A 57,671-nucleotide genomic window follows, 5' to 3' on the forward strand; every position below is an offset into this window, starting at 1 on the left:
GAGTGGACGGGGCTCGAACCCGCGACCCCCGGCGTGACAGGCCGGTATTCTAACCAACTGAACTACCACTCCAATTCTTGGTGGGTGCTGTAGGGATCGAACCTACGACCCTCGCCTTGTAAGGGCGATGCTCTCCCAGCTGAGCTAAGCACCCGGTAAATCACGCTTCCTGTACAGCTTCTTTAAGAGATTTACCAGCTTTGAACCTGGCAACTCGAGATGCTTTAATCTTAATTTTCTCACCCGTTTGTGGGTTTCTTCCTTCTCTTTCAGAACGATTACCAGTTGAGAAAGATCCAAAGCCTGGTAACACAACTTGATCGCCGCCCTTAAGAGCGTCTGTCACAGTTAACATAAACATTTCAAGAACACGGCTTGTATCAGCTTTTGTTAAGCCTGTTCCGCTTGCAATTGCATCTACCAATTCACTCTTATTCATCGTTTCCCCTATCCAGTTATTCATCCTTTTCTTGAAGAGATGATTTAATCAAAATCATTAACCTCAGTCAAGCAGTCACAGTCACATCCTTGAAACCCCGCTAGTATGCAGTCATATCAGCGGCAACGGTGTGAAATATACCCGGTATTAATGATCCTGTAAATCATTATTTTCATTTTTTTCGCTTGATTTTGCTGTTACTGTTTCATTTTCAGTCAAATTACTCTCTTTATGAAATGGATTTTCGCGCAACGCAATTCCTAAAACCTCATCAATGGTTTTTACTGGGTGTATTTTCAATTTACGCAACACATTATCTGGAATTTCATCTAAGTCTTTTTTATTTTCATCAGGGATAATTACATGCTTAACACCGCCGCGGTGAGCCGCCAATAATTTTTCTTTTAGACCACCAATAGGCAATACTTGGCCCCGTAAGGTAATTTCGCCTGTCATGGCTACATCTGCCCGTACAGGAATTTGGGTAAGTACTGATACAAGGGCTGTGCACATACCTATCCCGGCGCTTGGACCATCTTTTGGGGTCGCTCCTTCTGGAACATGAATATGAAAATCTTTCTTATCATAGAAATCATCTGGTATATGCAATGATTTTGAGCGTCCGCGCACAACAGTCATAGCCGCTTGTATTGACTCTTGCATCACTTCCCCTAATTGGCCAGTATGGGTAGTTTTACCTTTACCTGTCATCATTGATGCTTCGATAATCAACAGCTCACCACCTACGCTCGTCCAGGCTAAGCCCGTGACTTGACCAACTTGATCATATTGTTCTGCAAGCCCATAGCGGAATCTTTTTACACCTAAGTACTTTTCTACATTATTGCGGGTAATTGTAATTTTTTTAGTGCGTTTGCTAGTTAAAATTTCCTTTACGACCTTCCGGCAAATACTTGCAATTTCGCGCTCTAAATTTCGTACCCCTGCTTCACGTGTATAGTGGCGTATAATTTCATGAATAGCACCTTCACTGAAAGTGATTTCATCATTCTTCAAGCCATTTAATACAATCTGTTTAGGTACAAGATACGTTTCAGCAATATTAACTTTTTCATCTTCGGTATAACCAGGAAGACGGATTACCTCCATTCTATCTAATAATGGTGCTGGAATTTCTAATGAGTTAGCAGTAGCAATAAACATGACATCGCTTAAATCATAATCAACTTCTAGGTAATGATCGCTAAAGGTATGGTTTTGTTCAGGATCAAGTACTTCTAATAAAGCAGATGCCGGATCGCCTCGAAAGTCCATGGCCATTTTATCCACTTCATCAAGCATAATCAGAGGATTTTTCACCCCTGCTTTACAAAGTTTCTGAATAATCTTTCCAGGCATTGAACCAATATACGTACGGCGATGACCCCGTATCTCTGCTTCATCGCGTACACCACCTAGGGCAATTCGAATAAACGTTCTGCCTGTGGCATTAGCAATGGATTGACCTAATGACGTTTTACCTACGCCTGGAGGACCAACTAGGCATAAAATAGGGCCTTTAACACGTTTCACACGCTGCTGAACCGCTAAATATTCGGTAATTCGTGCTTTTACTTTTTCAAGCCCGTAATGCTCTTTATCCAGTAATTTGTCCGCTTTCTCTAAGTCAAATTGAATTTTATTTTTCTTCTTCCATGGCACAGTAAGCATCCAGTCTAAATAATTCCGGATAACAGTTGCCTCTGCGGACATAGGTGACATCATTTTTAATTTTTGCAATTCAGATAATGCTTTCTCTTTGGCCTCTTTTGGCATACCCGCTTTATTAATAGAGCTTTCCATTTGCTCAATTTCATTGCCTTCTTCACCACCAAGTTCACCTAATTCTTTCTGAATGGCCTTCATTTGCTCATTGAGATAATATTCGCGTTGGCTCTTTTCCATTTGGCGCTTAACTCGCCCACGAACGCGTTTTTCTACATGCAGTAGATCAATTTCACCTTCTAAGGCAGCCATTAAACGCTCAAGTCTTGCGCCTACATCTTTAATTTCTAACACTTCTTGCTTGTCTTCGACTTTAAGACTTAAATGAGCCGCAATGGTATCCGCTAATCTGCCTGGCTCTTCAATGCTTGCTAATGATCCTAAAACTTCAGGGGGTATTTTTTTATTTAACTTGATATATTGTTCAAATTGCGACATTAATGAGCGCATTAAAATTTCAATCTCTTGCGAAGTTAATGCTTCATTCACTTCGTCATCGGCTTCTAAAAAGGCCTCAAGATAGCCCTTTTCTACAGAATAATGCTTAGCATGTGCGCGGCGTTCACCTTCAACGAGGACTTTAACCGTTCCATCGGGTAATTTTAGTAATTGCAGTACACTTGATATAGTACCAACAGTATAGACATCCTCTGCAGAAGGATCATCATGTGCTGATTTTCGCTGAGCAACTAAAAAAATTTGCTTGTTTTCCACCATGGCGGCTTCTAACGCTTTAATTGACTTTTCACGGCCAACAAAAAGAGGGATAACCATATGCGGATAAACAACAACATCTCTTAAAGGTAAAACCGGTAAAGGTGATTGAATATCACCTTCATTTGTCATTAATTCACTTTTGTTAGACATAATAAGTCCTTAATCACATACGATAATCCCATTGGATATTCTCTATCTTTTAGATAGTTTACATTCACATAAACTTATCTTTAAGCATTTTATGTAAAATATCAAACGCTTATCTATAATAATAACGACATCTTTCTTACAGCTTATATTGGAGTAATTGGAAAAGCCTGCATAGCGCAAACAAATTGCGGCAGCTTTTTAGCCACCACAAATTAATGAAGTAGCTCTATTCGCCGCCAGCAGCAGATTGCTTTATTTCATCACCATCAAAAATTAATAAAGGCTTCCCAGAACTGGTGATTACATTTTCATCGATTACCACTTTCTTAATGCCTTCTAAAGAGGGCAGATCATACATGGTGTCTAAAAGAATATTTTCAAGTATTGCACGCAATCCACGTGCTCCTATTTTTCTTGCTAATGCTTTTTGCGCAATTTGTCGCAATGCTTCTTCTCTAAACTCAAGCTCTACACCTTCCATTTTAAATAAAGCATAGAATTGCTTAGTTAAAGCATTTTTAGGTCTAGTTAAAATATCGATTAATGCTTCTTCATCGAGTTCTTTTAAGGTTGTAATCACCGGTAGACGGCCTACAAACTCAGGAATTAATCCATATTTTACTAAATCGTCTGATTCTAATAATTCTAAAACTTTTTCATTTTCTTTGGTATCTTTTTGATTTTTAAGCTGCGCTGCAAAACCAATGCCTGATTTATCACTACGCTCACGAATTACTTTTTCAAGACCTGCAAAAGCACCGCCACAGATAAATAATATATTAGAGGTATCAACTTGTAAAAATTCTTGTTGCGGGTGCTTCCTACCACCTTGTGGCGGTACTGATGCAATCGTTCCTTCTATTAATTTTAATAGGGCTTGTTGCACACCTTCACCTGATACATCGCGAGTAATCGATGGGTTATCTGATTTACGCGAAATTTTATCTATTTCATCAATATAGACAATACCTTGCTGCGCCCTATCAACATCATAATCACATTTCTGTAATAACTTCTGAATAATATTTTCTACGTCCTCGCCTACATAGCCTGCTTCAGTTAGTGTTGTTGCATCTGCCATGGTAAAGGGTACATTTAACAAGCGTGCTAAAGTTTGTGCTAATAACGTTTTACCACTACCTGTTGGTCCAATAAGTAAAATATTACTTTTTCCTAATTCAATACCGTCTTCGGTTTTATGTTGCAGGCGCTTATAGTGATTATAAACTGCCACTGAGAGTACTTTTTTTGCATGTGGCTGGCCAATCACGTATTCATCAAGAAAACTTGCTATTTCTCGCGGTGTGGGCAAACGAGTTTGAGTATTTTCGGTAGTTTCTTGATTTTCTTCGCGAATAATGTCATTACAAAGTTCAACGCATTCGTCACAAACAAATACTGAAGGCCCAGCAATTAACTTTTTTACTTCATGCTGACTCTTGCCACAAAACGAACAATACAAGACTTTGTCACCATCGCCTCTACTTGTTTTACTCATTTATCAACCCCTTTCTTACTGCCAAACATATACAAGCAATGTAAAAAATAAATTTAATCTTTCTTGCTAAGTATAACTCTCAACTAAGCAGGTTGCTCATACCTTCTCTGAACTTCTATAAATTCAATTAACTATAATAAATTTGATTTTTATTAAATTGAGCAACTATGTTTAAATCGCTTAGTTTCCTTTATTTAACGTTTGATTTTCTTAGTATTATTTTGAAACATCGTTTTTGGACTTAGAGTTACACCACGTTTAAGTTGCCTCTAAAACTAAACTATCAAAATGGCTTACCGCAATTAAATCCTAAAATGCGCATTTTCGAATTGTTTTGTCACATGTTCAGTAAATAGTTCATTTTTCTGACCTAACTATTTTTAGGATCCGATGACTAGGATAACAAATGTTAGGCAAATAAACTATGCCAGAAATCATTATAGACATTGTTTAAACTGAAGTCTTTTACTTTGCTACAAGTAAACGTTAAAGTTTAGTAAATGTCTTATTTTATTTCCAGCAATTAGCATTATAGCAAGGTTTAGCCCAATTAGGCTAAACTTGCACGATCATAAAGAACTTGATCAATTAGGCCATACTCTTGCGCTTGTGTGGCATTCATAAAGTTATCACGCTCAGTATCGCGCATAATTTGATCAGGCGTCTTGCGACAATGTTTAGCCATAATACTATTTAAGCGCTCTCTTATAGCTAAGGTTTCTCGAGCATGGATTTCAATATCCGTTGCTTGCCCACGATAACCACCTAATGGCTGATGAATCATAACCCGCGAATTAGGCAAACAAAAACGCTTGCCATCAGCACCAGCACAAAGTAATAACGCTGCCGCGCTTGCCGCTTGCCCAATACATAAAGTACTTACATCAGGCTTAATAAATTGCATTGTATCGTAAATGGCTAACCCTGCTGTTACCACACCGCCAGGCGAATTGATATATAAAAATATATCTTTTTCAGGGTTTTCAGACTCTAAAAACAATAGTTGAGCAACAACTAAATTAGCCATATGATCTTCTACTTCACCTAAAAGAAAAATAATTCGCTCTTTTAGCAGGCGAGAGTAGATATCATAAGAACGCTCACCACGAGAAGTTTGCTCGATAACCATTGGCACAAGGCCACTGGCATTTTTAATTGGTGTATTGAAATGATTCATGTTATTCACCCTTTTCCTCTTGGGAGACACCTTCTTCCTCTTCCTTTTGATTAGCTTGAGAATTCATGACTTCATCATAGCTTTGATCTTTTTCTATAATTTTAGCATGTTCACTAATCTTCTCAGCTACCAACTCTTCCGTTACTAACGCTTCAATCTCAGCTAAGTTTTCTTTCTTACTGTAATACCAGTTACGAAGCTCTTCAGGTTTTTCATAAGCCTTAGCTAGCTTATCAATCATTGCATCAACCCGCTCTTTGTTAGCGGCTAATTTATGTTGCTTGATGTATTCAGACAACAATAAACCAAGATGGACACGACGGTTAGCTTGTTTTTCAAAAAGATTTCTAGGGAAATCTGGTATTTGTTCATTATCTGAATGTTCATGACCAAATAAGCGATGATACATATCATGTTTTAAATGCTCAATTTCCTGATCAACTAATGCTTTTGGTAAATCAAATTGATTGATTTCCAATAATTTATCAAAAATACGTTCCCGATTCATAGAATTCACACGCCGCTCAAGTTCACGCGCCATGTTTTCTTTGATATCTTTTCTTAATGCCTCTAATCCACCTTCTTTAATATTAAATTTTTCAGCAAACTCATCATTTAGTTCAGGTAGCTCGCCTGTTAATACTTTTTTAATAGTAATTTTAAATAGAGCTTCTTTACCAGCTAAATCTTGGTGGTTATAACTTTCAGGAAATTTAACTTTTATGTCGAAAGGTTCACCAACGTTTCCACCAATGATTTGGTCTTCAAATCCAGGAATCATTGAGTTAGAGCCAAGGATTAATTCGTAATCTTTAGCACTGCCACCGTCGAAAGGTTTATCATCTAAAAATCCTTCGAAATCGATGACGACTTTATCATCCTTGGCTGCAGGCTTTGAGGTTTCTTGCCACTCTTTATTTTGCTCGCGCAGCTTATCCAGCATGGCTTGCACATCGCTGTCCTTAACTTCAGCACGAACCAGTTCAATTTTAGGATTTTCTAATTCTTTAATTTTAATTTCAGGAAATATTTCAAAGATAGCGCTATAACGAAAATCTTTACCCGATTCTAATTGTTCAGGTTCAATATACGGTGCGCCAGCAGGGATTAATTCATTGCTTTGTAACGCCTCATATAGAGTTGACTGGACCATTTCCCGTGCGACCTCTTCTCGAACGCTATCAGAATAGCGGCTTTGGACAATGTTCATAGGGACTTTGCCAGGCCGAAAGCCAGCCACTTTTACTTTACGGGCTAATGAGCGAAGGCGAAGATTAACTTCCTCTTCAACTTTCTCGGTAGGTACCGAAACTGTTACCTTACGTTCCAAACCGTTCAAGGTCTCAACAGAAACTTGCATCTAGTCACCTCTTGGAAATTGTCATGAATGGTGCGAAAGGAGAGACTCGAACTCTCACGGGTTACCCCACTGGAACCTAAATCCAGCGCGTCTACCAGTTCCGCCACTTTCGCAAGCAGGGTGGAATTATCAAACAGTATAGTGGCTTTGTAAAGAGTTAAGCAAAATGCAAAGCACAGAAGATTGATAATCTGAAACATGGGGTGAACGATGGGACTCGAACCCACGACAACCGGGATCACAACCCGGGGCTCTACCAACTGAGCTACGCTCACCATAACTATAACTTAAAATTCACTTATTATATACAATTGAATACTGCACAAAGGCTGGCACGCCCGGCAGGACTCGAACCTGCTACCCTCGGCTTAGAAGGCCGATGCTCTATCCAAATGAGCTACGGGCGCAATTATATTGGTCGGGGTGGAGGGATTCGAACCCCCGACATCCTGCTCCCAAAGCAGGCGCGCTACCAAACTGCGCTACACCCCGAAGACCCGTCCTAGGACAGAGCGCAAATAATACTCGGTGCGCTCTTGCAGGTCAATAACTTATGCAAATTAATTTTTATAATCTAGTTAATATAGAGTGATTTACCTTTAAATAATGGTTCTATTTTTTTACCATGCAATGAGCACACTCGCTGAGATGATACGAATTAGAAAAAAATGAAAGTAAGCTACGTCTATATTCTCGCTAATCAACGGTACGGCACTCTCTACATTGGGCTCACCACAAATATTATTAAGCGTATTTGGGAACATAAAAACAAATTGGCCCCCGGCTTTACAGCGAAATACAATGTTTCTCAATTAGTTTATTATGAAATATTTCATGATATCCAAACTGCTGCTGCACGCGAGAAACGCTTAAAAGAATGGAAAAGACAATGGAAGATAGAATTAATCGAAACGATGAATCCTAATTGGCATGATCTTTACTATGAAATAATTCAATAAATACTTTAAATACCTCATGAAGACGCAAGATGGGTATGGATACCGTGGTCAAGCCACGGTATTTCGGGTTTTTTTTAGGTTTTTAGGTATTGCCAAAAAAGAAAAACGAATTACTGTGGCTCGACCACGATATCCACTGAGGGCGCACTAATGTGGCTTAGGTGAAACGACGCAAAACTTAGGCTACGGCCTTTGCACTCAAGCTACACCTTTTTAAATACCTGATGGAGACGCAAGATAGGTATGGATACTATGGTCAAGCCACGGTATTTCGGGTTTTTTTTAGGTTTTTAGGTATTGCTAAAAAAGAAAAACGAATTACCGTGGCTTGACCACGGTATCCACTGAGGGCGCGCTAATGTGGCTTAGGTGAAACGACGCAAAACCCAGGCTACGGGCCTTTGCACTCAAGCTACACCTTTTTAAATACCTGATGGAGACGCAAGATAGGTATGGATACCATGGTCAAGCCACGGTATTTCGGGTTTTTTAGGTTTTTAGGTATTGCTAAAAAAGAAAAACGAATTACCGCGGCTTGACCGCGGTATCCATAAATGCTCAAATTCAGGTATTAAATTGTAATAATAACAAGCAGTAAAAATGAAAATCCAACTTCTACCGATTTTTGATAACCTAAATCATCTGCATAAAAATCAGCAGCATGCAATCTTGCCAGGTGAAGAATTTAGGGAAGACTTTCTGCGTACTTTGGAATTTCTTAAAAGTTATTCAGGCAGCCTTGGCACTTTTAATAGTTATCGGCGTGAAGTGGAAAGGCTTTTGCAGTGGTGTTGGTTGATTAAAAAAACGACGTTAAGCGAGTTAAGACGCGATGATATCGAACAATTTATTCGCTTTTGCCAAAACCCGCCGCAGACTTGGATCAGTTTAAAAAAAGTACCACGCTTTATTGAAAAAGAAGGCTTGCGCATTCCCAATGAAGCTTGGCGGCCCTTTGTCGTCACGATTAGTAAATCATCAAGAAAACAAGGTAACCTGCCTACACTTGAGCAATTTAGTTTATCACAAGGCGCTATCCAAGAAATTTTTGCTATTTTAAGTACCTATTTTAATTTTTTAATTGCTGAAGAATATTTACTGACTAACCCAGTTGCTTTGATACGCCAGAAAAGCAAATTTATTCGTAAACGCCAACAAAGCCCTCCGGTGCGTCGTTTAAGCTTATTGCAATGGGACGCTGTTTTAAAAGCAGCAGAGACATTAGCAGAGGACCATCCAATGATGCATGAGCGTACGCGCTTTATTTTAAGCATGCTATTTGGTATGTATTTGCGTATTTCAGAATTAGTGGCTCATGAGCGCTGGATACCCACTATGAATAATTTTTCTAAAGACAGTAGTGGCGCCTGGTGGTTTACTACGGTTGGCAAAGGCAATAAAGAGCGCCAAGTTGCAGTCAGCGATGACATGCTTGCGAGCTTAACACGTTGGCGTCTCTTTTTAAGCCTAACGCCCTTGCCCTCACCTGGCGATACAACGCTGTTATTGCCTAAATTACGCGGTACAGGGCCCATGAGTGATACAGCGCCTATAAGACGGCTGGTACAGCGATGTTTTGACTTAGCGGCTGATTCATTGCGCCATAATGGGCATAATGAGGAAGCCGATAATCTTAATGCAGCGACCGTGCACTGGCTTAGGCATACGGGGATTTCTGAAGATGTAAAAATGCGCCCTCGTGAGCATGTACGCGACGATGCGGGTCACAGCACCAGCGCTACAACCGATCGCTACATTGACGTGGAAATGCGCGCGCGGCATCAATCAGCCCGTCATAAGAAGATTATTGCTCAAACAGAAGAGTCTTGATTTAAAAATTACCCTAAACGCTGGCATAGGTGTAAACATCAACCAGTTCAATTTGTTCGCTGGCTAGCGTCTCACCTAAAAAAATCTCACCTACCCGCTGGAAGCGTCCTACCGAATCAGTCACTAAATAATGAATACTCGATGCTTTATCAGAGGATAAATTAAACAACTGCTCTTTGCCTAAGGCATCATATAAAGCACTTGCCGTTGCATCGGCTGAATCAACAATAGCGACAGTCTCAGGCAGCATCGTCGTTAAAAGTGGCTTAAACACGGGAAAATGCGTACAGCCTAATAATAACGTGTCTTCCTGTTGAAATTCTGACAAATAAAAATGCAGTGCTTCACGAGCAACCGCATTCGCAATCATGCCTTCTTCTGCTAACGCAACTAGTACACTGCATGCACGAACACTGATGGTTGCCTGGGGCAATTGCTCACTAATTAAGCGCTGGTAAGCATTGGAAGCAATAGTGGTTTCAGTAGCGAGTACTGCAACGGCTTGATTTTTAGTTGCGGCAACTACAGCTGTAGCGCCTGGCTTGACTACACCAACAACTGGTATTTCAGGCAGTAACTGCTGTAAATGCGGCAAAGCCGCAGTCGTTGCTGTATTACAAGCGATGACTAAGGCCTTAATTTCTCTTTCAATTAGGATGCGCGCCATTTGTAGCGCGTATTGCTGCACAGTATCCGGGCTTTTTGTGCCATATGGAAGACGGGCTGTATCACCAAGATAGATGAAAGACTCATTGGGTAGCCTTTTTTTAAGGGCTCTAAGAACGGTTAAACCACCCATCCCTGAATCAAAAACGCCTATTGGTTTATTGTTATTGTTCATACTGGCCTTTCATTAAGGTAAGTTTGGCAGGACTAACCTGCCTTATCATTTTTAATTAATTGACTTCATTTACTTTTAGTCTAGATGCTTTTTACATTTTCTAAAGTAACATTGGGATAATGATAGCGGCGATCGATACCCTCTATTTTCAAGTCAAAGCCTTAAGCAACGGTTGCTATTAACTTAATTTCATACGTTTTGTTGCTTGTGGATCCTGCTCCTTGGCCTCATTTTTTTCTGCACTTTCTTTAATAGTAGACTGAAATTTAGTTTTAAATAATCTAGTCAGTGCATTACCCGTACTTTCATCTTTAAATTCATCCTTAACCGTGCTAACCGCTCTTGCCACTTGTTTTTTCTTCGCCTCATACGTGTGCGATTTATCTGCTTGATAATCAGTCATTTGATTTAACAAATCTTTATAAACTGTTTTATTTGGCTCAAATACTTTTTTAAAGTGAGATTCACCAGAAAACCTACCTACAAAGTTCAGTTCGTTATGAGGATCAAAATAAGGGCATCTTACTACAATGGCTTCTTTACCAAATCTCAGGTGCGGATTTTCCTTACCTATCAGCATCAATGCTGTCCAGACATAAGGTAATTCCTCTTTTGAGCATGAATCTAGACCTTTTAAAACAATAGGATTATCAGCTGTCGGCGCGCGGCCATTTAAAGTTGACAGAATTTGGTTGGCCACAGCAAAACCATAAGTTATTCGTGCCTGTTGCGATTCCGCTGTTTCTTTGTCTGTTGTACCTGGCACGATTTCCTTAGCAGGAAACTGGGTCATTAAGATAGATACGCTGGGATTAACAGAGTAAGAACCATCCTTTTCTCGTTTAGTAGCCATGTCTTGAGCACTGCGTTGCTCAATAAATAAGCCCTTGGCTTTTCCTGTGCCAATGGTGTGCTCACGAAACTCACCATCAGCCACTTTTTTTACTAATTCATAGGTTGGTTGCTTGCCGTTTGCCGGCACTGATGCTGATGATATGCGGGAAATATGATCATCTACATCCTTACCTTTCCATGTGGAACCTAAATGATTTTTTAATTCAGACATAGGATAGTCTGTGTAGGCACTCTTATAAGATAAGAATTGTACCGAATGCTTCACGTCTTTAGCTTCTTCTAAGACTTTTAAGGCGCCTTTTTGTATGAACTCATTGCCATCTGGATCACCATTGAGCATTCTTTGAACTTTTTTGTACCTGTCGAGGTTTTTTTCAATGTCAGCTCGTAATTGAGTTAACTCTGCAATTTTTTTCTCAAGTTCATCTACTCTTTTTTTATGGACTGGATTTGTTAAATATTCTAATCCATGACTTAGTTCATTATCGATCTCTTTTTTTGTAGGTAAGTCATTAAGTTCTTTATTAATAGTGTCATATTGGTGCTGTAATTGTGTCACTAAGACATCACAGCCTTGAGCTAGCTCTTGCATTTTAGGTAGCATTTCATGAGCATATTGGGCCACCGAGGCTTGAAAGGCCGGATTTAACCATTCCATGACATCCAGCCGGCCTAGTGCATCTAAGTCTTCACGAATTCGACTTGAACTTCTAGAAATTTTGCTAAACAGGTCTTTTACTTCTTTTACTGAGGCATCTAAAGTATCAAACTTGGGATCTGCCTTAGTCGTGTCTTTAATATCCTCAAGTAGGTTCGCTTTTTTGAAGTTGCGCTTAAATTCTTCAAATCGTCTGGTGTTTATTTCTTTTTCAAGGGAATCGAAAGTAACGCGAGGCAGACCCATAGTCTTAATATCTTCAATTAATTTTTCTCGTGAAGTTGCCTGCCGAAAATGACCTAAAATAATTGGTATGTCATTCTTTTTAAACTGATCGCCTTTTTCTAAGGTTTGTAGAAAGTTTATGACAGCGCGGTTACTTTTCGCTAACATACTTTGACCAGCATTCGTATGATTATAAGCTGCTAGGTGAAAATTAAACTTACGATTATTAGAAACCTCTAACGGAACACCTGGTTTTTTTAGGGCGTTCTTAATAGAGCGCTCGACCGTATCACTTAAACCCAGGCCCCCAAATAGCGCGTTTAAATCGGAATTATAACTGCCGTCAAATTGAAGCTTTCTACTAAAAGAAGCTCCCGCTGCGGCTGGATCTTTTTCTGCTAATCGTTCATTAATAGCGTTAACTTGAGTCTTAGTTAAAAAAGGGATATTAGGCATCTTGAGAAGCTGTGCTGCGATCGCTGGATTCTGTATGCTATTTATCCGATCAATATTTTTGAAATCACCTAAAATTTTCTTAGCATCAGCACGCTTGCAGTGCAACCGCGCTTTAATATCGTCAACGTCTCTACTAGCTAGTAATTGGTTTAAGAAATCAGGCTGCAATAATTCCTTGTGATGCTTCAACGATAGCGTTTTAATAAAATCGTTTAATGCAGGGTAAGCGCTATCATTAAGCTTAGTTATACTTTGAATTTTCTGAGAAATTACACCTTGGACTGCTGCTTTTTGCACAGATTCCATGGTTTTTTCATTGACCCATGTGTGATTAGTGATTTTAAGCTCAGTTAAAGCATCCTTAAATTCCTGTATTGAATTTGCCGTGCTAAGCGTTTGTAATTCATCTTTTTTACTATCAAGATTTTGTTTGATTATGATTGCAGTTAAGCGGACAGCGAGATCATCTTTTTCTAGATCAGAAAGAGGTACTAAATAAAAACCTGGGGTCGAGTGTAATTTATTAATGTCTGCAATAATTTCATTATAATCCGAATTGTTATTTAAATTGCGCTCTTCATAATACTTGATATTTTGAGCTGCAGCTGCATAGGCAACTAATTTACGACTAAGTAATTCCGGCTTGCCCCTAAATTGCTCCTTCTCCTTTGAATCCAACAAGTCCTGAATTTGGTCTAAACTAAGCCCTAAACTCTTTGCAGTAAAAGCTAAAAACTTGTCTATTTCATCTATCTTCTTTGGAATTGCAGCGTCAAGCCCATCTGCTGTAACCTCTCGTGACTCAAATTTCGCTTTAGCCGCACTAAGCAGCGCTTGTCTGCGTGCTTGTAGTACGTTGTTTGAGTTTTTAAAATAGTTTGTTAGGATGCTTACATCTACACCTGAGGGGAGTGCTCGCCCTTGCATAGGAAATCTTGTAATGAAGTTTTGTGCAAATGCCATCGGATCTGCAGAAGGCTCAGTGATTACTGTCTTTAATTTGGCAATATCATTACTTTTTAGCAGGGACAAGCGAACATGTGCAGCAGCGATAACATTGCCTAACGAGTGTCCTTTAAACGCTTCTCGTATAGCAGCATTATCAGTTCCATCTAGATTTAATATGCCGTGTTTCTCTAAAACATCCTCTAAATTACTTGTGTTCCTCACATCCCTTAATGCTTTTAAGGCGTCTTCATCGTCAATTTCTTGAATGCGTTCAATAAGTAAGCGACTTGCTGCTTCTTCTCGCAATTTAGCTGCATTGCCTTGATGAACTGCGGTCGTTAGATAGGAATCGGTACTGACATTTCCAAGTGCATTTCTTAGCCCAATAAGGTCTGTTGTTTTAATAAGCCGCTCTAACCCATCTTTATCTTTTGAGGCTATTACGTGCTCTATTAAATAACGTTCACCTAAGATTTCTTTGAAAGGTTTAGCTTCTTCGGCAGTTAGTGTTAATCCTCGATAAGAAGGAGGTAGACCTTGGGTAAATTCAGTTAATGTAGCTGGCTTAGTTAGATCTTTATTTAAAGTTGTAGGGATATCATCAAGATTATTTTTTATGAAATCATCAATAAGCCCTATATTTCTGCGAAAATTTTCTAAGGCAATTTCATTTTTAATTCGTGCGCCGACATTAGCTTTAGTCATTTTACCAACAACAGAAGGAGAAAATTGAGGGTAGGCACGTAGACGCGGGTCAGCAGGGTCATTTAAACTATTAAGCTTGGCTTGAAAATTAGCATCATCTCCGCTGTTTAATGCCTGAAATATGTCTGCAAAATACTTTCCAGCAGGTTCTGGATTAAGTTGTTGATCTTTTTGAATTGCTTTAATTCTTTTACTAAGGAGTTGGTATTGGGCTTCTATTTGAATATCTTGTGCAGCCGTGTTCTCAATAATTTCTTGGCTAGCTGTTTTACCTGTTAATCTTGTCACTAGCTGAGCACCACCGATCGCCTTTGTAGCCGGATCGTTAAAAAATTTGCCTCTAACACCATTTTCATCAGCGGTAATGATGCCTTCTAAGACGGCTGTCGTGGCTGTGCGTAGTCCTAGTTTGGCTCGATTATGGGCAATGCTTTGGACTAGAGCTGTTGTCGTAGTAGCTCCATTCAAAAATGAGTCATTATCTTTTATGTCATCTAGCGGTAAAGCTGGCTCAAATACAGTAGCCCAAAAAGCCTTATGGTCTGCAAAACCTTTTCTTAACTCCGATAGATTTGCTGGATCTTTAGCAAGGACTGCGTCTAACGCAGCTTGAGCTCCTTGTTTATCTAAAAATTTTGGTTCTGCAAGCTTCCTTAAGAGATCTACATTATGAGACATGGACAATACTCCAATAACTATACTACCTATATTTTAAACTTAAAAACTTAAGCTGTCCTTAAGACTTACCCATGCCTCCTTGCTTTTTTAACATTTACCACTTTGGATACCGCGGTCGAGCCATGGTAAGCCGTTGTTTTTTTATCTCTCTTATCCCACCTTGCAATATCATGGCTTCGACCATATTATTCAAATCTTCGCATAAATATTGCCTGGGTTTAAACCGCAGGGCCGAAACCTGGGTTTCACTTCGTTGCACCCAGGCTACATTTCTTATCTTTTTCATCAACTTACTGCGGCTTGACCGCGGTATCCAGTTATCTATCTTACCCTAATTTAAAATATCATGGTTTTAATTATGGTATTTACATATCCGCACAAATATAGCCTGAGTGCAGGGCCTGCGGCCCAAAACCCAGGTTTTCACTTGGTTTAGCCAACCTACCTTCCTTACCCCACCCGACGAAATACCGCGGCTTGACCGCGGTATCCATTCAGATTTTAATAGGCACCTTGCGCCTACAAATTATTATAATTACTGACTTAAAACAAATGAGCTAGCAATCTTTCATTTTATCTATTTAAACTATAGCTTAAAGTGGGCAAATTGTAGCCATTTTTAATAAAATCCAACGGTTAACGTGATAATTAATAAGATCCAAATTAAAGCGGTTATTATCCAAAGCCTAGGGTTATAAAAAAAAGGCTTTTTCTTTTTTTGGAAAAAAAGAATGGTAATTGGAATTAGGGTAATCAAATAAATTAAAATAAAGGTGGCAATGCCTTGTTGGCCGGACTGAAAAGGTAAAATAGAAGCTAGCCAAGAAGCCGCGCTGTGTAGGCCAATTTTTACAAATAATAATCCCCATAAAATCCAAGCTTCATAATAAATTATTACTAACGATGCCAATGCTAGGGGTAAAAAGATTGCAACCCCCCTAATGTCCATTAGTTTTTCAATAAATTCGCCAAATTCTTTGGAGAAGAAGACAATGATAGAAGCTAAGATAATGATTCCTATAAGCGTAAGCATACACCTATCCCTTCTCTTCTAGGGCTTCCCAGCGCTCGTACAGTTGTTTTAATACATCTTCGTCTTCTTGTAACTGCTGGCCATGCTTGGCTATTGTTTGAGCATTTTGCTGATAAAAATCGGGTAATGACATTTGCTCTTGTAATTGTGCAATCTTTTCTTCTAATTGTTCAATTTTTTGTGGTAATTGCGCCAATTCTCGCTGCTCATTGAAAGATAATTTTTTTGGTTTCGCTTGGGTATCTTTGGATACTTTAGCTGTAATTGGCTGTTCGCGCTGCTGTTTCTTTTGTTGAATACGATAATCATCATAGCCACCAACATACTCGTTAAATTGCCCGGGCCCTTCATATACCAGCACACTGGTCACCACTTGATTAATAAATTCCCGATCATGGCTAATCAGTAATAAGGTGCCTTTATAGTCAATCAAGATACTTTCTAATAATTCCAACGTTTCAATGTCTAAGTCGTTTGTTGGTTCATCCATGACTAATAAGTTGACAGGTTTTGCGAAAAGCTTAGCGAGCAATAAGCGATTTCTTTCACCGCCAGAAAGGGTATGAACTGCTTGGTTAAAACGCTCTGTTGGAAATAAGAATTCACGCAAATAACTAGCAACATGCTTTTGCTTGCCATTGATAGTGACATAATCTGAACCGTCACTGACGTTAGCCATCACGGTTTGGTTTTCATCCAGTTGCCGACGCAGCTGATCAAAATAGGCGATATCTACTTGGCTGCCACGGCGAATCGTACCTGATTGTGGCTCTAACTCCCCTAATAGCAGGCGAACTAACGTGGTTTTACCACAGCCATTAGGGCCTAAAATACCTAATTTAGCACCCCGTGTTAATAACAAGGAAAAATCCCGCAACAACACGTTATTATCGATAGCATAATTAACATGTTCTGCTTCAATGACTAGCGCCCCTGAACGAGAGACATCTAGCGCCCTCGACTTCACTTGACCAAGCTGCTCGCGGCGCGCTTTATACTCTTCACGCATGGCTTTTAAAGCGCGAACTCTGCCCTCATTGCGTGTGCGGCGTGCTTTAATGCCTGTTCTAATCCAGGCTTCTTCCTCTTGTAAACGTTTATCAAATAAGTCATGATGCCTTTGCTCAGTTAAGCGCATGGCTTCACGCCTATTTAAATAGGTATCATAGTCACAATGATGCGTGTAGAGTTTACCTCTATCGATTTCAACAATTTGATTAGCCACTTGGCTTAAAAATTCTCTATCATGGGTGACAACCAGCACACTACCTGTGTAGCTTTTTAAGTAAGATTCCAGCCATTCAATAGAATTAATATCTAAATGGTTAGTTGGCTCATCTAATAACAGCAAATCTGGAGCAGCGATTAAAGCGGCAGCAAGTAGTGCCCGTCGCTTCATACCGCCTGATAAATCACTCATGCGCTCATCTGAGACTAGCCCAAGTCGCGTTGCCATCATTTCAACCCGAGGTAAGCTATCCCAGGCATGGAGGCGATCCATTTCCAATTGGCACGCCGCTAATTTTTTAGAGTCATTGCTTTGCGATAAATGCTTAAACTCGTTTAAAACCTTACCTACTTCACCTAAGCTTTTAACTAAAAAATGATAAACCGTTTCGTCTTCTGCATGGGGTACTTCTTGCGTTAAGCCAGCAATCCGGATACCGCTTAACTGATGGATGTGTCCTGAATCGGGAACTAATTCACCTTGTAATAATTTTAATAATGATGACTTACCAGCGCCATTGCGACCGACTAAAGCAATGCGCTCTTTGGGTTGAATCTGCCAGTCAACTACATCTAATAATCTATTGCCACCAACGTTTAATGTGACTTGGTTTAACGTGATAAGACTCATGTTTAAACAGCCTACTTCATAAGAATTCGCAATTATACTATTTTTTATCACCTAGCATTCAATGAATGCGCTTATTTTTTTATGATTAGCTGCTTATTTTGTTGTGATAAATTAAATTGCTCTAAAACATTCATCCCCAATAAAACCATCGTATCATCATTACCAGGAATGATAACTGCTTTTACATTATACAACTTAAAATTAGCAAATGTGAGCTTCTGAATACGCGTTAAGGAGCCCGATATATTACCGTTTGCGGTTTGTAATAAAATAGGATAACGCCCCTTTAACTCTAAGCGTTTTGCAAGTGTTTGTGGAATAGCAACTAAAGTAGCACCTGTATCAACTATAAATTCTACTTTTTCACTATTAATTGAACCTGCTATACGATAATGACCATTACTATCAGGCTTAATGGTAACTGTCCCATTTTGAACATGATAGGAACCTTCGCTTGCTGAGTCAGCGTAGTAAAAAAAAACAATTAATAAGAAGAAGAAAAAAACCCACATTATAATAAACATGATACGCCCGCTATGGGAGTATTGATTATTATCCACTAATCATCCTTCTAATTAATATGTTCTAAGATAAGTATACCATCTACCTCGACTTGCGCACCCTTAGGCAGGGCTGCAACACCAATCACGGCGCGAGCTGGAAAGGGCTCAGAAAAATATTGACTCATGATTTCATTAACTAAAGGAAAGTGTGTGAGATCAGTTAAGTATATATTTAGTTTAGCTAAATCAGCTAAACTGCCCCCTGCAGCCCGACAAACGGCCGACAAATTTTCAAATACTTGCTTAATTTGCTCACGAATATCTTCACTGCATAAGTGCATGGTTTCGGGATTTAAAGGAATTTGACCTGATAGATAAACAGTACTGCCCGCACGAACTGCTTGACTATAAGTGCCAATAGCAGCAGGTGCTAATTTTGTATAAATAGATTGCATATTATTCCCCCAGCTTTTTACGATAAAGGCGTAGCACAACTTTATTAGCGCGTAGGCGGCGCATAACGCGAGCTAAGTGATTTCTATCACGAACACTAATAGAAAAGGTAACGGCATTATGTCGCCCATCCCGTGGGTCAACATTAATATTACCAATATTGGAATCAGCTTCTGAAATTGCCGTTGCAAGTGCTGCCAAAACCCCACGTTGATTAGCTACATCAACAGTAATATCTACCCAAAATTCACCTTCTACTTGTTCATCCCAACGCAGTGAAATGAATTGATCGGGGCTACGTACGTGTTTTATTTGCGAGCAATCACTTGCATGTACTAAAATACCACGACCTTGCTCAAAACGACCGACAATTTTATCGCCTGGAATAGGCTGACAACAATCCGCGAAATTAACGACCATGCCCTCGGTGCCTTTAATAGTTAACGGGCCACTCTTAATTGTCTTATCAAGTTCTGAATTTTCCTGGCTAACAACTAAGCGCTTAGCAATAACCATAGGCATCTGATTACCTACGCCAATGGCATAGAGCAATTCATCCGCAGATTTATAGTTTAAATCTTGTAGTAACATATGCAGAGATTCTGGCGGAACTTTGGCATAATCACTTGCTAAACTTGCTAATGCTTGCTCTAACAAGCGTTTCCCTAGGCTTATTGACTCGGCATGTTGTTGACTTTTTAAGAAATGACGAATATTACTACGTGCTTTACCTGTTACTACAAAATTAAGCCAAGCAGGATTAGGGTTAGCGCCAGGCGCTGTTATAATTTCGACTTTTTGGCCATTGGTTAACGGCATACTTAAAGGCACTAGGCGGCGATTTACCTTAGCGGCAACGCAACTATTACCGACATCAGAGTGAACAGTGTAAGCAAAATCGACAGGCGTTGCTCCTTTGGGTAATTCCATAATATGACCTTTGGGAGTAAATACATAGACTTCATCCGGGAACAAATCAATTTTTACATTTTCAATAAATTCCAATGAACTACCTGTGCTACGCTGCATCTCTAGTAATCCTTGTACCCATTCGCGGGCCCGTAATTGTGCTTCATTAACTTCTAGACCAGATGATTTATAAATCCAATGTGCGGCTACCCCATTATCTGCCACTTTATCCATTTCTCGAGTTCGAATCTGCACTTCTAGCGGTACCCCGTATGGGCCAAATAAGGTAGTATGGAGGGATTGATAACCGTTAGCCTTAGGAATTCCTATATAGTCTTTAAAGCGCTGGGGAACTGGTTTGTACGTTCGATGTAGCGCTCCTAAAACTCGGTAGCACGAATCAATGTCTTCTGTAATGACTCGAAAAGCAAAAACATCTGTAATTTCGGTAAAAGATGCCTTTTTTTGCTTCATTTTGCGATAAATACTGTATAAATGTTTTTGTCTACCAAACACATGCTCATAAGGAATATTAAGCTGCTGTAGGGCATTTTCTAAATCATGCTCAATTTTTTGCGTTAATTCCCGGCGATTGCCGCGTGATTTTTCTACCGCGGAGCGAATAGCACGGTAGCGCATAGGATAAAGCGCTTTAAATCCTAAATCTTCAAGGCCTGTATAAATAGCATGCATACCAAGCCGATTAGCAATAGGCGCATAAATTTCTAAGGTTTCAATGGCAATACGGCGCCTTTTTGCGGAAGGCATCGCACCTAAGGTATGCATATTGTGAAAACGATCAGCGAGTTTAACAATGATGACGCGAATATCTTTCACCATGGCTAAAACCATTTTACGAAAGTTTTCTGCTTGAGCTTCAGCGCGTGATTCGAACTTAATTTTAGTTAATTTAGTCACTCCATCCACTAAAGCTGTTACATCTTCACCGAATTGCTGGGTTAAATCTTCCTTACTAATCGACGTATCTTCAACCACATCATGTAATAATGTGGCCATGATTGTTTGATAATCAAGACGCATTCTAGCTAAAATTAAGGCGGCCGCAACCGGATGAGTAATATAATCCTCACCTGATCGACGCATTTGTCCTTGGTGAGCGCCCTCAGCGACTAAATAAGCTTGATAGCATTTTTCAACTTGAGATTGTTCAAGATAGCTTTGCAGCTCTTTATGTAAATCATCAAAGTGGCTCATACAGCGCTCCTCTCGCTTTAACAATTAAGCTATTAGGAGGCGCAATTTTTAGATAATCCAATAACCAACTCATGCTAAACCTCATAATGCCAACCATTTAGATGTATCGTCATTAAATAGCTTTGATCATGGCGGAGGCAGTTTAAAAACACTATTATTTGGTATAATTTATATCCGTTCAGGAACTAACTCAACCAACTAGTTGCCACATTAGTAATAAAGATTTTAATGTAGATTTAGGACTATTTGTTTTCTTTAATCTTTATCCAAAATATCAGCTTTCACTAAACCTTCAGCTATTTCACGTAATGCGACCACTGTCGGCTTATCATTTTCCCATTCAACTAAAGGTTGCTCACCACGTACAGCAATTTCTCGCGCGCGCTTTGTTGCAACCATGACTAATTCAAAGCGATTATTAACATGCTCTAAACAGTCTTCTACAGTTACACGTGCCATAAATTAAGCCTCCACTATTTTTTATAGGCTATTTTTTAAGAAAATACCTAATTAACAGTAGGTTGGATAAGAGCTAATCCTTAACCAATCTACCTTTGTCATTGTCTGCACCACTAAGTATTCTAGGTTAAACACTAACCTAGACTCAGTTACAGCAAGTTTAATAAGTTTATTGATATTAAACAAACCCATTGTGAGCTCTCTAGCTTAGATTAGTTTTAGGGAATTTAAGTAGCTAAAATCTAGGCTTTTTTATCGAGTCAATAGATCATTTTACTGCGCTGCCATTAATAATGATAGCAATTTTCTAATTTTTTCTGCTTGTCGTTCAAAAATTAAACGATTTGCCAGTACAATTGCTTGTAACTCGGCAGCGGCCTGTTCGAATTTATCATTAACAATCAGATAATCAAATTCGGCATAATGGCTTAATTCTTCCTGCGCCTGCTGCATTCTTTCGCTAATAACGGTTGTATCATCTTGCTGTCTTGCTTGTAAACGTTGCTCTAAAATGGCTAATGAGGGCGGAATCACAAACACGCTTACAGCGCTTGGAAAAAGCTTTTTAATTTGCTGTGCACCTTGCCAGTCAATATCTAAAACTACATCAATACCTTGTTTTAAACGAGCCTCAATCTGCGTTACTGATGTTCCGTAATAATGATTAAATACTTCTGCATGTTCAATAAATTCATTATTATTAATCATATCAACAAATTGACTGTCATTGACAAAGAAATAATCCACGCCTTCACGTTCGCTTGGCCTTGGTTTGCGTGTTGTATGCGAAATAGATACTTCAATACTTGGCAAATTGGTTATTAAATTTTTAACCAGACTGGTTTTTCCGCCTCCGGATGGAGCAGCAACTATAAATACATTTCCGGCAAATGAATTAACCATACTCTACTCGATATTTTGAATTTGTTCACGCATCTGCTCAATCAACACTTTCATCTCAACAGCACTTTGAGTTAAGGCAACCGTGTCTGATTTTGCACTTAATGTATTTGCTTCTCGATTCAATTCTTGCATTAAAAAATCAAGGCGTCGGCCTGAGGCTTCTTTGCTATTTAAAATATTACCTACTTCCTGGCAATGTACAGTTAACCTATCAAGTTCTTCACTAACATCCATTTTAGTTAAAATAATAGCCAGTTCTTGCTCAATACGAGAATTATCGACATCTAACTCTAATAGCTGTAGTTTTGTTAAAAATTTATCACGTGCTTGCTGAGTATTGATTTGTACAAAGGCTCGTGCTTTGTTAATTTCCTCTTGTAAGCGTTGTAAGCGATGTTGCACATGCAATTTAAGTGCTTCACCTTCTTGTCTTCTTAGCCGTTGTAATTGTGCTAAACCATCACGAAATAACTGCGTGACTGATTTTGTAAATTGTTCAATATTAAGCTCGGAAGTATGAATTACTCCAGGCCATGCTAATAAGGTAGATAGGGTAAGATCATTTGGTAATTGCTTAGCTGTTGATAATTGTTGCGTAATAGCAAGTAATGAATCAACTAGTTTTTCATTAACTAATAAAGACGGCTCAGTTGACCCTTGATCAGTCATTTTTAATTGGCATTCTAACTTACCACGCGCGACATAATCACGGATAATCGCTCGTAGCTCTGTTTCTAAAAACCGCCAGGTTTCAGGTAAACGAAATGACACATCAAGGTAGCGATGATTGACAGACTTTATTTCCCAACAAAATCCTAACTCATTGCACTGGGTCTGTGCTCTAGCAAAAGCTGTCATGCTGTGAGTCATAATTTAATAGTGGTTTGTTTAAGGTTGGGTGACTATAAACGAATTTTATACAAATGCAAGTTTAAAGATTAATTATTGTATAGGGTTAAGATACGATTGAAGTACATGACTAAGCCTGGCATAAAGCTTAGTTAAGTGACGCTATACATGATGCATGATTGAATTTTAGACGTTATACTTTCACTTTTTTTAGTGAGGAATAACCATGCGCCCTAGCAATCGTGAACCAAATCAGTTACGTTCAATTAAACTGACACGCCAATATACAACTCATGCTGAAGGATCAGTCTTAGTAGAGTTTGGAGACACTCGCGTTTTATGTAATGCATCAATTATTGAGGGCGTTCCACGCTTTTTAAAAGGCAAGAATCAAGGTTGGATTACAGCTGAATATGGTATGTTACCACGAGCTACCCATAGCCGTTGTGAACGCGAAGCCAGCAAAGGCAAACAAGGCGGTAGAACATTAGAAATTCAACGTTTAATTGGGCGCTCACTACGTGCTTGCATCGACTTAAAAGTGATTGGTGAAAACACGTTAATGATAGATTGCGATGTTATTCAAGCAGACGGCGGCACGCGAACAGCTGCAATCACGGGCGCTTGCGTTGCCATGAAAGATGCACTTAACTGGATGGTAGCGCGCGAAAAATTACGTAAAATGCCTAACTTTAACTATGTAGCTGCTGTATCAGTAGGTATTTATCGTGGCCAACCCGTTCTAGACTTAGATTACGCTGAAGATGTCTTAGCTGAAACAGACATGAACGTTGTTATGAATGAAGCAGGTGAGTTCATTGAAGTACAAGGAACTGCTGAAGATCGAAGTTTTAATCGCGCCCAACTAAATACAATGCTAGATTTAGCTGACCATGGCATTCAGCAGCTTATCAAGATACAAAAAGAAGCTTAAATTGCCCGCAGTACTCCTAATATGATTTGCAACTGTGCTAGCTGCCTAGTTGATTGTAGCTAGCTAAGTTTTAAGTGCTACAAAAGTTATTATGCCTAAGCTAAATACTCTCACGAATTATTATGAGCCCTTTGTATTTATTAAGCGCTCTCAGCCTAATGAAAAAAATCTAATTATCAATTGCTTAAACCAAGCTTATTATCGTGCGATAAGAAATATATTAATTATTCCACCTGCGTCTTATCTCAAATCGACCTTATTTAAACTTTGTATAGATACTATTTTACATGGCGCAGTCAATCTAACAGAAATCAATTTGCCATGGCTTGAACAGCAAATACAAGAAGATCCTATACTAAGCACGTTAGACCAAAATAACCCTGAAGCTAAAAAAATTGAATTAATAAAGAAAGTGACTGAGCTACACCAAAAAAATTTAGGCCTATTAACTCACCCTACTATCAGTCAAAAAATTATTACGGCTATAACAAGGACATTAGAGCTTGAGAATAGGCTAAATTCCTATTGGCAAAAGCGACAAAGCGTCATAAAAGACGGTGAAATCAAAGAATACCATCATGACTATTTTACTTTTTTCCAGAAGAGCTTTTGCGACAAAAAAAGGGCTATTACAGCTTTTAAAAAGGCGCTAGAAGGAGAACCTACTAACCTTTTACCTCATTTATCCACCTTATGTGACAGTGATCTAGGTGAGGTTATTAGAGATTTTGTAAAAAGTGGTTTGGCAGAGGAAATCCTGGATACCCCCCTAAAACATCGTACTGCACATGCTTTTATAAAGCAGCTACATAAGCAGGTAAATGTTAATTTAACAGCTCCTAGCTCAAATTATATGTATTTATCAATTAAATAATGTCTTATTTAAGGCAACTTCTTGTGCTGTACTTTTTGAAATGATTTTATTTTGCACTAAGTAAGTTAAGTGCTGATCTAACGTCTGCATGCCTTGCCCTTGACCAGTTTGAATTGTTGAATACATTTGTGCAATTTTGTCTTCACGAATCAAATTACGAATGGCAGAATTACATATCATAATTTCTAAAGCAGCGACCCGACCACCGCCGTATCGTTTAAGTAAGCTTTGCGCTACCACAGCTTGTAATGATTCAGAAAGCATAGTTCGCACCATTGATTTTTCCTCGCCGGGAAAAACATCAATAATCCGATTAATTGTTTTTGTGGCCGAACTCGTGTGCAAAGTACCAAAAACAAGGTGACCAGTTTCAGCGGCAGTTAGTGCTAGGCGAATGGTTTCAAGATCGCGTAATTCCCCGACTAAAATCGTATCTGGATCTTCGCGTAAAGCAGAGCGAAGTGCTGCGCTAAAACTCTCCGTGTTGCGATGTACTTCTCGCTGATTAACTAAGCATTTTTTACTCTCGTGTAAAAACTCAACCGGGTCTTCAATCGTTAAGATATGCTCATAACGATTAGAATTAATATAGTCAATTAAGGTCGCTAAAGTTGTACTTTTTCCTGAACCGGTTGGCCCGGTAATTAATACTAAACCTTGTGGGTAAGAGGCAATATCTTTAAAGATATCTGGCAAACCTAAATCTTCCATACTAAGTACTTTCGCAGGAATTGTTCTAAATACCGCGCCAGCACCACGCACTTGATTAAATGCATTAACTCTAAAACGAGCAAGGTTAGGCACTTCAAAGGAAAAATCTGTTTCTAAATGTTGTTCATATTCCTTGCGTTGCTTATCATTCATAATATCATAAACGATGCGAATGACTTCTTTGTGTTCTAGAGGCGGTATATTAATTCGACGCAAATCACCATCTACGCGAATTAAGGGAGGAAGGCCTGCAGATAAATGCAAGTCAGATGATTTATTTTTCACTGAAAAAGCTAATAATTCAGTTATATTCATAGACAATCCATGTTAAATTTTAGCGATTTACAACTAAGTATAATTTAGAATGTTTAAATTTAGCTACTCAGTCATTTATTGTTAAGAAATTTTCTTTAAGAATAAATACGTTAAAGCTTACATCCTTTTAAACTGCGTTACTTTATAAAATTGTCTAAAAAAATAAACTTAAACGATGACTATTGCAGAAAATATACAACATATTCAGCAAATGATTAATACTACTTTGCAAATTTGCCAAAGGTCGCCTAATACTGTTGCCTTGCTTGGCGTCAGCAAAGGCCAATCTATTGCGGCCATTAAAGAAGCTTATGAAGCAGGACTCTGTCAATTTGGTGAAAACTATTGGCAAGAAGCACAGGCTAAAATCTTAAGTTTAAACGATTTGCCCATTACGTGGCATTTTATTGGTGCTATTCAAAGTAATAAAGCAAAAGAAATAGCGAACTCCTTTAGTTGGATACACAGCATTGATAGGAAAAAAATAGCCCAACTTCTCTCCCAACATCGGCTGCCGCATTTACCACCATTAAATATCTGTATTCAAATTAATTTAGACGAAGAAGAAACAAAAGCAGGCCTTTTACCCGCGGAACTACCTAATTTAGCAAACTACTTAACCACACTACCTAATCTGCGCTTACGCGGACTTATGGCAATCCCAAAGCCGTGCTTAACTGACACGGAACAATATGCTAGTTTAAAGCGCTTAAGCGTTTTATTGGAACAAACCAATCAGCAGTTAAACTTGAAGATGGATACATTATCTATGGGCATGAGTGATGATTTGCAAGCTGCTATTCGTGCCGGTAGTACCTTAGTCCGTATTGGGCGGGCAATTTTTGGTGAACGTAATAGGTAAACTATGAATATTTGTTTTATTGGTTATGGTAATTTGGCAAAAGCACTCATTGAGGGCTTAAAACACAATAAAGCATTGCAGCTTTTCGCCACCTCCCCCTCCCTGCCTGCTGCATTTAACACGAAAGGCGTAAGCACACATTTTAATAACTCAGCCTTTATTAAAGACGCGGATGTTATTGTCCTTGCGGTTAAGCCTCCACAAATTATTCCTATTTTAACCGAAATTAGCGCCCTACTACCGGAAAACTGCGTGCTTATTTCTGTTGCTGCAGGAATAAGTCTCAGTACAATCGCTGCTTATTGCCCGCCAAAACAAGCGATAGTACGCTGCATGCCAAATACGCCTATTGCCGTAGGTAAAGGTGCGACTGCATTTATAGCCAATGATTACGTGAGTAAAAAGCAACAAGATACCATCGAATGTTTATTTAAACCTTTAAGTATTACCGCTTGGCTTCAAAGGGAAGATGAAATAAATGCCATTACCGCTTTATCAGGGAGCGGGCCTGCTTATATGTTTTACTTTTTAGAAGCACTCATTCATGCAGGTGAGCAAGTGGGGTTATCCCGCTCATTAGCGCAATCCTTTGCCAAACAAACAGCCCTAGGCGCTCTTAGTTTATTAGATGCTAACCATTTATCTTTAGAGGAATTACGCCAAAAAGTAACCTCCAAAGGAGGAACAACTGCAGCCGCATTGGATGTTTTACAGGAGCATAATTTTGCAGATTTAATTTTTCAAGCGATAAAAGCAGCTTATGATAGAGCTAAAGCAATGAATGAAACTCATTAATCCGCTAAAATAAGTTTCACAATGGTTAATAATGTCTATACCAATTTTTATAATACCCTTTAGAGTGAGGATGTCATGGCTGGACTAATCGCAGTAAGCTACTTTTTAATCACTATATTCTTTAATTTAATTATTTTTGTCTTGTGGCTGCGCATTATCATGCGTTACTACCGCGTAAGCCCCTTGCACCCTATGGGACAAGCTATTTACCGGCTCACTGATAGAATTGTTTTACCTATAGAAGCGATGGTTTATAGTAATAAAAGACGTCCTCATCGTTTTGATTATATTAGTTTTTCTTACATTATTATTGTTGAAATTATAAAATTTATCTTGTTAGGCTTAATAGCCTATCGCGTGGTTTTACCGCTAATTTACTTACTTCTTTTTGTTATAGGTGACTTAGTTATTCAGTTAGGTGACTTATTATTTTATGCGCTCCTTATACGTATCATCCTAAGCTGGGCTAATCCACAATGGCAAGCACACCCTGCTGCTATGATAATTAATTTAATAACAGATCCACTTATTCGAATAGGCCATAGAATCGTTCCTAATATCTCAGGTTTTGATTTTGCCCCTTTTATTGTGATGATTATTTTAAAAGTAATTACACTTTTTATCAGCGCATCCTTACCACTTCACCTTTAATTATTAAAACAAAAGGCGACAAACACACTATAATTGAAACATGAAGAGAATTTGGAGGTAGCTGTATTATGCGTAGACAATACTGGTGTTTAGCAGGGCTTATCTTTCCATTTATGGCCTTTAGTCAGCAATCTGTGTATTGCCCACAAAATCATGGTTTTATTAATATAGGTATGACGCAAGCACAAGTTGTTGCTGCCTGCGGGCAGCCATTAAGTAAACAGCAATCTAACCAGCCTTTTACTCAAAAAGTCCAAATGCAACAGCTTATTTTTAATAATGAGGGCGATAGAACGGCCTTCTACGGCGTCTGGCGATTACCTATAGGTAATACCAACTATGGTGGCGCGCCAACGTTTGGTGGTAACAGTGGTGGTGGTGCCCAAGTGCAAGTGAATGTTGTCAATAATAAAGTTTACTCAATTACCCTCAATGGCTCAGGCACGAATGCATTTAGTGTTTGTGGTGGTAGAAGTGTTGAAGTCGGCGATCCGGTCAGTTTAGTTTATAATGCCTGTGGCACACCGTCCTTAGTGAATCATACCTATATTAACCAAGTTGTTCCAAGCGCTACGAAACCTGAGATTTGGGTTTATCAGGTTGATCAATATCAACCATCAATGAGCTTGACATTTCTAGATGGCAAACTACAATCCATCGACTAAATTTAACTAAGGATATTTAATGAGCGAAACAATTGATAGTTTAACCATTTCTTTTTCAGAAGATGGGGTTGAAACTGTTCGTGAGTTAGATAAATATGTTTTAACTCGGGGCGCTTGGACTACTATTTTATACCGATATCAGGAATGGGATAAAATGAAGCAAGATTATGGCCCGGTAAAATATTCGATTAGACGTTATCAAAAACGTAATAATCAATATTGGATGAAATCGAAATTTAATATCTCTAGCGATGAACAAGCACGTAAAATGATTGACGTCTTAAGTAATTGGCTTGAACTACCTCTAACTGCTAAGGAATAAGTTCATTACTACATCCTAAATTTCTACCTAAATAGAGTTATGAAAAACGGTGGCTTCTGCACTGTATTTACAAAATTGCTATATTGCCCATTGGTATCAAGCCAACTGATTTAGTTTTGGCTGTACTTATCCCTAACCGCTTGTTATTGCGGGTTACTTTTGCAATGGGCTAAAGGTGTTGGATAGACAACCTCATAAAAATGATTAGTGTAATCCTTTTGTATTGGATTAGTTCCTCTCTTGCCGGCATTAGGTCCTATGATGTAGGTCTCTTCTTTTGGAATTCCAGCAAGTGCATAAGCTTCTATATCTGTCATGGCATTGCCATAAGCACGTATGATTTTTAAGTGTTTTTCGCGTATTAATTCCTTTAAATAATTGGCTTTGTAAGCAGCAGTTCCTTCGCGCATTAAAAGTGAGTTGCGAGTTTTAAGTGGCCATGCGTCGTGAAATAAGACATTTTTTAACCAATCTCTAGACATGGCAGCCATCCAATATGGACGGGCAGTTAGAAAAATTAGTTCGTAACCTTTTTGGCTATAATCCTCTAAGACTTCAGCTGCATAATAGTAAGGTAGTGCTGTTGCTATGGATAAGTAATCTTTCACTATTTCGAAATCTGACAATGTTAATGTACCATCAATATCAAACACAATGGCTTCATGATCAGGATTAATAATACTAATAAAACCATCAACTGTACTGCCATCACCTTCTACAACCATACGCATTAAATAATCCCCAACTTTTAATTTATCTTTAAGAGGAATAAATACATCCCCATTCTTATTAGTCAGGTATTTACCAAGATAAACCCATTGCTCAGTACCATCTGCAAAGTAATAAGCATGGACATATTCGTCTTCTAAATCTTTATGTAAGACCCAGTCATAATCAAATTTAGCATGAATATTAATAGCATCTTGATCAGTTACTACTAAGTCATGAATGACATGATGAGGTTTAAAGAAGGCACTTAGTATGACATTATTATGATGCTTAAATTTTTTTATCATGGGTAGATTAAAATTTGGCGCTTCATTGGCTAAATTAGTATTAGTGCAACGATCCGGGCTAACTAAAGAGTAATTGGGATTAATGTCAAAAGCGAAGCTTAGATTAGCAAACAGCATGACGGTCATTAGATAAGTTCTTATTTTCATAGTTATTATCCTTAACATGTTATCCTTAAATTACTTCTTTAAAGTCAAACTTTAGATAGTGAACAAATTTCAGCAAACAGCCCTTTTAGTTAATCGTTATGCATAAATATATAGCATGCTGGGCAAAATAAGCATAATAAATAACTGGCTTAAGCTTCATTCTCACAAGAATGTTTTAACTTGATTAATTTAATGCAGATTAGATGTTGGCCATTTATAAACGCCACTTATTAATAATAAAAAAGACTCAAATTATTCTTATTAATGGCTAAATTTAATAGATATTTAATCAAAATTATCTATAAAATTTAATAAAAAAATATATAATTATTAGAATAATAGCTAACTAAAAATGCTTTATTTTTATCTATTTTTAAGAGAAAAATTATAATAATATGAAAAAATTTAAGAAGGAATTTAAAATAAAATATACTAATATCATTACAAAAATAATAATTAATATAAATTGAAGTTAAAAAAATTTATGAAAAATTAATTAATATTTAATCTAAATCACCCTCTTTTAAAGTTATTCTTATTTTGAATCTTCATTTAAATTGCTTTATAATTGCCTGCTTAAAACAAGGAGGCATTTAGCTTGAAAAATCGTGTGTTCAGCTTCGTACTTATTTTAAGCATATTTATAGTGATTTCCTATATTCTATACCCTGTCAATAAAGACCAAAAATTAAACCATGCTATTCAACCTATTTTTGTTGAAATATCCTCGATAAAAGAAGCAAATTTTGCCGACGAATTTGAAACAATTGGCAGCCTCAATAGTTTAGATAGTATCCATATCAGCTCTGAATTAGCAGGACAAATTGCCAGCATTCATTTTAAGCCTGGTTCGGTAGTTCAAAAAGGTACCTTGTTAATCCAATTAGATAATACCGTTTTAAAAAGTCAATTAGCTACCGCTAAAGCAAATTTAATCTTGAGCGAATCAGTTTATCAACGTAATCAAGAGCTAGCAAAGCGAAAACTTGCCTCTGAGCAAGCACTAGATAAAGCATTAGCTGACCTTAAAGAAAAGCAGAATATTGTGAAAGCAAAAGAAGCTCAGCTATTTAAGTTAAGTTTAAGAGCGCCTTTTACCGGCACACTAGGGTCACGTAAAATTAGTGTGGGTCAGTATGTTAAAGTAGGCCAGCCCTTAGTTAGCTTAATTGCCATTCAAAAACTTAAAGTCGAATATACGTTACCCGAAAATTTAATTGCTCATATTAGGCAAGGACAGAAAGTTCAAGTTATTTCGGATGCCTTTCCGGGTCAAATTTATCAGGGTTTGGTCAATTATATTGCTCCTAATGTTGATAAAGAAACGCGTACTATTGCGGTAGAGGCATTGATTGATAATAGACAAAACCGCTTATCGCCTGGGCTTTTTGTGCGTGTTAAGCATCAATTAGACGAACCTAAAAAACGTTTTTTGATACCGGAAGAAAGCGTTATTCCAACCATCAGTGGGCAAAAAGTTTTCATTTTTGATAAGGGTAAAGCAATTGCTAAGCGTGTGAAAGTAGGTTCACATGATGGCGATATGATTGAAGTTCGTGAGGGTTTAAAGCCAACTGATCTGGTTATTATCCGAGGCCAACATAAGCTAAAAGAAGGGGCACCGGTCATTGCAAAAAATAAAGGGAAGTATGTGTGAATTTATCTGAATTTTGTATCAAACGTCCAGTCTTTACTATTGTTTTTTCAGTGCTATTAATTGTTATTGGCCTCATTTATTTTCATAGGTTGCCAATACGCCATATTCCTAATATCGACAAACCCACCATCACTGTTACGACTAACTTTGAAGGTGCTAGCCCTGATTTGGTCGAAAAAGACATCACCATTCCTATTGAAAACTCACTCGCCAGTATTTCTGGCGTTGATAGCATACGTTCTGTAAGTTTCTTAGGTAAAAGCCGTATAAATATTGATTTGCAGCTAGGGGTTGATATCAATGAAACAATTAATGACATTCGTAATAAAATGTCAGCCCTACAAAACAAATTGCCTCTAGGAAGCCAAGCACCCACAGTTACCAAAAATGACGCGGATGCTACACCTATCATGATTATTGGCTTTCATGATAGCGAGAAAAATTCCTTAGAAATTACAGATTATTTAGAGCGCAACATAAAGCCTGCCCTGCAAGAAATTCAAGGCGTCGGTGAGGTAGTATTTCATGGCAACCGTAATTATGCTGTAAAAATTGCCTTAGATCCTATAAAAATGGCCGCACGCCACATCACTGTCGCCCAAATAAAAAAGGCCCTTATCCAGCAAAATATTGATGTCCCTAGCGGACAAATTAAAAGTAAAAATCGCTATTACACGGTCGTTACTCATGCTCGTTTAAAAAATGCGCAAAAATTTGCCGAATTAGTTATTGCTCAGCGCAAGCATCAGTTAATTCGACTAAGCGATGTCGCTAAAATTAAAGTTGGCAGTCAAAATGATGACAACTTACTACGTATCAATAGTAAACCCGCAGTAGGATTAGCTATATTAACCCAATCAAATGCTAATCCTTTAGAAGTAGCGCAAGCCTTAAAAAAATCATTAAAACAATTGCAATTATCTTTTCCCCCTACTCTCAAAGCTGATATTGTTTTTGATGCAACACGATTTATTCACCAGTCGATTAGTAAGGTTTATCATACCTTCTTTGAAGCAGCCATTTTTGTAGGTTTGGTTGTTATTTTATTTCTGGGTAACTTACGCGCGGCATTAATTCCCATTATAACGATTCCCATTTGTTTAATCAGCGCTTTTTGGCCTATGTCTTGGCTTGGGTTTGAATTAAATACATTAACATTACTTGCTATGGTTTTAGCCATTGGCTTAGTGGTTGATGATGCAATCGTTGTTTTAGAAAATTGCTATCGCCATTTAAAAGCAGGCCTCACACCGTTTGCCGCTGCTATTAAAGGAAGTACAGAAATTGGCTTTGCCATTATTGCAATGACTATTACGTTAGCGGCTGTTTATGCACCTATTGGTTTTGTTAAAGGCTTTACCGGCAAGCTATTTTTCCAATTTGGCGCAACACTGGCTATATGTGTCATTTTATCCGGTATTATTGCTTTAACCCTATCCCCTATGATGTGCTCGCAATTACTGCGGCATGAAGAAAATCGCTATAGTCAGTGGCTCAATGAGCTCTTTACCAAGCTTAGTGAGAAATATATTTCTAGCTTAAAAAAAATAATAAACAAACCTCCTTACCTCTTGGCAGGCATTTTATTAGGGAGCTTACTTGGTTTACTCTCGTATTATTCTTTACCGGCCGAATTAGCGCCTATTGAAGATCAGTCCTATATTATTGGGCCAGTTGCTTCACCCACCAATGCAAGCACTCAATACACTAATCACTACACGCACGAGCTTGAAGCAATTTATGGGGCAATTCCTGAAAAAACTGTTTATTTAGCGTCTATCAAACCATCGACCGCCTTTACCCTTTTACAATTGCAACCGTGGGATAAACGTAGTCGTTCGCAAAAAGAAATCACGGAAGAGCTTAATGAAAAAATGCAACAAATTACTGGCGTTAATGTATTTCCTGTAAGTCCTAATCCCTTTGGCCATCGTGGCGGTAATAATAACAGTCAATTTAGCGTGACTTTACTTAGTAATACATCTTATTTACGCTTAAATGAGATTAGCAATGATATTATAAAATCATTGACAGAATTGCCTGAACTTAGGCAAATTAAAAATAACTTAGCGCTTGATAGTGAACAAATTGATATTGAAATTAATCGCCAGCTCGCCGCTGATTTAGAAGTCAACTTTGCTGATATTGCCGAATTATTATCAACGATGCTAGGTGGCAATAATCCAGCTAATTTTAATTATGAGGGTCAAACTTATCAGGTCATTTTACAATTAAAACATGCTGCATTACGAGATGTCGCTATCATTAATAAATTATATGTGCAAAGTGAACGCGGCAAAATGATTCCCTTATCGAGTTTAGTAAACATTAAAACCACGATTGGCCCTGATAGTCTTCCGCACTTAAATCGCTTACGCGCTGCAACCATTAGTGCTGAACTTAAACCAAATGCTCATTTACAAAATGTCATTAAGGAAACACAAAAAATTCTCCAAAACAAATTACCAGACGACGTTCAGTATCGCTTTACAGGTCAGGTAAAAGATTATTTAGAATCTTCTAGTGATAGCTTATATGCTTTTTCATTAGCTCTATTATTTATTTATCTGGTCTTAGCAGCGCAATTTGAAAGTTTTATTGATCCTTTAATCGTCTTATTCAGTGTACCACTTTGCCTTATTGGTGCCCTTATTGCTCTTTATCTAACTCACCAAAGTTTATCTATCTACAGTAATATTGGCATGATCACCTTAATTGGTTTAATTACCAAACATGGCATTATGATTACTGAATTTGCTAATCAACAAATAAAGCAAGGCACAGATAAGTTAACTGCCCTCCTCGATAGTGCGTGCGTTCGACTTCGTCCTATATTAATGACTACATTAGCCATGTTATTAGGCGCCCTACCGTTAGCGCTCGCAACAGGTGCCGGTTCAGAAAGCAGGAGACAATTAGGCATTGTTATTATAGGAGGCATGTTATTTGGGACTTTATTCTCACTGTATGTGGTTCCTTATACTTATTTTAAGTTATCTAGGCGTATCTTAAAAACCAATCAACCCCCAATAAAAGCTACTAAGGTGATTAAAGCCATTAAGTCTAAGCAGACCGCCTTAAGCGAATAAAGATTAATTTCTGTACTACACTTAGCGGTAAGAAGAAATTAATGCGAGATAACTCATGGTAAAATATAGTGGTTCACACCATGTCACGCCTAGTGCAGATGGTGGATGGCTTATTAAACGCTCTGGATCAAAACGCGCCTTTCGTCGCTTTGATACTAAAAGTGAAGCCGTTCAAGCGGCCAGAGAAATTAGTCGTAATCAAAACACTGAGCTTTTTATTCATGACAAAGACGGTAAAATTGAACTTAAAGACAGCCATGGCCATGATCCTTACCCACCAAAGGGTTAAGCTTCGGGCTTGGCTTAATTACTTTACCTAGCAGTCAAGCCTAGCAAAATTTAAAATTTCAAAGTTTTTGCTTTCCTTCTTTTACCATTTGTTGGTAACGTTAGTATTGAAAAATAAGGACAACGAGGTGCAAAAATGAAGAAATTATCTAAATTAAGAACAAACAATCTAATTGAATTTTTTGCTGATCAAACACAAACTAATTTTTGGAAAAAAGGCCAAATCTATACGTTTGCTGATAAAAAAATCACATTTAAACACGATGTAATCCGTAGAAAATGTAAAAATGGTCATGATGTACGGTATGAATTTATTAGCCCACATTGCATAGGTTCAGGTGGTATGGGCACTGTTTACGATATTCAAGGTACCTTAGCAATTAAAGATAATGAGGTTCGTTTTAAACAATACGGTTATCATGGCAGAAATCGTGTTGTTAAAATACAGCATCATACTATCACACGCCCAAAGACATTAGCCATCAAAGAATATCAGATGGCCCAACAAGCTAATCATTTGGCTATTAAAGAGCCCGTCTTTAACGGCGATACAAGTTATACGGTCATGAAAAAATTAAAAGGCCAAGAACTTTTCGATGTGATTAACGATGATATAGAGAAAAAAAATAGTTTAACATTAAAACAACGAATCGATTTAACTTATGCACTTTTAAGAGCCTTAAAATCGCAAGTTGTCGATAAAGGGCTCATTCACCGCGACATTAAACCTGAAAATATCATGGTTGATCTTAAAGAACCTATTGCAGTCAGCATCTTTGATTATGGTTTAAGTATTCCAGCAAATAGCAGCAGCAATGATTTTGTTGGCACACCTCATTATACGGCTCCTGAAATTTTTACTCATGGTAGGCAAACACCCGCCCTCGATATTTTTTCTATGGGACGCGTGCTTGCTCTTTTATGGCATGTAGATACTGAAAGTTATGACTGCTCACCTGATAATTTTACAGCGATTTATCGCAATGCGAAGAACATCAATCTTAAAGGTTTATTTCAAGATATTACAGGCTTAACTGATAATGAGAAGCAAATTATCACTGCTATGCTACAGGCAATGCTTAAGGGTAAAAGCTTTGAACGTATCTCAATTGACAAAGCCATTGTACAATTTTCTCCAGTTTATAATAACCACTCAGGCGAATTAAATCGAGCTCAAAAAAGAATTGAATTTAAAGTTTCGCGAGCTAAAGAGAAGCTTGTTAAACTCATAAATGACTTAGAGGCCCTAGCGAAAGATACGCATGAGTTAAAAAATATGGGCCAAGATTATGCAGCAAACCAATTAACTGACCTAATAGAGAAAATTAAATTTAAATTAACAAAATTAAAAAACTACGACATAGAATCATTTATAAATAAAGCGGATGATTACACCAAAGAAGTTTTGCAAAATATAACAGATTATCAAATTCATTTCGCAAGCCATAAAAACACTATGGCAATATTATCTAGTTTTTATATTAATCTAAATGGCGTGCATGCAAATTTTGCTAAGCATACGCCTGATAAGACAAAGCCTGTTGATAGAAGCCTTTTATTCTTTAAACCCCATACGGCGCATTTGCTTAAAGAAGAACATTCACTACCTATTAAAGTTAAGCAATCGATTAGATGCGGAGAAAACGAAGACATAGCAACTACATTTGATGCAGCACCTATTACACTTGCTTGCTAAAAATTAGATGACTATTTTTTGCTATCTGGGGCGATATGAAATAAAGGCTCACCTTCATTGACCAAAGGGGCTGTTGATTTAGCAATAATAGTACCATTGCATGGGGAGCGCACTTGTTTGGCAGATTCCAAATCGAAAGGATCTAATATTTTAGCAAGGACTTGATTCTTTTTAATATGGTGATTTATTGATTGATGCGGCAATAATAATCCACCAGCTGGTGCTCTAATCCAGGTTAATTCCCTATAGTAAACAGGGTTAGTCTTTTTTTTCGCCCATTTAGCATCAATCATATTTAAATTAGCTAATACATTAAGTACCCCTTGTAAGCCAACTTTAATACACCCATCATCGACTCGGGAAGCTTCTCCTCCCTCAAACACGAGTAAAGGAATATTAAGCGACATGGTTAATCCGCGTAGCGATTTTTTTCTTACTGGGCTATCAATAATAGCAACGCCAAATGCTTCTGCTAATTGACACAACTCGGTCATCGACTCATCAATTCGAGTTTGTGGCAGATTAAATAGATAGTTTCCGCCTGAATGCAAATCAATGCCATAATCACATTGTTTAATAATATTTTCAGTAAGAAAGTAAGCAAGCCTTGATGCTAATTTTCCAGTTTTATTACCTGGAAAAACGCGGTTAAGATCTTGTCCTATTGCTTCTCTGGTTCTTAAAATAAGCCCAAATGGATTGGCGACTGGAATCGTAATGAGTGTGCCATTTAAGTGCTTTACTGCTTTGTGTTCGTGTAAGCGATTAATAATTTCTATACCATTAACCTCATCACCGTGTAAGGTACTTAAGATAAATAATTTAGGCCCTGTATGTTGCCCATGAAAAATATGAATAGGTACCTTGATGCGCCTGCTGGTATAAAAATTAGAAAAATCACAAAGAATAGTATGATTTTGGCCCGGTTTAATAGACACATTACATAAGGTTAATGATGTATTTTTCTTCAGTTGAGTCATGAATTTTCCTTATAAAACTCAACAACTTACTACATTCTAAGTATAAATTAGTGATTTACTTTCCTTAATAAAGTATAGACTTGCTTAACAGAAATGGGTTTACTAAATAAATAGCCTTGATAATAATGGCAACCAAATTTTTTAAGAATACTTAATTGCTCTTCAGTTTCTACACCTTCTGCAATAGCTTTTACGTTTAGTGATTTAGCCATAGCAATAATCGCTTTAACGATAGCCTGGCAATTCTTATCGACCGCTAGTTGCGAAATAAAAGATTGATCGATTTTAATAATATCAATCATAAAATCTTTTAAATAAGAAAAAGAAGAGTAGCCGGTACCAAAGTCATCGATAGACAATTTCATACCCAATTCTTTCATTTGTTTTATGATAGATAGATTCTTATCATTTAAGGTCATTAACGTACTTTCGGTAAATTCAATTTCTAAATGGCGAGGATTGATGTGGGTTAAATCAAGAATTGCTTTTAAACGCTCAATGAAGCGAAAATTAAGCTGTTGCACAGAGACATTCACTGCAATATTTAAATCACTAAATAACCCATCTTCCTGCCAACTTTTAATTTGTTGGCAAGCAGTACGTAACACCCATTCACCAATAGGAATCATCAGACTACTTTCTTCAGCCAGTGAGATAAATTGCTTGGGATAAATAATCTTATTATTACCACTGTTCCAGCGAATTAACGCCTCCAAACCACTTATCTTTCCTGTTTTAATGGCAACTTGTGGTTGATAATAAAGAATAAATTCCTGTTTTTCCAAAGCATGATGTAAATTACTTTCTAGAATTAATTTTTGCTGGGTAAATGCAGAAATTGCTGGCAAATAAAATTGATAATGATTGCGCCCGTGTAGCTTCGCATAATACATAGCCATATCAGCATTTTTAATGAGGGTTTCTGCATCTGCACCATCATCAGGATAAATAGTAATACCAATACTTACTGAAATATAAAATTTTTTCTGGTTAAGAACAAATGGCTGTACCATCACATCTAAAAGATTTTGCGCCACAGTTGCGATATTTTTTGTATTCTTTATATTAGGCAAGATAACAATAAATTCATCGCCACCAAAACGAGAAATAAAATCTAAACTGCGAACATTATTGCGAATACGCACGGCAACCTCTTGCAGCAATTTATCACCACAATCATGTCCCATGGTGTCATTAACTTTTTTAAAATTATCTAAATCTAAATAAAGAAGTGCCATCACGTTTTGCTGAACTTTGGCATTTAAAATGGCATGATTTAAATTATTTTCTAGGGAAGCGCGATTACCGAGCCCTGTTAATACATCATGCTGGGCTAAATAAAGTAATTCATTTTCGACCCGTTTACGCTTAATAAAGATACCCATATGACTACCAATAGTCGTAAAAACGGAGATTAAATTAATACTAGGTACGCTTAAAAATTTACTATAAAAAATAATAACGCCAATTACTTCATTATTATAAGTGATAGGTAGCCCAAAAAAACTCTGTAAGCCCTTTTCAATAAAGGGAATAACTTGGTTAGCTTTTAAGTCATTTCTTAAATCGACAATCCAATGCGGCCTTGCCATTTGCCAAATGAGCCCTGGCAAATCATCCCCTAATTTACATTGCTTACCATGGCTTACTTTTTCTAATTCTCGATAGTCATCTTTTGCATACCAAACTGACACCAAGCAGAGTGCTTTTTTCTGTTGATCAACCGCCCATAGCTCACCTACTTGCCATTCAAATATTTCACAAATAGTTTTTAAGACACTGTGGGCAGCATAATCTAAATTAGGCGCCTCTGCTAATGCTAAAGTCACTCGATATTGAATAGCTAATTGTTGCTCATTTAGCTTCGTTTTCGTAATATCATGTATAATAATGGCAGCACTAATAACCTTATTAGATCGTGTTTTAATAGGAGAAATAGTAAGAGCAACATCAAAATACTGCCCATTTTTACCTTTTAAAACAGTTTCATAATGTGAAATTTTCCCGCCAGCAGCAATGCGATTAATTATTTTTCTATATTCACTTTGTTGCTGTCGAGAAAATAATATAGAAAGCGGCTTACCAATGATTTCACCAGCAGAATATTGATAGATTTGCTCAGCAGCATTGTTCCAACTGGTGATAGTGCCATCGGCAGTAATACTTACAATGGCATCAAATGCATTCTCAACAATAGCAGCTAATTGGGTATCTGCTTGTTTAGATTTTTTACGTTCAATTGCGTAATGAATAGCACGAGATAGGGAACTACTTGTTATTTCAGATTTAAACACATAATCTTGCACCCCTTCTTTTAAAACATTCATTGCCGTTTTTTCATTTTCTAAATCGCTAATTACAATAATTGGGATATGAGACGCAATAATTGTTAGCTGTTTAAAAGCTGATAAGATCTCATGATCAGTGAGCTCTAAATCCACTAAAATTAGATCAAATTCATCTAATCTAGCTATTACCGTATTAAACTCACCAAGTGTAATTACTTCAAATACAAATTTTTCAATCGCAGATATAACTTGTTGAGTTAATTGCGACGCATCAGGGCTAGCTTCAATAATTAGTAAGTGTTTTTTCTTCATCCTAATTCTCTACCCTTGGCTAATAACTTATTCAGTTTTTGGCGGCAACGTTACAATCGTAAACCAAAAGTGTTCAATAGACCGAACAACCTCAATAAACTGCTCTAAATCTAGGGGCTTTGTAATGTAACAGTTAACATGCGTATTATAAGATTGCGCAATATCTTCTTCTGCTTTAGAAATAGATAAAATAGCGACAGGAATGGAGCGCAAATTAGCATCTTCTTTGATTTCTTTTAAAACTTGCCTTCCGTCTTTTCTTGGCAAATTTAAGTCAAGTAAAATGAGGTCCGGTGTTGAGACATTTGTGTATTTATCCTCTTTCCTTAAGAAAGCCATTGCTTCTACACCATCCATCACAACACTTAAGTCTACTCTTAACTTACTTTCTTTAAGTGCTTCTTCAGTTAAACGAATATCGCCAATACTATCTTCAACCAGTAAAATTTGAATAGGGTGCAATCTCTCCATAATTAGCTCCTTACTTAGGAAGAGTAAAAAAAAAGGTAGAGCCTACACCTACTACTGATTCTACCCAAATACGTCCCGCATGCCGCTCAATTATTTTCTTGCAAATTGCTAAGCCAATGCCACTTCCTGGAAATTTATTACGTGTATTTAAACGCTTAAAAATAATGAAAATCTGCCCGTAATATTCTTTAGCAATACCTATGCCATTATCATGTACCATAAATAGCCATTCTTTTTCCTTCTCTTTTACTTCAATCAAAATTTCAGGTGTTTGGGTACAGAACTTAATGGCATTGCTAATTAAATGTTGAAAGACAAACGATAATTGATTTTGATTTGCTACTACTTCAGGCAAAGATTGATAATTAATTTTAGTATTTGTTTTCTCAATAACTTCCTTTAATTCTTTTATAACCTTTTTTAAGATAGATTCCGTGTTAACTAGGTCACGTGAATCTAGAGCCTGCTGATTTTCAGCAGCCATCGTTATTGTTAAATAAAATGATAAATCAGTTAATAAACTTTGCATTCGCTGGGCACCTTCTGCAGCATAACCCATAAATTCATGTGCTGAAGCATCTAATTTATCAAGATAACGCCGTTCAATCAGCTGAGTGTAGCTTACTACTAAGCGCAACGGTTCTTGTAAATCATGAGAAACCACATAAGCTAACTGGCGTAGCTCTTCATTTGATTTTTGTAAGTAAAGCAAGGCTTCATGCAATTTCTTATCTGCTTCATTTTTCGTTCTATCAAGCAGGTGTGAAATGATAAAAATAATAATTAAAAAACTAAATATCACGCTGCAGGTCATGATAGCCACGCCGGTTGCGCCATCCCACCACCCCCTTTCTGTACCTACTAATCTAATGATTAAATAACTAATAGGTAATGCAATGACCAGCGGCAGTAAATAACGCATCATCTGGCCACCTCGGGTATTGCGTGCAAGAATAGAGATAAACCCTTCTGCAGGTTTTATTAAAAAAATAGATAATGAAACTAATAGGCAGACAAATGCTGTATAAGGACTAATATCAGCAAAGGTTATAAATGTTTTTACTGTTTCATAAGTAATAAGATGATAACTAAACCCAATAACGCAATAGATACTGATTATCATTGTTACAATAATTAGACTTTGATAGATATAAGGCTTAACCTGATTAAGAATAAGTAATACAACGCCAAATAAAATAAAATTTACTGCGGTAAATGATGATATCCTACCTGGGGGAAAAAGTGCTGCAGAAGCAGTATTGTCTTTAAATATTAATTCATCAATATACAAATTTTTATTAAAAATAATTTCACTGTAGGTCAATACACCAATTAACAAAGTAAATAGGGCTGCAATTTTGGCTATGATTAAGCGGTATTTCGTTTGCTTAACTTGCGGATTTTGTAAAATTAAGGAAATACTTACTAACAAAAATCCTATGACTGCGTTGACCTTCATAGATATGATCTTTATAGGTAAGAGATGTAAGAAGGGTTCTTTTAAGTGATCTATATCAAACAGCCACCCGCTAAGCACTACGATACAGGCTAAGCCAGTTAGAATACTTAAATAAAATGCTGCTTTTTGATAGTAATAAACTAGCTTTGGATTAATTAACTCAAAAAAGTCTAGTTGATTACTCATTGCTCAATCTCTTTAGGAATAGTAAAATAAAATGTCGCGCCCTTGCCTTCCCCCTCCGATTCAACCCAAATTTCCCCACCATATCGTTCAATAATTTTTTTACACGTAGCTAGTCCAATACCACTGCCCTCAAAATCTTTTTGATTATTAAGCCGCTTAAATAAAATAAAAATTTGCTCAAAGTAACGCGGATCAATCCCTATACCATTATCTTTTATAGAAAAAAGCCACTCGTGTTCTTTTTCCTTGGCTTTAATTTGAACATCAGGTTGTTTAGTATTAAATTTTAATGCGTTACTAATTAAGTTTTGAAAAACTTGCGTAAGTTGATTTTCATCATAAACAATAGTCGGTAACTGCGTGTAATTAACCTGCGCATGCTTATCAAGAATAAGTTGATGTAAGTCATTAAGAACATGCGTTACTAACTCATTAGAATCAGTCGAGGCAAATGCATTAGCTCTGGTCGCAATACGCGAGAAGGTTAGGAGGTTATAGATTAAGCGCTCCATGCGCTCAGCCCCTTCTACCGCAAATTTAATAAATTCTTTGGCATCCTCTCCTAATTTATCGCCATAGCGCCTTGATAATAATTGCAAATAATTTTTGACTGTTCTAACTGGCTCTTGTAAATCATGAGAAGCAGTGTAAGCAAATTGTTCTAGTTCTTTGTTTGAGCGCTCTACCTCAGTAAGCATTTTATTAAGTTTTTCTTCAATATGTTTTTGCTTGGTTAAATCTTTTAAACACACGAGTAAACCTTGCATATTACCCTGACTATCTGGAAAACCAGCGGCATTTAATAATGTAATAACTTTCTTATTATTTTTAGTTATAATATTGCATTCAACATCTTGTATTTTGCCTTGCTCAAGTGCAGTTGCAATCGCTTTAGATGCTTTGTCATCATTGAAATAGTTATAAATTGATGTATTTAACAGATCTTGGAGAGAATAATGAGTTAAATTAATCATGGCATAATTAACATTGAGAATGATGCCCTGTACATTGATAACAGCAATAGCGTCAAGAAGTGACTCTAAAATTAGATAATTAGCGGACTTAGCATCTAACTTTTTGTTATTTCTATTTTTTTTATTGATTAACTCAATAAATTTTTTCATTACCTTCCTTGGATAATTACATTTAATTTTTCAGCGGCCTTTATTTATTATAGACATATTGTTATAAAGAAAGCGTGGCAGTAATTAACATCAGTTTGCTGTCAAAAGTGAGTATTTTTTTATAGAAAACTAGGGTATGTTGAAAATTAACCTACCGTCTACGCGCCGCGGCTTGTCTCTGCGAGATCCACACGAAATTTGCCTATAAAACTGTTTGTCTATAGAAATATAATCCTATCTCTACGTACCAAGCTTTATGCGCAGCATGTAGAGAGATAGTTAGATTATGTATACTTTTATGACACTTGCTAATTAATCTTAAGCAAGGTAGCCTGTCTGCTAAAAAATTGGCTAGATTAAACCCATGTCTTTTACCATTAATAATCAGATTTTGTCGTCTTGCTTTGAATTAGGTGATGGGCCTGTATCAAAAATTTTATTAAAAAATAATGCCGATTATCCTTGGCTTATTTTAGTGCCTAGGGTAGAAAATATACAAGAAATTGATCAATTACCAACTAAAATTCGGTATTTACTGATAGATGAAATGAGCTCTCTTTCTAATTTGATGCGCGTCTATTTTAAGCCTCATAAACTTAATATTGGTGCTCTAGGTAATATTGTATCGCAGTTACATATTCATATTATTGGCCGCTTTACCCACGATAAACTATGGCCACATGCTGTATGGCAAGCAGCAGAAGCAACTCCTTATCATGAGCAATCCTTACAACCAACATTAGCGCATTTACGCGCTCAAGTCAGACTTTTATTTAAAGAATAACAATAAGCTAATTAGCTTAAGCTAAAAATTTGACATGAATAATACCACCTCGTTTATATAAATTAAAAAGTAGCATTCGTAAGCGTGTAACAAAAGGAAAATGGTGTCTAAAGCTTAATGAATTAAAATAAGGCAATTGTGAAATTAATTTTATATTTCCTGACCACCGTTCAAGCTCATAGCCATAATCAAGCCCCCATTGTAGTTTGGCATTAACTATATTGGCAGCCTCTAAAATAGCATTAACATAGGCTAAACTTGCACTTGGAATTGCATCAAAAATTAGCTCTGCTTGTGGAAATTTATTAGCCATAGTGACTAGCAAAGACTGCGCTTGTGCCTTAGGAAAATACATAAATAATCCACCAGCCACAAAAAAAATATGCTCGCCAAACTTCTTAACAGCAGCTATCCAATTTGAATCAAGAAGAGAATAAGCTAGATAGTGCACCCGCTTATCCGGGACTGGTAGTAAGGTTTTGCGCAAATCTATCACTTGCGGCAAATCAATATCAAGCCAGGTTAGCTGGCCATTATCAACTCGATAAAAGGTAGTATCAAGGCCCGCACCAAGGTTAACAATGACCGCCTTGGGATGGCGCTGTAAATAAACTTTAATTGCTGCATCAAATTGATAAGCGCGTGCAATCATCCAAATCGATGTAGCATAGCCAACGCTTGCAAATAATTGATTAAAATCATAATCAATCTTTTCAATTAACTTAATGGCTTGCGCATCATATAGGGGCGGATTTGGAAACTGACTAAATTTAGCTCTAGCTAGCAACGGTAATAAGAGGGTTTGTGATACGCCTGTTAAGTTAAAATCAATCTTTTTATCATTCATAGTTTATTTATACTTAAACCTGTTAGGCTTGGTAGTTAGCTAGTTTTGAGCCTCTTTACAACCGCTTCACCAACGCCTTTAGCACTGGCTGGGTTCTGTCCTGTAATAAGCAGACCATCTTCAACGATGTAGCCTTTAAGAGGCAACTTAGCTTTGCTGTATTCAGCACCTCGTTTTTTTAATTCCTCTTCTAAGTTGTATGGCACAGCATCGTCACGCTTGGCTAATTTTTCTTCCTGCCATGAAAAGCAAGTTAGTTTTTTACCCTGAACAAGGGGGCTGCCATTACTTAGTTTTACTTCTAACAAGCCTGCTGGACCATGGCAAACAGCGGATATAATTTTATTTGACTCATAAAAATTTCTTATTAACTCAGCTAACGCTTTACTTTTGGGGAAATCAAAACATACCCCATGACCACCAGTAAGATAAATGGCACTGTAATCTGCTGGATTAATATCAGTTAGGGATAACGAATTTTTTAATAAATCCATAAATGCTCGGTCTTTGTAGTGATGATGCGCTTTGCCTGTTAAGCCTATAGCATGACCCATTGTTGGCAACATTAAACTTTCAGGATCAAGGGGTATAAAACCACCTGCGGGACTTGCAATATCCATATTAATACCGGCCTTACTTACCTCATCCCAAAAATGCGTCAATTCGCCTAGCCATAAGCCTGTCCTATAACCAACCTTTTCATATTCAGCAGTATTGGTTGCAACGATTAAAATTCTATTTTTGTCTAGCATTTTATTCACTCCCTTGAAATAACGCCCTAAAAGATAAGCCTTCTTTTTTAATCTAATAATGATGTTTTATTTCTTAAAATTAAAGCGAAATTTTTTTAATAAAACCTTAATACAATAAAATTATACTAAATGCATATATTAATTATAATTTGTTCAAATTAATGATTATATTATGTATTCTAAAGAAGAAAACCTATTTCCCCCTACTGAATTTTTTACAGACATAGACGATGATAATCAACCACCAATTATCCTAGACATACAAGTTAGTAAGTTGCCTATACCTCTACATCCTATAGAAGAAAAACTTCATTCACAATTAAGTAATTACCCCTCATTAGAACATGAATACGGCGTAAGCCATCTAAGCGCCGAAGGAATAGATGAATTATTTAAGGGGGTTGAAGACCATGCAAAAAAATACATGCAGAAAAGTCTACCCCTTGATTATTATCGGAGTCAATTTATCAAATATGCTGTTAAATTAGCTGCAATTGAGAAAACAAATTATCAAGGTGATGAGGAAGTAAGAAAAAATGCGCCAGAAAAAGCAATTACTTCTGCAGAAAAACTCTTAGGAAAAAAAGGCACTAAATTGTATCAAAACGCTTTAAAAGAAGAAGTAAATAGCATTCAATATCGAACTGCCGTCTTTAATAAGGCCACGAAATTCATTGCTGGAGAGAGATGGCAAAAAAGCTATTTTATTATTATTAGTGGGCCATCAGGATCTGGGAAATCGTTTGCCACAAATTTGATACTGCAAACAGTTAATAAATTGCCACAAAAAATAAGAGAAAATAATGAGGGAAATTTAATCATTTGTATCGATGGTGCTATTTGCCGTGAAGTCTCTCAAATGCGAAAACTCGCAATTCGTTTAGCCAATAAAAAAGGGTACTCTGGAATTGAAGATTTACACGAACAAAGTAGTATTTTAGAGACTGCTAAAGAACGTTTAAAAGCGGCAACTATAAAAGATAACAATTTTTCTATTGTGATGCCAGAAACTTATTCTTATTGGGCAAGTCCATTTAAAGCCTCTGACTATAGAAAATTTATGATTCATATGACTAAATCAGAAAGGCAAGTTATTTTTGGTAAAGTCATCGGTCATCATGAGAGTAATTTCGAAAACGTAGTTTGCCATTATTTAGGCCCAAGGCGAGCTTGGAAAACTGAGGGGTTTGATGTTGTGGAACTTGATCTTAATAGTACCGAGGACCTTACAGAATCTAAAGCTCATGTGACTTCTGGTTTTTACTTTGGAAAATCAGGTTCTGATAGCGCTTCTGAAGCTTATGAAGCTATTCAAAAAAATTATAAAAAACCAGTTCTAAGATTAGATGTAGTGAATGATTTGATTCTCCTTCGCAAAGAAAAAGAAAATCCTGAAACTTGGGTGCCGGCTAAATTAGGCGATGAAGATATCTACCTGGCCTCCCAATATACCTGTAATCAATGGCGGGAAAGCCAAGCGCCGATGGGATTGCGTGAATATAGCGCGGCAAATCCTCATACAATAATTATACCCAGTCCAGCTTTTCAAAAATTATTATTAAATGAAGGGGCTACTACTCCCTCTACAAAGCATAGATTTTTTAGTAAAAAAGATGATCCTGACTCAGGAAATAAACATTCACCAGCTAAATTAAATTACTAAATTTGGTGATTCAAATTAGCGATTGTATTGCAACGATACTAGAAAAACCTGGGTTTCGGCCTCTTGGGCCTGCACCCAGGCTACGTTTATTTAGTATGAAATAAATCACAACCGAATTACCGCGGCGTGTCTGCGGTATCCAGTGAAACGGCACTGATGGGTATGGGTACCGTGGTCAAGCCACGGTATTTCGCACTAGGGTAGATAAAGCAAGTAGATGCTGTCTTAAAAAACAAAAAACCTTTTAACGAAACTTTGCTTGCTATTAAAGACAGTATCTACATTTACTACAAGATTGCTGGATACGCGGTCATTCTTTCATTGATTGACTTCATTTTACCGAAATACCGTGGCTTGACTATGGTACCCACTAAAATGAGAGTGATTAGCAAGTAGAGGGATGAAACGAATTGAAGCCCAGTTTCCGGCTCTTTGGGACTGCGCCCAGGCCACGTTTACTGATTGTGGGTAAAAATAATTTAATTAATTACCTAAATAATCTTTAGGATCACACATCAACTCGCCATATTCCATCCCAAGTTTGTGGCGGTTTTTTTATTAACTTCTGGCAACGCTTCTTATATAAATTAGCTAATTGATCGCCAGGATAAGCAGGAGTAACATGGGTAAATAACTCATAGCTTTTATGCCAATCCCCTTTTTGATAATAATAAAACGCATCCGTAAATCCTTGCTTATGCTTTTTTAGATTTTTGAGATCTTGGGCGGTAATCAGTTCATATATTGTCGTACTTTCTTGCTTGCCACGCACAGCCACCTTATCTAGAAAACGAAAAGAAAAATATTGCTTAACTTGTTCAAAAGTAGATTGACTGACAATAATCTGCGTATGATATATTTTATTCATGGCTTCAAGACGGCTTGCTAAATTCACTGCATCGCCTAAGGCCGTAAAATTTAATCGATCTCCTGAACCAACGTTACCAACAATAGCATCCCCTGTGTTAATACTGATTCTTATAATAAACTCTGGAAGTTTGAGCTTTTGATTCTTAATATTTAATTCAGCCGCTTTTTCCATCATGTGAACAGCAGTTCGGCAAGCATGAAGAGCATGTTTTTTATCAGGTGTAGGCGTATTCCAAAGTGCCATAATGGCATCGCCTATGTATTTATCAAGCGTGCCTTGATGACTAATTACAGCTTCTGTCATCAATTGAAAATACTCAGAGAGATGCACCATTAATTGTTTAGGCGATATTGTTTCAGCAATCTTAGTGAAATCTTTAATATCAGAAAATAAAATGGTAATAGTTTGATGTTCGCCACCAACTTCAGCAATTTTACCAGTACGCAGCAATTTCTTTACCAATGAGCGCGGAACATAGCGTTGGAATGAATTAAGACTAGTGCGCAAATTTGATAGGCTCTTATCCATATAGCTAATTTCTTTAATCATAGTTTTTAGCAAAGGTTTAGGCTTAAGATTTAAACGCGTAATTTCTTGCGCTTCCCTTGCCAAATGTATAATAGGCCGAGAGATTTTTTGTGAAAAATAGCGAACAACTAGCACTCCTAGTAGAAGGATAACAATAGCTAATAGTAATGTTTTAAGGCTTAAGCTTCTAAGCAGCGCTAATACATCATTTTCAGGAACAATGATGATAATATGCCATAGTTCTTCTGAATTACCTTTAATAAAGATAGGTTCACTTACTAGAAAGAAACGTTGTTTATTGTATTCGTAAAGGATTATTGGCGTATGCTTTTCACTCCACTGAAATTGAGAAAGAGGCAGAGGAATTTGAAACAGTTTAAGGTTTTCAGGAGTTAATATTTTCCCACGAATGTCTTTTTGATCATTAGGATTTCTATAAGCAATGACTTGTCTTTTTTCATTGGTAATATAAATCATTGAATTATTAGTTACAGGTAATTGGTTGATGAAATGTTGAATAGTATCAACTTTCAGATCCATCCCTAAAACACCCAGTAATTGTTTGTTTTGATCATAAATAGGTAATGTCGCCGAAATGCCGGGTATAGCAGCTGTTTTGGTAGTAAAAGGTTGCAAATTATAAATAGTTGACCAAGTTAATTTATCTACTGCAACTGCTTGTTGGTACCAGGGCCGGTTTCTTGGATCGTAATTAATGGTTAAATTAGTCTTTTTTAAAAAATTGCCTTGTTCATCGTATTCATAACGTATTTTATGCAATGGCTTTGTTGAGTTCATAATAATATTCGTTGCAACTATTCCTGCCGTTAGGCGATCAATGCCGTACGAATCGCCATTGACTGTGCCATAATAAATGGCAGCTATTTCTGGGTTTTGATGTATCATTTTAAGAATTGAGGCAGTAAATTCATCACCATCATCAATGACCTTATGAGTTATTAAATACTGAATTTGCATAAGATCACGATTAAAGGGAAGTAAATAATTATCAATACTGTGCTTAATTAACTTAGATGTTAATTCAATTGAACTGCGGGCATTCGCACTTAAAATTTTATTTAATACGACATAATTAATACCAATAATAGTAAAACCAACAAGGCTTAACAAAAGCACAAATAACGTGATTATACTAATGTAGATACTAAATTGATTGTATTTAAGCATACAATTTTTAAGCCTTTAACAAGCATTTTTAATTATATACTTATATTGTATACGCAATTTTTGGATAAGAATGACTTAAAACCCTACAATATCACCGATTGCTTCTGGAAAGTGAACAAATACATTCACTCGTCTTTTTGCCAGCTGGCATTCTTGCGTAGAAGAAAGCTAAACTAGAAAAGTTAAGTCGTTGCGAACCTTTATGAAATAAAGGTGAAGCAATCCAGTAGCGTACGTTTGTCAAAGCCCGAACTGGATTGCTTCGCTGCGCTCGCAAAGACGAGCAAATGGATTAAAGCAAATGGCGGCTTTAAAGCTAGCGCTCCTTATCCAAAACCCTCAATTATGCATATTCTTTAACGGTAACTTCTAGCCATTGTTTATGACGTCTTTCGTCATTTAGCCCTTGTCTTACAATAGCAACTGCCTCAGGCCACTTACCAACCTGTTTATTAATGCGCTCATAAGCGGTGTTGGTATCTGTCTCATTACTAATCATAGCCTTTAAAATGGCCTCATCTCCTAATAGGTTAGCCAAAATGACCTTACCTTGCGTAAGATACTGCTTCAAGTCAGGCCCCTCTGGCGCTTTTTGCTGGTGCATCGTTAACAGGCTTGTTATGTTTTCAATATGACGTATATGATCGCGCATAAACCCCGTTAATTTTTTTCTATATTCTTTACTTTCTAGCCGTTCAATGGCTGCTTTATAAGCTTTAACAGCATCATAGTCCAATTCACACAGAGCATAGAGAGCATCATGAAATTCGTTTTGTGTTCCTACCATTGTTGTCATGTTTTTCTCCTTATTCTTATTCTTCTAAAAATCCTAGAGATAACAAAAAACCTTAGTTTCAGATTTAAAAATGAATTTTTTATCAGTATTGGTAACTAGTGCAATCTCCATTAACAGAACAGTCAATGTCCTATCTATTTTATGACACAATTTTTGTGCCTATTTACAACATAACATTATTAAATATTTTGTCAATATTATTGTGACATGAATTGAGTCAAAGATTAAAGATTGCTTAAATATATAGACATTAAGTAGCCTGGGTGCAGCGCAGCGAAACCCGGGTTGCAGTCCTTACAGACTTACACCCAGGCTACAAAAAAATCCATAGCCTCTACACTTCGCCCATAATTTAAATCAATCATCATTGCTAAGCCCACCCGTAGCCTGGGTGAAATGTAGTGAAACCGGGGCTACTTATTGGGTGAATTCTTTAGATATACTCTTCAGCTACAACAATCAGACTGAACACCGTGGTCAAGCTAGGGCATTTCCATAGAATGGAAAGAAGCCAAAGGAAAAACGAATTACTGCGGCTTGACCGCGGTATCCAGCAATGTGGCACTTAAGTTATGGCAACATGTTAACTTACCTTTCAGCTAAATTATCTAACTGAATTACCCTATCTGCCATTTGAATAGTTTCCTGGCGGTGGGCAATAATAATTTGTGTTATGGCAAGTGATTTAAGGGATTGGTTTATATTAATTTCATTGACAATGTCTAAGTGGCTTGTTGCCTCATCTAAAAATAATAGTTTAGGCTTTTTATACAAGGCGCGTGCTAATAAAATACGCTGTTTTTGCCCTCCCGATAAAACAGAGCCCATCTCGCCTACTTGCGTTTCATACCCCATGGGAAATCCCATAATAGTGTCATGGATACAGGCAAGCTGTGCGACTTGATAAACATAATCGAGATTAATTTCTTCAGCGAAAAAAGAAATATTTTCTAAAATAGAACCTGCTAATAAGCAATCTTCCTGCATCACCGATGCGGTTAATTCCCGATAGTTTTTTAAGCCAAATTGACTGAGTAACATCCCATCAATATAAATCTCGCCTTCTTGTGGGCTTAAAAGTCCCATCATTACTTTCAACAAAGTGGATTTACCACAGCCAGAAGGCCCGGTAATTGCTATTTTCTCACCGGCTTTAATGGTCAGATTAATTTTGTTGAAAATAAAAGGCTCGCTCTTATCATAACGAAAGCTAAGGTTACTTAATTGTAAATTGCCCTTCATAAAGGCATGTTGCCCACGCCCTTGTGTTACCAACTCAGGCTCTTGTAAAACGATATCACTTAAACGATTTAATTGAATTGAAATTAATTTGTAGTCGAAAGCATAATGAATAAAAGAAGACGCTTTGTTAATTAATAAAAGACGGTAGGAAAGAAAGGCAACTAGCATGCCAGTAGAAAATTTGCTAGTTAAAATGAGCAGGGCCCCTGTAAAAATAATTGCAATGTGATCTATATGAAACACTAACTGATTAATCACATCATAATTATTATTTAACCTTGAAATTCTAATATCAGCATTTAAAGCTTGTATATAACTATTATGCCATAATTTAAAACGACCATTTTCCTTAGCAAACGTTTTAATGGGTACAATACTTTGTAATGTTTCTAAAAAGACTGATGCGGCCCTAGCATGCTGGGTCACGGAAGTTTCTGTTTGATTTTTCAAACTACGATATGACAAATAACGTATTCCTAAAAATAAAAGCAGATTACAGCAAATAATTAGGGTAAGTTTTAAACTATAAATAATCATGACGGCTAGATTCATAATGACCATGAAACCGTCAAGCATAGTATTAATAAAGTCAGTACTTATTTTCTTTTGTATGTGATCAATTGTCTGAAATTTTGACTGAATATCACCTTTATGGCGACGAGAAAAAAAATCTAAAGGTAATCTTAAAAGATGGGTCACCACACTTGCAGAGAACTTTTCTGTCAGATGACTCGTTAAATAAACTATCATATAACTACGACTATATTCGATAACACTTTGCAATAGGATAAGTATTAAAAAGGCAAAGGTTATCATATAAAGATTACTCATATTACTCGTACCAATAATATCATCGGTGACATATTGAATTAATAAAGGATTTAATAGAGAAATCATTTCAATAGATAACGACAGTAAAATTAAAAAAATAATAAATTTATTAATCCCTCGTGCCATTTTCATGAAATGATAAAGCGTTAATTTATTATTATTTATTATTTTTTTAAATGAATCAGACTTTTCAACTTCTAATACGATGCCGGTAAAATGTTGGGATAATTCTGCTTGGTTATAGCGCTTAACACCAGTAGCTGGGTCATGAATAATGACATAATTTTTTGTAACTTTTTTTAAAACAACGAAGTGGTTCATGTTCCAATGCAAAATAGCTGGAAGACGAGTAAATTTTAAATCATCTAAATTAACACGCAGCGCCCTCGTTCTAAAACCTAACTCTTGTAATAAATGACTAATATCAAATAGCGTAATCCCTTTTATGGAAGTATTCCTTAAGCTATTTAGCGCACTTAAATCAATTTGATGACCCCAGTAATTGCAAATCATCGTAACACAAGCATGACCGCATTCAGCAATTTCATTTTGTAAAATAACGGGTAAATGGCTAGCCTTTTTAAGACTAAAATTTAAACTATTAATCACAAGGTAAGCTCTCCATAAACACTAAAAATAGGATCTAAAACCCATTGCCATATTTTTCGCTTAGAACCTTCTACAATCGCCGTTATAGTCATGCCTTGTTGTAGTTTCTTCTGATGACCATATATATTCACATACTGGCTAGCTAGTTTGGCAGTTACTTTATAATAAGGTTGACCTATTTGAATAGATTTTTCATCTTCAGCGTCGGTTAAAATACTTTCATCAATCGATTCGATAACTGCTGGGTAATTGCCAAACCGTTTATAGGGATAAGCATCATAGCGTATTGTAATTTTACTCTTCTTATGCAAAAAACCTGACTGATTTACTGGCACAAATAAATTGGCAATTAGTTCTGATTGAATAGGCGCAATTTTTATGAGGGGCTTAGTTAGGTTAACATACTGCCCTTTTTTAAAAATTGCAGCTGCAATAAATCCATCAACAGGTGCATAAACAATATAAGATTTCTCTTGTTTATGTCTAATTATTTCGACTTCTATTAAATTAATATTACGTTGTAATTCACTTATCTCTTGCTTTTTTTGATTATACAAATCTAAAGAAATATATTTTTTTAACAGCAGAGCTTTCAATTTATTGAATTGCTTTTCTTTAGCGTCCAATTCACTAATAATTAATTTTTTTCGTTCATTTAATTGTTTTAAAATGGTATCCCTATGATTAGGGTAGTTATCGAAAATTGATTTAATTAAAAAAATAGCATCGCCTTGTTTAACTTGTTCGCCTTTCGCTTTATAAATGTGAGTAATGACACCACTTTTACTCGGGTAGACGCTAACAACACCTTGTTGGTCATTAAGGCAGCCTATAACAACAAATTTTTCAGAGCATTCACCAAAAAAAATAAATAAAATAATACCCAAAATTATAATTGTAATACTATAAGCAATAAACTTAAGTGGAAAAGGCGTATTAATTGATACTGTACCTAACTGTGCTAAACTTTTATGTTTAATTACTTCAGGCCTAAATAGGGATTCATTATTCATATTGATAATCTATTAATAGCCTGTAGCTAAGAGTTAAGCTACAGGTAGAGATAACTAAGCAGCTTCGGTCTTTTTTAAAGCATTAAGCATGATATGCTTTTGCATATTTTCATAAACAACCACTGCAGCTTTTTCCTCATAATCAGCTAAACTGATAGTCTCTTTGTCTTTCCAATTGAAATAAGCATCTCTATTGAGAATAAATTTCACAAATTTATCTAACATTTTTATTGTTGGGCAACAGTCTTCTATCCAAAGAAATTGACCTTGTTGATTAACTTCGAGAAAATAATAATCACCTTCTGGCGTGACTATAAAATCAAAGCAACCGAAAACTATACCTAGAGCATCCATGAAATTTTGTATTTTCTTCTCAAGAGAATAGGGTAACTTATAAGGCTCTACCTTTAATTCTAAAGGTGGAATATATCGCCAATCGTTTAAACCTTGAGGATGCTCTTGGGATGCAATTTTTGCAGCCACACTATGTGTCCCAAAACAGGTAATCCGCAACTCATATTTCTTTTTGATGTATTTCTGAAAAATTCCGGGCGTTAATTGTAATATCTCATTAGAAGGCAGCTGTTCTTTACAAATCGTTTTAGTGTAAAACATTCTTAAAACATCTTTTTCATACCAATGGTGGGCTGACAAGGGCTTATAAACTGCTTGCTCATGTTCATACTGATTTAAAAAATATTTTATTCGCTCAGGTGAATTAGAAATTAGAGTCGGAGGGATTTTAAAGCCACATTGCAATGCTAGCTTTAATTGAAATAATTTAGAATTTGCGCGACTAATCGCATCATAAGGATTAATCCAAAAGGCATCATTAGCAAGAACTAAGGGAATACCATCATGAAAAAAAGTATTTTCTTTGCGAATAAATTCCTGATCGCCTTTAGCAAAGTTATTACCAATAAAAGGACGCCTAGCACGACGCCACCACACTATATCAATATCATGATGATTTGTTAATGGCTGTTGTGATTCATTTTCTAATAGCCATGCTTGTTGTTCATTAGAAAAAAATATGCTGTTGGTTTGCTTGGTAGGCATATCCGCGGTGAACCATAGACTACATTGATGCGATTTTTCCTCTAGCGCTAATTTTGTTAAAATGGCATGCACATCATCTGGTTCTGTAGAAATTAAAACATTCACAATATTTCCTTAGTTAACGTTGGGTCACTATAAAAATGAACTATTTTGATAACGAATTAATCTTTTTTAATTTAGATCCGATCTAAAAACTACGCCTGTTACAGGCTAATATTTATTGCGACACAAACGCTAGTTCATAGCGCTTGTGTTGAGTTCATCTTAGTTGTTGTAATGTTTATAGGTTTCAATAAATATTTTTAAGAGAATGCTCTAAGTAGTTGTACCTTATTAAATTAAGTTACCTAATCCCTATAAAAATTTTCCTAAAGACTAATCCCAATCTGAATCAGAATCTGTATCAAATGTGCCATGTTTATTCGTATTATATCTAGTTCTTTGATAAGTAAGCCCTGGTGCGCCACCGCCTGCTGTCTTTTTTAATTCCTCTTCACTAATCTCTGTGGCTAAATTAAATGCTAATACTCGTTCATGATTATTATTTTTCATCTTGTTTTCCTATTAAGTAATTACTTAATAATATCCATATTATTAAGTAATTGGGTTGGACTTCTATGCTCATCCTGAATTAGAAAAATCTAATTATTTCCATTAACTTAATTAGTTTATGCTAGCGACCATTTTTGCCAAGCATCAATATCGGTATCACTGTAATTTTTCCCACTGATTTCTTTAAGTATTATGTAAGCAAATTCATGATTATTTGGCTGCTTTAAACGCAATATCTCGACTAATCTTTTTTTGCCTTTTGCAAGTATAATTTTCTTGCCATCGGTTGATTTAACTGCAGAAGATAAGATAGACAACGCTTTATTTCTATCTGTAGTGTAAGGTGAATTGATTAAGGGTAATATCGTATCTATATTGATATCGGATATATGCGCTTTTTGCATCGTATAAGCTATAACGCGCATGACATTATTGCGCACACCTTCACTTCTATCTTCTACACTTGGCATTAAGGTAGATATAATTTCCTTAGGATCCTTAAAATGTCCTACTAGAAAAGCTGCAGCTGCGCGCCTTTCAGGGTTTGGATCTTCTTTTAGTGTTTTGATAATAAAATTTTTCTGCGTTGTAGCGCCTCTATTAAATATAGCTAAATAAGGTTTTAATTGCGCATGTGTAAAACCAGAAACACAATGATAAACAGGGCATGGATCAGCAGGATTAAGCTTAT

At 36.8% G+C, this 57,671-nt stretch carries 46 protein-coding genes and 6 tRNA genes (2 of these 52 cut by a window edge); 15 read left to right on the plus strand and 37 right to left on the minus strand.

Annotated features, from left to right (window positions below):
• The 11 genes from DYE47_RS10885 to DYE47_RS10935 all read right to left on the minus strand — a co-directional run.
• Nucleotides 1-72 (minus strand) — tRNA-Asp (locus DYE47_RS10885) (it extends 5 nt beyond the left edge of the window).
• Nucleotides 73-78: 6 nt separating this feature from the next.
• Nucleotides 79-154: transfer RNA gene (locus DYE47_RS10890), tRNA-Val, on the minus strand.
• 6 nt (nucleotides 155-160) lie between these two features.
• On the minus strand, nucleotides 161-439 hold the full coding sequence (locus tag DYE47_RS10895; protein ID WP_115303310.1) for an HU family DNA-binding protein: 279 nt from the start codon (nucleotides 437-439) through the stop codon (nucleotides 161-163).
• Between the two features lie 147 nt (nucleotides 440-586).
• A complete protein-coding gene (gene lon / locus DYE47_RS10900) occupies nucleotides 587-3,010 on the minus strand; it encodes an endopeptidase La (protein ID WP_423202360.1) in 2,424 nt (807 codons plus the stop codon).
• A 247-nt stretch (nucleotides 3,011-3,257) separates the two neighbouring features.
• On the minus strand, nucleotides 3,258-4,529 hold the full coding sequence (clpX, locus tag DYE47_RS10905) for an ATP-dependent Clp protease ATP-binding subunit ClpX (protein WP_115303312.1): 1,272 nt from the start codon (nucleotides 4,527-4,529) through the stop codon (nucleotides 3,258-3,260).
• Between the two features lie 550 nt (nucleotides 4,530-5,079).
• Nucleotides 5,080-5,706 carry an ATP-dependent Clp endopeptidase proteolytic subunit ClpP gene (clpP, locus tag DYE47_RS10910; RefSeq protein ID WP_115303313.1) on the minus strand — a complete coding sequence of 209 codons (627 nt, stop codon included), beginning with the start codon at nucleotides 5,704-5,706 and terminating at the stop codon, nucleotides 5,080-5,082.
• 1 nt (nucleotide 5,707) lies between these two features.
• Entirely contained in the window at nucleotides 5,708-7,066 is a 1,359-nt protein-coding gene (gene tig, locus DYE47_RS10915) for a trigger factor (RefSeq protein ID WP_115303314.1), read from the minus strand.
• A gap of 28 nt (nucleotides 7,067-7,094) precedes the next feature.
• Nucleotides 7,095-7,179: transfer RNA gene (locus DYE47_RS10920), tRNA-Leu, on the minus strand.
• 86 nt (nucleotides 7,180-7,265) lie between these two features.
• Nucleotides 7,266-7,341 (minus strand) — tRNA-His (locus DYE47_RS10925).
• Nucleotides 7,342-7,396: 55 nt separating this feature from the next.
• Nucleotides 7,397-7,473: transfer RNA gene (locus tag DYE47_RS10930), tRNA-Arg, on the minus strand.
• 8 nt (nucleotides 7,474-7,481) lie between these two features.
• Nucleotides 7,482-7,558 (minus strand) — tRNA-Pro (locus DYE47_RS10935).
• Between the two features lie 176 nt (nucleotides 7,559-7,734).
• Between DYE47_RS10935 and DYE47_RS10940 the strand changes: the two genes are divergently transcribed.
• Both DYE47_RS10940 and DYE47_RS10945 read left to right on the plus strand, forming a co-directional pair.
• Nucleotides 7,735-8,025 carry a GIY-YIG nuclease family protein gene (locus tag DYE47_RS10940; RefSeq protein WP_115303315.1) on the plus strand — a complete coding sequence of 97 codons (291 nt, stop codon included), beginning with the start codon at nucleotides 7,735-7,737 and terminating at the stop codon, nucleotides 8,023-8,025.
• Between the two features lie 600 nt (nucleotides 8,026-8,625).
• A complete protein-coding gene (locus DYE47_RS10945; protein WP_115303316.1) occupies nucleotides 8,626-9,855 on the plus strand; it encodes a tyrosine-type recombinase/integrase in 1,230 nt (409 codons plus the stop codon).
• 13 nt (nucleotides 9,856-9,868) lie between these two features.
• On the opposite strand, the gene murI is transcribed toward DYE47_RS10945, so the two are convergent.
• From murI to DYE47_RS11000, 10 genes are all read right to left on the minus strand, one after another.
• Nucleotides 9,869-10,696 carry a glutamate racemase gene (gene murI, locus DYE47_RS10950; RefSeq protein WP_115303317.1) on the minus strand — a complete coding sequence of 276 codons (828 nt, stop codon included), beginning with the start codon at nucleotides 10,694-10,696 and terminating at the stop codon, nucleotides 9,869-9,871.
• Between the two features lie 178 nt (nucleotides 10,697-10,874).
• Nucleotides 10,875-15,221, minus strand: coding sequence for a hypothetical protein (locus DYE47_RS10955; RefSeq protein WP_115303318.1), 4,347 nt, complete (start codon nucleotides 15,219-15,221; stop codon nucleotides 10,875-10,877).
• A gap of 619 nt (nucleotides 15,222-15,840) precedes the next feature.
• Nucleotides 15,841-16,254 carry a hypothetical protein gene (locus DYE47_RS10965; protein WP_115303320.1) on the minus strand — a complete coding sequence of 138 codons (414 nt, stop codon included), beginning with the start codon at nucleotides 16,252-16,254 and terminating at the stop codon, nucleotides 15,841-15,843.
• Nucleotides 16,255-16,258: 4 nt separating this feature from the next.
• On the minus strand, nucleotides 16,259-18,112 hold the full coding sequence (locus tag DYE47_RS10970) for an ATP-binding cassette domain-containing protein (protein WP_115303321.1): 1,854 nt from the start codon (nucleotides 18,110-18,112) through the stop codon (nucleotides 16,259-16,261).
• A gap of 71 nt (nucleotides 18,113-18,183) precedes the next feature.
• Nucleotides 18,184-18,672, minus strand: a complete 489-nt coding sequence (locus tag DYE47_RS10975; protein WP_165482038.1) for a retropepsin-like aspartic protease family protein — start codon at nucleotides 18,670-18,672, stop codon at nucleotides 18,184-18,186.
• 11 nt (nucleotides 18,673-18,683) lie between these two features.
• The gene (locus DYE47_RS10980) at nucleotides 18,684-19,070 is read right to left on the minus strand and encodes a RidA family protein (protein WP_115303322.1); all 387 of its coding nucleotides are present in this window, start codon (nucleotides 19,068-19,070) and stop codon (nucleotides 18,684-18,686) included.
• Nucleotide 19,071: 1 nt separating this feature from the next.
• A complete protein-coding gene (gene spoT, locus DYE47_RS10985) occupies nucleotides 19,072-21,192 on the minus strand; it encodes a bifunctional GTP diphosphokinase/guanosine-3',5'-bis pyrophosphate 3'-pyrophosphohydrolase (protein WP_165482037.1) in 2,121 nt (706 codons plus the stop codon).
• Between the two features lie 255 nt (nucleotides 21,193-21,447).
• Nucleotides 21,448-21,651, minus strand: a complete 204-nt coding sequence (gene rpoZ / locus DYE47_RS10990) for a DNA-directed RNA polymerase subunit omega (RefSeq protein WP_115303324.1) — start codon at nucleotides 21,649-21,651, stop codon at nucleotides 21,448-21,450.
• 273 nt (nucleotides 21,652-21,924) lie between these two features.
• Nucleotides 21,925-22,554, minus strand: a complete 630-nt coding sequence (gmk, locus tag DYE47_RS10995) for a guanylate kinase (RefSeq protein WP_115303325.1) — start codon at nucleotides 22,552-22,554, stop codon at nucleotides 21,925-21,927.
• Between the two features lie 3 nt (nucleotides 22,555-22,557).
• Complete coding sequence (locus DYE47_RS11000) at nucleotides 22,558-23,424, minus strand: YicC/YloC family endoribonuclease (protein WP_115303326.1); 867 nt, start codon at nucleotides 23,422-23,424, stop codon at nucleotides 22,558-22,560.
• 205 nt (nucleotides 23,425-23,629) lie between these two features.
• Between DYE47_RS11000 and rph the strand changes: the two genes are divergently transcribed.
• The gene (rph, locus tag DYE47_RS11005) at nucleotides 23,630-24,337 is read left to right on the plus strand and encodes a ribonuclease PH (RefSeq protein WP_115303327.1); all 708 of its coding nucleotides are present in this window, start codon (nucleotides 23,630-23,632) and stop codon (nucleotides 24,335-24,337) included.
• 91 nt (nucleotides 24,338-24,428) lie between these two features.
• Nucleotides 24,429-25,211 carry a hypothetical protein gene (locus DYE47_RS11010; protein ID WP_115303328.1) on the plus strand — a complete coding sequence of 261 codons (783 nt, stop codon included), beginning with the start codon at nucleotides 24,429-24,431 and terminating at the stop codon, nucleotides 25,209-25,211.
• Here DYE47_RS11010 and DYE47_RS11015 read toward each other — a convergent pair.
• Nucleotides 25,200-26,237 carry a type IV pilus twitching motility protein PilT gene (locus tag DYE47_RS11015; protein WP_115303329.1) on the minus strand — a complete coding sequence of 346 codons (1,038 nt, stop codon included), beginning with the start codon at nucleotides 26,235-26,237 and terminating at the stop codon, nucleotides 25,200-25,202. The genes DYE47_RS11010 and DYE47_RS11015 overlap by 12 nt on opposite strands.
• Nucleotides 26,238-26,412: 175 nt before the next feature.
• On the opposite strand from DYE47_RS11015, the gene DYE47_RS11020 reads away from it, so the two are divergent.
• The 5 genes from DYE47_RS11020 to DYE47_RS11040 all read left to right on the plus strand — a co-directional run bounded on the left by DYE47_RS11020 (nucleotide 26,413) and on the right by DYE47_RS11040 (nucleotide 29,532).
• On the plus strand, nucleotides 26,413-27,099 hold the full coding sequence (locus tag DYE47_RS11020) for a YggS family pyridoxal phosphate-dependent enzyme (RefSeq protein WP_115303330.1): 687 nt from the start codon (nucleotides 26,413-26,415) through the stop codon (nucleotides 27,097-27,099).
• Between the two features lie 3 nt (nucleotides 27,100-27,102).
• On the plus strand, nucleotides 27,103-27,894 hold the full coding sequence (gene proC / locus DYE47_RS11025) for a pyrroline-5-carboxylate reductase (protein ID WP_115303331.1): 792 nt from the start codon (nucleotides 27,103-27,105) through the stop codon (nucleotides 27,892-27,894).
• A 75-nt stretch (nucleotides 27,895-27,969) separates the two neighbouring features.
• A complete protein-coding gene (locus DYE47_RS11030; RefSeq protein WP_115303332.1) occupies nucleotides 27,970-28,545 on the plus strand; it encodes a YggT family protein in 576 nt (191 codons plus the stop codon).
• Nucleotides 28,546-28,613: 68 nt separating this feature from the next.
• On the plus strand, nucleotides 28,614-29,210 hold the full coding sequence (locus DYE47_RS11035; protein WP_115303333.1) for a DUF2845 domain-containing protein: 597 nt from the start codon (nucleotides 28,614-28,616) through the stop codon (nucleotides 29,208-29,210).
• Nucleotides 29,211-29,229: 19 nt separating this feature from the next.
• Nucleotides 29,230-29,532, plus strand: coding sequence for a hypothetical protein (locus DYE47_RS11040; RefSeq protein ID WP_115303334.1), 303 nt, complete (start codon nucleotides 29,230-29,232; stop codon nucleotides 29,530-29,532).
• Between the two features lie 143 nt (nucleotides 29,533-29,675).
• Here DYE47_RS11040 and DYE47_RS11045 read toward each other — a convergent pair whose 3' ends face one another.
• The gene (locus DYE47_RS11045; RefSeq protein WP_160149889.1) at nucleotides 29,676-30,695 is read right to left on the minus strand and encodes an LNS2 domain-containing protein; all 1,020 of its coding nucleotides are present in this window, start codon (nucleotides 30,693-30,695) and stop codon (nucleotides 29,676-29,678) included.
• A 598-nt stretch (nucleotides 30,696-31,293) separates the two neighbouring features.
• Here DYE47_RS11045 and DYE47_RS11050 point away from each other — a divergent pair.
• The 4 genes from DYE47_RS11050 (at nucleotide 31,294) to DYE47_RS11065 (ending at nucleotide 37,425) form a co-directional block, all read left to right on the plus strand.
• Nucleotides 31,294-32,352 (plus strand): efflux RND transporter periplasmic adaptor subunit, encoded by a 1,059-nt coding sequence (locus DYE47_RS11050; RefSeq protein WP_115303336.1) that lies wholly within the window; start codon nucleotides 31,294-31,296, stop codon nucleotides 32,350-32,352.
• Complete coding sequence (locus tag DYE47_RS11055) at nucleotides 32,349-35,441, plus strand: efflux RND transporter permease subunit (RefSeq protein ID WP_115303337.1); 3,093 nt, start codon at nucleotides 32,349-32,351, stop codon at nucleotides 35,439-35,441. The genes DYE47_RS11050 and DYE47_RS11055 overlap by 4 nt, the downstream gene beginning before the upstream one ends.
• 55 nt (nucleotides 35,442-35,496) lie before the next feature.
• Nucleotides 35,497-35,730, plus strand: a complete 234-nt coding sequence (locus DYE47_RS11060) for a DUF2188 domain-containing protein (protein ID WP_115303338.1) — start codon at nucleotides 35,497-35,499, stop codon at nucleotides 35,728-35,730.
• A 135-nt stretch (nucleotides 35,731-35,865) separates the two neighbouring features.
• On the plus strand, nucleotides 35,866-37,425 hold the full coding sequence (locus DYE47_RS11065; RefSeq protein ID WP_115303339.1) for a protein kinase domain-containing protein: 1,560 nt from the start codon (nucleotides 35,866-35,868) through the stop codon (nucleotides 37,423-37,425).
• 11 nt (nucleotides 37,426-37,436) lie between these two features.
• Here the strand turns inward: DYE47_RS11065 and DYE47_RS11070 are convergent, their stop codons facing one another.
• The 5 genes from DYE47_RS11070 to DYE47_RS11090 are packed head-to-tail and all read right to left on the minus strand — an operon-like array spanning nucleotide 37,437 to nucleotide 44,245.
• The gene (locus DYE47_RS11070) at nucleotides 37,437-38,405 is read right to left on the minus strand and encodes a succinylglutamate desuccinylase/aspartoacylase family protein (RefSeq protein WP_115303340.1); all 969 of its coding nucleotides are present in this window, start codon (nucleotides 38,403-38,405) and stop codon (nucleotides 37,437-37,439) included.
• Nucleotides 38,406-38,452: 47 nt separating this feature from the next.
• Nucleotides 38,453-41,005 carry an EAL domain-containing protein gene (locus tag DYE47_RS11075; RefSeq protein WP_115303341.1) on the minus strand — a complete coding sequence of 851 codons (2,553 nt, stop codon included), beginning with the start codon at nucleotides 41,003-41,005 and terminating at the stop codon, nucleotides 38,453-38,455.
• Between the two features lie 27 nt (nucleotides 41,006-41,032).
• Nucleotides 41,033-41,476, minus strand: a complete 444-nt coding sequence (locus DYE47_RS11080) for a response regulator (protein WP_115303342.1) — start codon at nucleotides 41,474-41,476, stop codon at nucleotides 41,033-41,035.
• A gap of 10 nt (nucleotides 41,477-41,486) precedes the next feature.
• Nucleotides 41,487-43,121, minus strand: a complete 1,635-nt coding sequence (locus DYE47_RS11085; protein WP_115303343.1) for a sensor histidine kinase — start codon at nucleotides 43,119-43,121, stop codon at nucleotides 41,487-41,489.
• Entirely contained in the window at nucleotides 43,118-44,245 is a 1,128-nt protein-coding gene (locus DYE47_RS11090) for a PAS domain-containing sensor histidine kinase (RefSeq protein ID WP_115303344.1), read from the minus strand. The genes DYE47_RS11085 and DYE47_RS11090 overlap by 4 nt, the downstream gene beginning before the upstream one ends.
• 364 nt (nucleotides 44,246-44,609) lie before the next feature.
• On the opposite strand from DYE47_RS11090, the gene DYE47_RS11095 reads away from it, so the two are divergent.
• Nucleotides 44,610-45,029 carry an HIT family protein gene (locus tag DYE47_RS11095; protein ID WP_115303345.1) on the plus strand — a complete coding sequence of 140 codons (420 nt, stop codon included), beginning with the start codon at nucleotides 44,610-44,612 and terminating at the stop codon, nucleotides 45,027-45,029.
• A 16-nt stretch (nucleotides 45,030-45,045) separates the two neighbouring features.
• Here the strand turns inward: DYE47_RS11095 and DYE47_RS11100 are convergent, their stop codons facing one another.
• On the minus strand, nucleotides 45,046-45,876 hold the full coding sequence (locus tag DYE47_RS11100; protein ID WP_115303346.1) for a class I SAM-dependent methyltransferase: 831 nt from the start codon (nucleotides 45,874-45,876) through the stop codon (nucleotides 45,046-45,048).
• Between the two features lie 35 nt (nucleotides 45,877-45,911).
• Nucleotides 45,912-46,628 carry a type 1 glutamine amidotransferase domain-containing protein gene (locus tag DYE47_RS11105; RefSeq protein ID WP_115303347.1) on the minus strand — a complete coding sequence of 239 codons (717 nt, stop codon included), beginning with the start codon at nucleotides 46,626-46,628 and terminating at the stop codon, nucleotides 45,912-45,914.
• A gap of 172 nt (nucleotides 46,629-46,800) precedes the next feature.
• Between DYE47_RS11105 and DYE47_RS11110 the strand changes: the two genes are divergently transcribed.
• Nucleotides 46,801-48,291, plus strand: a complete 1,491-nt coding sequence (locus DYE47_RS11110; protein WP_115303348.1) for a hypothetical protein — start codon at nucleotides 46,801-46,803, stop codon at nucleotides 48,289-48,291.
• Between the two features lie 508 nt (nucleotides 48,292-48,799).
• On the opposite strand, the gene DYE47_RS11115 is transcribed toward DYE47_RS11110, so the two are convergent.
• From DYE47_RS11115 to DYE47_RS11140, 7 genes are all read right to left on the minus strand, one after another.
• The gene (locus DYE47_RS11115) at nucleotides 48,800-50,878 is read right to left on the minus strand and encodes an adenylate/guanylate cyclase domain-containing protein (RefSeq protein ID WP_115303349.1); all 2,079 of its coding nucleotides are present in this window, start codon (nucleotides 50,876-50,878) and stop codon (nucleotides 48,800-48,802) included.
• A gap of 343 nt (nucleotides 50,879-51,221) precedes the next feature.
• Nucleotides 51,222-51,674, minus strand: a complete 453-nt coding sequence (locus tag DYE47_RS11120; protein WP_115303350.1) for a DUF2383 domain-containing protein — start codon at nucleotides 51,672-51,674, stop codon at nucleotides 51,222-51,224.
• Nucleotides 51,675-52,262: 588 nt separating this feature from the next.
• Nucleotides 52,263-54,356 carry a peptidase domain-containing ABC transporter gene (locus DYE47_RS11125; RefSeq protein ID WP_115303351.1) on the minus strand — a complete coding sequence of 698 codons (2,094 nt, stop codon included), beginning with the start codon at nucleotides 54,354-54,356 and terminating at the stop codon, nucleotides 52,263-52,265.
• Entirely contained in the window at nucleotides 54,353-55,369 is a 1,017-nt protein-coding gene (locus tag DYE47_RS11130; RefSeq protein WP_115303352.1) for an HlyD family secretion protein, read from the minus strand. Before DYE47_RS11130 ends, DYE47_RS11125 begins: the two co-directional genes overlap by 4 nt.
• 54 nt (nucleotides 55,370-55,423) lie before the next feature.
• A complete protein-coding gene (locus DYE47_RS11135) occupies nucleotides 55,424-56,533 on the minus strand; it encodes an MvdC/MvdD family ATP grasp protein (RefSeq protein ID WP_115303353.1) in 1,110 nt (369 codons plus the stop codon).
• Between the two features lie 270 nt (nucleotides 56,534-56,803).
• Nucleotides 56,804-56,980, minus strand: coding sequence for a hypothetical protein (locus DYE47_RS16065; RefSeq protein ID WP_160149890.1), 177 nt, complete (start codon nucleotides 56,978-56,980; stop codon nucleotides 56,804-56,806).
• A gap of 116 nt (nucleotides 56,981-57,096) precedes the next feature.
• Nucleotides 57,097-57,671: the 3' portion of a HEAT repeat domain-containing protein gene (locus tag DYE47_RS11140; RefSeq protein ID WP_115303354.1), read on the minus strand. 463 nt of this gene lie beyond the right edge of the window; 575 of the gene's 1,038 nt are visible here — the last part of the coding sequence; its start codon lies beyond the right edge, outside the window — the gene reads right to left on this strand; the stop codon is at nucleotides 57,097-57,099.

Source organism: Legionella beliardensis, assembly GCF_900452395.1.
GTDB classification, from domain to species: Bacteria; Pseudomonadota; Gammaproteobacteria; order Legionellales; family Legionellaceae; genus Legionella_C; species Legionella_C beliardensis.

Bases quoted from the DNA above. Each gene is read 5' to 3' on its own strand.
- DYE47_RS10895 (WP_115303310.1), bottom strand. From the start codon at position 439: ATGAATAAGAGTGAATTGGTAGATGCAATTGCAAGCGGAACAGGCTTA.
- lon (WP_423202360.1), bottom strand. From the start codon at position 3,010: ATGACAAATGAAGGTGATATTCAATCACCTTTACCGGTTTTACCTTTA.
- clpX (WP_115303312.1), bottom strand. From the start codon at position 4,529: ATGAGTAAAACAAGTAGAGGCGATGGTGACAAAGTCTTGTATTGTTCG.
- clpP (WP_115303313.1), bottom strand. From the start codon at position 5,706: ATGAATCATTTCAATACACCAATTAAAAATGCCAGTGGCCTTGTGCCA.
- tig (WP_115303314.1), bottom strand. From the start codon at position 7,066: ATGCAAGTTTCTGTTGAGACCTTGAACGGTTTGGAACGTAAGGTAACA.
- DYE47_RS10940 (WP_115303315.1), top strand. From the start codon at position 7,735: ATGAAAGTAAGCTACGTCTATATTCTCGCTAATCAACGGTACGGCACT.
- DYE47_RS10945 (WP_115303316.1), top strand. From the start codon at position 8,626: ATGAAAATCCAACTTCTACCGATTTTTGATAACCTAAATCATCTGCAT.
- murI (WP_115303317.1), bottom strand. From the start codon at position 10,696: ATGAACAATAACAATAAACCAATAGGCGTTTTTGATTCAGGGATGGGT.
- DYE47_RS10955 (WP_115303318.1), bottom strand. From the start codon at position 15,221: ATGTCTCATAATGTAGATCTCTTAAGGAAGCTTGCAGAACCAAAATTT.
- DYE47_RS10965 (WP_115303320.1), bottom strand. From the start codon at position 16,254: ATGCTTACGCTTATAGGAATCATTATCTTAGCTTCTATCATTGTCTTC.
- DYE47_RS10970 (WP_115303321.1), bottom strand. From the start codon at position 18,112: ATGAGTCTTATCACGTTAAACCAAGTCACATTAAACGTTGGTGGCAAT.
- DYE47_RS10980 (WP_115303322.1), bottom strand. From the start codon at position 19,070: ATGCAATCTATTTATACAAAATTAGCACCTGCTGCTATTGGCACTTAT.
- spoT (WP_165482037.1), bottom strand. From the start codon at position 21,192: ATGAGCCACTTTGATGATTTACATAAAGAGCTGCAAAGCTATCTTGAA.
- rpoZ (WP_115303324.1), bottom strand. From the start codon at position 21,651: ATGGCACGTGTAACTGTAGAAGACTGTTTAGAGCATGTTAATAATCGC.
- gmk (WP_115303325.1), bottom strand. From the start codon at position 22,554: ATGGTTAATTCATTTGCCGGAAATGTATTTATAGTTGCTGCTCCATCC.
- DYE47_RS11000 (WP_115303326.1), bottom strand. From the start codon at position 23,424: ATGACTCACAGCATGACAGCTTTTGCTAGAGCACAGACCCAGTGCAAT.
- rph (WP_115303327.1), top strand. From the start codon at position 23,630: ATGCGCCCTAGCAATCGTGAACCAAATCAGTTACGTTCAATTAAACTG.
- DYE47_RS11010 (WP_115303328.1), top strand. From the start codon at position 24,429: ATGCCTAAGCTAAATACTCTCACGAATTATTATGAGCCCTTTGTATTT.
- DYE47_RS11015 (WP_115303329.1), bottom strand. From the start codon at position 26,237: ATGAATATAACTGAATTATTAGCTTTTTCAGTGAAAAATAAATCATCT.
- DYE47_RS11020 (WP_115303330.1), top strand. From the start codon at position 26,413: ATGACTATTGCAGAAAATATACAACATATTCAGCAAATGATTAATACT.
- proC (WP_115303331.1), top strand. From the start codon at position 27,103: ATGAATATTTGTTTTATTGGTTATGGTAATTTGGCAAAAGCACTCATT.
- DYE47_RS11030 (WP_115303332.1), top strand. From the start codon at position 27,970: ATGGCTGGACTAATCGCAGTAAGCTACTTTTTAATCACTATATTCTTT.
- DYE47_RS11035 (WP_115303333.1), top strand. From the start codon at position 28,614: ATGCGTAGACAATACTGGTGTTTAGCAGGGCTTATCTTTCCATTTATG.
- DYE47_RS11040 (WP_115303334.1), top strand. From the start codon at position 29,230: ATGAGCGAAACAATTGATAGTTTAACCATTTCTTTTTCAGAAGATGGG.
- DYE47_RS11045 (WP_160149889.1), bottom strand. From the start codon at position 30,695: ATGAAAATAAGAACTTATCTAATGACCGTCATGCTGTTTGCTAATCTA.
- DYE47_RS11060 (WP_115303338.1), top strand. From the start codon at position 35,497: ATGGTAAAATATAGTGGTTCACACCATGTCACGCCTAGTGCAGATGGT.
- DYE47_RS11065 (WP_115303339.1), top strand. From the start codon at position 35,866: ATGAAGAAATTATCTAAATTAAGAACAAACAATCTAATTGAATTTTTT.
- DYE47_RS11070 (WP_115303340.1), bottom strand. From the start codon at position 38,405: ATGACTCAACTGAAGAAAAATACATCATTAACCTTATGTAATGTGTCT.
- DYE47_RS11075 (WP_115303341.1), bottom strand. From the start codon at position 41,005: ATGAAGAAAAAACACTTACTAATTATTGAAGCTAGCCCTGATGCGTCG.
- DYE47_RS11080 (WP_115303342.1), bottom strand. From the start codon at position 41,476: ATGGAGAGATTGCACCCTATTCAAATTTTACTGGTTGAAGATAGTATT.
- DYE47_RS11085 (WP_115303343.1), bottom strand. From the start codon at position 43,121: ATGAGTAATCAACTAGACTTTTTTGAGTTAATTAATCCAAAGCTAGTT.
- DYE47_RS11090 (WP_115303344.1), bottom strand. From the start codon at position 44,245: ATGAAAAAATTTATTGAGTTAATCAATAAAAAAAATAGAAATAACAAA.
- DYE47_RS11095 (WP_115303345.1), top strand. From the start codon at position 44,610: ATGTCTTTTACCATTAATAATCAGATTTTGTCGTCTTGCTTTGAATTA.
- DYE47_RS11100 (WP_115303346.1), bottom strand. From the start codon at position 45,876: ATGAATGATAAAAAGATTGATTTTAACTTAACAGGCGTATCACAAACC.
- DYE47_RS11105 (WP_115303347.1), bottom strand. From the start codon at position 46,628: ATGCTAGACAAAAATAGAATTTTAATCGTTGCAACCAATACTGCTGAA.
- DYE47_RS11110 (WP_115303348.1), top strand. From the start codon at position 46,801: ATGTATTCTAAAGAAGAAAACCTATTTCCCCCTACTGAATTTTTTACA.
- DYE47_RS11115 (WP_115303349.1), bottom strand. From the start codon at position 50,878: ATGCTTAAATACAATCAATTTAGTATCTACATTAGTATAATCACGTTA.
- DYE47_RS11120 (WP_115303350.1), bottom strand. From the start codon at position 51,674: ATGACAACAATGGTAGGAACACAAAACGAATTTCATGATGCTCTCTAT.
- DYE47_RS11130 (WP_115303352.1), bottom strand. From the start codon at position 55,369: ATGAATAATGAATCCCTATTTAGGCCTGAAGTAATTAAACATAAAAGT.
- DYE47_RS16065 (WP_160149890.1), bottom strand. From the start codon at position 56,980: ATGAAAAATAATAATCATGAACGAGTATTAGCATTTAATTTAGCCACA.